This window comes from Nocardia sp. NPDC003482 (assembly GCF_053588115.1).
The window spans coordinates 1-57,378 of sequence record NZ_JBSFPI010000004.1 but is presented as its reverse complement, the minus strand read 5'-3'; the positions used below and the strand labels follow the sequence as shown (position 1 = coordinate 57,378).

Annotated in this window: 54 protein-coding genes and 1 pseudogene (1 of these 55 only partly in view); 34 read left to right on the top strand and 21 right to left on the bottom strand. The window is 63.8% G+C overall.

Features of this window, described 5'->3' with window-relative positions; all coding sequences use genetic code 11:
• A protein-coding gene (locus ACWDSJ_RS07725; protein WP_450030035.1) for a class I SAM-dependent methyltransferase crosses the window boundary here: on the top strand, positions 1-418 show its 3' portion. Its footprint begins 278 nt before the window's first position; 418 of the gene's 696 nt are visible here — the last part of the coding sequence; its start codon lies beyond the left edge, outside the window; the stop codon is at positions 416-418.
• Here ACWDSJ_RS07725 and ACWDSJ_RS07720 read toward each other — a convergent pair.
• Positions 325-789, bottom strand: coding sequence for an HIT family protein (locus tag ACWDSJ_RS07720; protein ID WP_450030418.1), 465 nt, complete (start codon positions 787-789; stop codon positions 325-327). The two genes, ACWDSJ_RS07725 and ACWDSJ_RS07720, sit on opposite strands and share 94 nt — an antisense overlap.
• A gap of 126 nt (positions 790-915) precedes the next feature.
• On the opposite strand from ACWDSJ_RS07720, the gene ACWDSJ_RS07715 reads away from it, so the two are divergent.
• Positions 916-1,611 carry a (d)CMP kinase gene (locus tag ACWDSJ_RS07715; protein WP_450030034.1) on the top strand — a complete coding sequence of 232 codons (696 nt, stop codon included), beginning with the start codon at positions 916-918 and terminating at the stop codon, positions 1,609-1,611.
• A 620-nt stretch (positions 1,612-2,231) separates the two neighbouring features.
• On the opposite strand, the gene ACWDSJ_RS07710 is transcribed toward ACWDSJ_RS07715, so the two are convergent.
• The 5 genes from ACWDSJ_RS07710 to ACWDSJ_RS07690 all read right to left on the bottom strand — a co-directional run bounded on the left by ACWDSJ_RS07710 (position 2,232) and on the right by ACWDSJ_RS07690 (position 9,930).
• Positions 2,232-5,882, bottom strand: coding sequence for a hypothetical protein (locus tag ACWDSJ_RS07710; RefSeq protein WP_104364647.1), 3,651 nt, complete (start codon positions 5,880-5,882; stop codon positions 2,232-2,234).
• The gene (locus tag ACWDSJ_RS07705) at positions 5,879-6,244 is read right to left on the bottom strand and encodes a hypothetical protein (protein ID WP_064909767.1); all 366 of its coding nucleotides are present in this window, start codon (positions 6,242-6,244) and stop codon (positions 5,879-5,881) included. Before ACWDSJ_RS07705 ends, ACWDSJ_RS07710 begins: the two co-directional genes overlap by 4 nt.
• 568 nt (positions 6,245-6,812) lie before the next feature.
• Positions 6,813-7,391 (bottom strand): hypothetical protein, encoded by a 579-nt coding sequence (locus ACWDSJ_RS07700; protein WP_064909768.1) that lies wholly within the window; start codon positions 7,389-7,391, stop codon positions 6,813-6,815.
• A gap of 428 nt (positions 7,392-7,819) precedes the next feature.
• The gene (locus ACWDSJ_RS07695; protein WP_082976708.1) at positions 7,820-8,389 is read right to left on the bottom strand and encodes a universal stress protein; all 570 of its coding nucleotides are present in this window, start codon (positions 8,387-8,389) and stop codon (positions 7,820-7,822) included.
• On the bottom strand, positions 8,386-9,930 hold the full coding sequence (locus ACWDSJ_RS07690) for an MFS transporter (protein ID WP_064909769.1): 1,545 nt from the start codon (positions 9,928-9,930) through the stop codon (positions 8,386-8,388). Before ACWDSJ_RS07690 ends, ACWDSJ_RS07695 begins: the two co-directional genes overlap by 4 nt.
• A 99-nt stretch (positions 9,931-10,029) precedes the next feature.
• On the opposite strand from ACWDSJ_RS07690, the gene ACWDSJ_RS07685 reads away from it, so the two are divergent.
• Positions 10,030-10,722, top strand: coding sequence for a TetR/AcrR family transcriptional regulator (locus ACWDSJ_RS07685; RefSeq protein ID WP_064909770.1), 693 nt, complete (start codon positions 10,030-10,032; stop codon positions 10,720-10,722).
• Between the two features lie 294 nt (positions 10,723-11,016).
• Here the strand turns inward: ACWDSJ_RS07685 and ACWDSJ_RS07680 are convergent, their stop codons facing one another.
• Entirely contained in the window at positions 11,017-12,732 is a 1,716-nt protein-coding gene (locus ACWDSJ_RS07680) for an IS1634 family transposase (RefSeq protein WP_064909772.1), read from the bottom strand.
• Between the two features lie 63 nt (positions 12,733-12,795).
• Here ACWDSJ_RS07680 and ACWDSJ_RS07675 point away from each other — a divergent pair, with 63 nt between their 5' ends.
• Complete coding sequence (locus ACWDSJ_RS07675) at positions 12,796-13,482, top strand: hypothetical protein (RefSeq protein ID WP_197521859.1); 687 nt, start codon at positions 12,796-12,798, stop codon at positions 13,480-13,482.
• A gap of 92 nt (positions 13,483-13,574) precedes the next feature.
• Positions 13,575-14,882 carry a transposase gene (locus tag ACWDSJ_RS07670; protein ID WP_290047495.1) on the top strand — a complete coding sequence of 436 codons (1,308 nt, stop codon included), beginning with the start codon at positions 13,575-13,577 and terminating at the stop codon, positions 14,880-14,882.
• A gap of 13 nt (positions 14,883-14,895) precedes the next feature.
• On the opposite strand, the gene ACWDSJ_RS07665 is transcribed toward ACWDSJ_RS07670, so the two are convergent.
• The 4 genes from ACWDSJ_RS07665 to ACWDSJ_RS07650 all read right to left on the bottom strand — a co-directional run bounded on the left by ACWDSJ_RS07665 (position 14,896) and on the right by ACWDSJ_RS07650 (position 18,656).
• Complete coding sequence (locus tag ACWDSJ_RS07665) at positions 14,896-15,216, bottom strand: PadR family transcriptional regulator (protein ID WP_064909825.1); 321 nt, start codon at positions 15,214-15,216, stop codon at positions 14,896-14,898.
• 536 nt (positions 15,217-15,752) lie between these two features.
• Positions 15,753-17,018, bottom strand: a complete 1,266-nt coding sequence (locus ACWDSJ_RS07660) for an APC family permease (RefSeq protein WP_064909774.1) — start codon at positions 17,016-17,018, stop codon at positions 15,753-15,755.
• A 133-nt stretch (positions 17,019-17,151) separates the two neighbouring features.
• Positions 17,152-17,967 (bottom strand): ABC transporter permease, encoded by an 816-nt coding sequence (locus ACWDSJ_RS07655; RefSeq protein ID WP_064909776.1) that lies wholly within the window; start codon positions 17,965-17,967, stop codon positions 17,152-17,154.
• Positions 17,964-18,656 (bottom strand): ABC transporter ATP-binding protein, encoded by a 693-nt coding sequence (locus ACWDSJ_RS07650; RefSeq protein ID WP_094028087.1) that lies wholly within the window; start codon positions 18,654-18,656, stop codon positions 17,964-17,966. Before ACWDSJ_RS07650 ends, ACWDSJ_RS07655 begins: the two co-directional genes overlap by 4 nt.
• A gap of 294 nt (positions 18,657-18,950) precedes the next feature.
• Between ACWDSJ_RS07650 and ACWDSJ_RS07645 the strand changes: the two genes are divergently transcribed.
• On the top strand, positions 18,951-19,133 hold the full coding sequence (locus ACWDSJ_RS07645; protein ID WP_064909778.1) for a hypothetical protein: 183 nt from the start codon (positions 18,951-18,953) through the stop codon (positions 19,131-19,133).
• Between the two features lie 114 nt (positions 19,134-19,247).
• Positions 19,248-19,715, top strand: coding sequence for a DoxX family protein (locus ACWDSJ_RS07640; RefSeq protein ID WP_064909829.1), 468 nt, complete (start codon positions 19,248-19,250; stop codon positions 19,713-19,715).
• A 137-nt stretch (positions 19,716-19,852) separates the two neighbouring features.
• Here ACWDSJ_RS07640 and ACWDSJ_RS07635 read toward each other — a convergent pair whose 3' ends face one another.
• Positions 19,853-21,316, bottom strand: coding sequence for a multicopper oxidase family protein (locus ACWDSJ_RS07635; RefSeq protein ID WP_064909780.1), 1,464 nt, complete (start codon positions 21,314-21,316; stop codon positions 19,853-19,855).
• A gap of 148 nt (positions 21,317-21,464) precedes the next feature.
• On the opposite strand from ACWDSJ_RS07635, the gene ACWDSJ_RS07630 reads away from it, so the two are divergent.
• The 16 genes and pseudogenes from ACWDSJ_RS07630 to ACWDSJ_RS07555 all read left to right on the top strand — a co-directional run bounded on the left by ACWDSJ_RS07630 (position 21,465) and on the right by ACWDSJ_RS07555 (position 37,307).
• Complete coding sequence (locus ACWDSJ_RS07630; RefSeq protein ID WP_197521861.1) at positions 21,465-22,124, top strand: phosphatase PAP2 family protein; 660 nt, start codon at positions 21,465-21,467, stop codon at positions 22,122-22,124.
• Between the two features lie 245 nt (positions 22,125-22,369).
• On the top strand, positions 22,370-23,218 hold the full coding sequence (locus ACWDSJ_RS07625; RefSeq protein WP_197521862.1) for a recombinase family protein: 849 nt from the start codon (positions 22,370-22,372) through the stop codon (positions 23,216-23,218).
• 128 nt (positions 23,219-23,346) lie between these two features.
• Positions 23,347-23,550: pseudogene (locus ACWDSJ_RS07620) on the top strand (IS701 family transposase); the annotation flags it as partial.
• Positions 23,547-23,672, top strand: coding sequence for a hypothetical protein (locus tag ACWDSJ_RS07615; RefSeq protein ID WP_255407288.1), 126 nt, complete (start codon positions 23,547-23,549; stop codon positions 23,670-23,672). The pseudogene ACWDSJ_RS07620 and the gene ACWDSJ_RS07615, both read left to right, overlap by 4 nt.
• Positions 23,673-23,923: 251 nt before the next feature.
• Positions 23,924-24,781, top strand: a complete 858-nt coding sequence (locus tag ACWDSJ_RS07610) for an ABC transporter permease (RefSeq protein ID WP_064902008.1) — start codon at positions 23,924-23,926, stop codon at positions 24,779-24,781.
• Positions 24,781-25,644 carry an ABC transporter permease gene (locus ACWDSJ_RS07605; protein WP_064902016.1) on the top strand — a complete coding sequence of 288 codons (864 nt, stop codon included), beginning with the start codon at positions 24,781-24,783 and terminating at the stop codon, positions 25,642-25,644. The genes ACWDSJ_RS07610 and ACWDSJ_RS07605 overlap by 1 nt, the downstream gene beginning before the upstream one ends.
• 71 nt (positions 25,645-25,715) lie before the next feature.
• Complete coding sequence (locus ACWDSJ_RS07600; RefSeq protein ID WP_181064692.1) at positions 25,716-26,702, top strand: MlaD family protein; 987 nt, start codon at positions 25,716-25,718, stop codon at positions 26,700-26,702.
• Positions 26,699-27,715 (top strand): MCE family protein, encoded by a 1,017-nt coding sequence (locus ACWDSJ_RS07595; RefSeq protein ID WP_064909785.1) that lies wholly within the window; start codon positions 26,699-26,701, stop codon positions 27,713-27,715. Before ACWDSJ_RS07600 ends, ACWDSJ_RS07595 begins: the two co-directional genes overlap by 4 nt.
• On the top strand, positions 27,703-28,737 hold the full coding sequence (locus tag ACWDSJ_RS07590; RefSeq protein WP_082941117.1) for an MlaD family protein: 1,035 nt from the start codon (positions 27,703-27,705) through the stop codon (positions 28,735-28,737). Before ACWDSJ_RS07595 ends, ACWDSJ_RS07590 begins: the two co-directional genes overlap by 13 nt.
• Before the next feature lie 3 nt (positions 28,738-28,740).
• Positions 28,741-29,847 (top strand): MlaD family protein, encoded by a 1,107-nt coding sequence (locus ACWDSJ_RS07585; RefSeq protein WP_082976710.1) that lies wholly within the window; start codon positions 28,741-28,743, stop codon positions 29,845-29,847.
• 53 nt (positions 29,848-29,900) lie between these two features.
• The gene (locus tag ACWDSJ_RS07580; protein WP_223273897.1) at positions 29,901-30,950 is read left to right on the top strand and encodes an MlaD family protein; all 1,050 of its coding nucleotides are present in this window, start codon (positions 29,901-29,903) and stop codon (positions 30,948-30,950) included.
• Positions 30,947-31,903 (top strand): MlaD family protein, encoded by a 957-nt coding sequence (locus ACWDSJ_RS07575; RefSeq protein WP_064909789.1) that lies wholly within the window; start codon positions 30,947-30,949, stop codon positions 31,901-31,903. Before ACWDSJ_RS07580 ends, ACWDSJ_RS07575 begins: the two co-directional genes overlap by 4 nt.
• A 31-nt stretch (positions 31,904-31,934) precedes the next feature.
• Positions 31,935-32,570: a hypothetical protein gene (locus tag ACWDSJ_RS07570; RefSeq protein ID WP_082976717.1), complete on the top strand. Its 636-nt coding sequence runs from the start codon at positions 31,935-31,937 to the stop codon at positions 32,568-32,570.
• Between the two features lie 135 nt (positions 32,571-32,705).
• Positions 32,706-33,506, top strand: a complete 801-nt coding sequence (locus ACWDSJ_RS07565; protein ID WP_450030031.1) for an alpha/beta fold hydrolase — start codon at positions 32,706-32,708, stop codon at positions 33,504-33,506.
• Positions 33,507-33,555: 49 nt separating this feature from the next.
• Positions 33,556-35,193 (top strand): long-chain fatty acid--CoA ligase, encoded by a 1,638-nt coding sequence (locus ACWDSJ_RS07560; RefSeq protein ID WP_064909837.1) that lies wholly within the window; start codon positions 33,556-33,558, stop codon positions 35,191-35,193.
• Positions 35,194-35,498: 305 nt separating this feature from the next.
• Positions 35,499-37,307: an IS481 family transposase gene (locus ACWDSJ_RS07555; protein ID WP_064909791.1), complete on the top strand. Its 1,809-nt coding sequence runs from the start codon at positions 35,499-35,501 to the stop codon at positions 37,305-37,307.
• Positions 37,308-37,339: 32 nt separating this feature from the next.
• Here the strand turns inward: ACWDSJ_RS07555 and ACWDSJ_RS07550 are convergent, their stop codons facing one another.
• Positions 37,340-38,962, bottom strand: coding sequence for an MFS transporter (locus tag ACWDSJ_RS07550; protein WP_223273898.1), 1,623 nt, complete (start codon positions 38,960-38,962; stop codon positions 37,340-37,342).
• 46 nt (positions 38,963-39,008) lie between these two features.
• Positions 39,009-39,344 carry a DUF4873 domain-containing protein gene (locus tag ACWDSJ_RS07545; protein ID WP_064902000.1) on the bottom strand — a complete coding sequence of 112 codons (336 nt, stop codon included), beginning with the start codon at positions 39,342-39,344 and terminating at the stop codon, positions 39,009-39,011.
• A 267-nt stretch (positions 39,345-39,611) separates the two neighbouring features.
• On the opposite strand from ACWDSJ_RS07545, the gene ACWDSJ_RS07540 reads away from it, so the two are divergent.
• From ACWDSJ_RS07540 to ACWDSJ_RS07520, 5 genes are all read left to right on the top strand, one after another.
• Entirely contained in the window at positions 39,612-40,598 is a 987-nt protein-coding gene (locus tag ACWDSJ_RS07540; protein ID WP_181064693.1) for an AurF N-oxygenase family protein, read from the top strand.
• Positions 40,599-40,762: 164 nt separating this feature from the next.
• The gene (locus ACWDSJ_RS07535; RefSeq protein WP_064909796.1) at positions 40,763-42,361 is read left to right on the top strand and encodes a flavin-containing monooxygenase; all 1,599 of its coding nucleotides are present in this window, start codon (positions 40,763-40,765) and stop codon (positions 42,359-42,361) included.
• Positions 42,358-43,215 (top strand): SDR family NAD(P)-dependent oxidoreductase, encoded by an 858-nt coding sequence (locus tag ACWDSJ_RS07530; RefSeq protein WP_064909798.1) that lies wholly within the window; start codon positions 42,358-42,360, stop codon positions 43,213-43,215. The genes ACWDSJ_RS07535 and ACWDSJ_RS07530 overlap by 4 nt, the downstream gene beginning before the upstream one ends.
• 68 nt (positions 43,216-43,283) lie before the next feature.
• Positions 43,284-44,327 carry a ferredoxin--NADP reductase gene (locus ACWDSJ_RS07525; RefSeq protein ID WP_082941119.1) on the top strand — a complete coding sequence of 348 codons (1,044 nt, stop codon included), beginning with the start codon at positions 43,284-43,286 and terminating at the stop codon, positions 44,325-44,327.
• Between the two features lie 116 nt (positions 44,328-44,443).
• Positions 44,444-45,193: a TetR/AcrR family transcriptional regulator gene (locus ACWDSJ_RS07520; RefSeq protein ID WP_064909839.1), complete on the top strand. Its 750-nt coding sequence runs from the start codon at positions 44,444-44,446 to the stop codon at positions 45,191-45,193.
• A gap of 8 nt (positions 45,194-45,201) precedes the next feature.
• Here ACWDSJ_RS07520 and ACWDSJ_RS07515 read toward each other — a convergent pair whose 3' ends face one another.
• Entirely contained in the window at positions 45,202-45,882 is a 681-nt protein-coding gene (locus tag ACWDSJ_RS07515) for a TetR/AcrR family transcriptional regulator (protein ID WP_064909800.1), read from the bottom strand.
• A 211-nt stretch (positions 45,883-46,093) separates the two neighbouring features.
• Here ACWDSJ_RS07515 and ACWDSJ_RS07510 point away from each other — a divergent pair, with 211 nt between their 5' ends.
• On the top strand, positions 46,094-47,308 hold the full coding sequence (locus ACWDSJ_RS07510; RefSeq protein WP_064901995.1) for a cytochrome P450: 1,215 nt from the start codon (positions 46,094-46,096) through the stop codon (positions 47,306-47,308).
• Positions 47,305-48,375 (top strand): BtrH N-terminal domain-containing protein, encoded by a 1,071-nt coding sequence (locus ACWDSJ_RS07505; RefSeq protein ID WP_064909802.1) that lies wholly within the window; start codon positions 47,305-47,307, stop codon positions 48,373-48,375. The genes ACWDSJ_RS07510 and ACWDSJ_RS07505 overlap by 4 nt, the downstream gene beginning before the upstream one ends.
• A gap of 52 nt (positions 48,376-48,427) precedes the next feature.
• On the opposite strand, the gene ACWDSJ_RS07500 is transcribed toward ACWDSJ_RS07505, so the two are convergent.
• The 6 genes from ACWDSJ_RS07500 to ACWDSJ_RS07475 form a co-directional block, all read right to left on the bottom strand.
• Positions 48,428-49,084: a transglutaminase-like domain-containing protein gene (locus tag ACWDSJ_RS07500; RefSeq protein ID WP_064909804.1), complete on the bottom strand. Its 657-nt coding sequence runs from the start codon at positions 49,082-49,084 to the stop codon at positions 48,428-48,430.
• Positions 49,085-49,401: 317 nt separating this feature from the next.
• Complete coding sequence (locus tag ACWDSJ_RS07495; protein WP_064909806.1) at positions 49,402-50,013, bottom strand: TetR family transcriptional regulator; 612 nt, start codon at positions 50,011-50,013, stop codon at positions 49,402-49,404.
• Positions 50,014-50,069: 56 nt separating this feature from the next.
• A complete protein-coding gene (locus ACWDSJ_RS07490) occupies positions 50,070-50,948 on the bottom strand; it encodes an alpha/beta fold hydrolase (protein WP_064909841.1) in 879 nt (292 codons plus the stop codon).
• An 8-nt stretch (positions 50,949-50,956) separates the two neighbouring features.
• On the bottom strand, positions 50,957-51,397 hold the full coding sequence (locus tag ACWDSJ_RS07485) for a PaaI family thioesterase (RefSeq protein WP_064901989.1): 441 nt from the start codon (positions 51,395-51,397) through the stop codon (positions 50,957-50,959).
• Between the two features lie 60 nt (positions 51,398-51,457).
• Positions 51,458-52,123, bottom strand: a complete 666-nt coding sequence (locus tag ACWDSJ_RS07480; RefSeq protein ID WP_064909808.1) for a TetR/AcrR family transcriptional regulator — start codon at positions 52,121-52,123, stop codon at positions 51,458-51,460.
• Positions 52,124-52,224: 101 nt separating this feature from the next.
• Positions 52,225-52,860, bottom strand: coding sequence for a TetR/AcrR family transcriptional regulator (locus tag ACWDSJ_RS07475; protein ID WP_064901987.1), 636 nt, complete (start codon positions 52,858-52,860; stop codon positions 52,225-52,227).
• Positions 52,861-53,185: 325 nt separating this feature from the next.
• On the opposite strand from ACWDSJ_RS07475, the gene ACWDSJ_RS07470 reads away from it, so the two are divergent.
• From ACWDSJ_RS07470 to ACWDSJ_RS07455, 4 genes are all read left to right on the top strand, one after another.
• Positions 53,186-54,103 (top strand): alpha/beta hydrolase, encoded by a 918-nt coding sequence (locus ACWDSJ_RS07470; RefSeq protein WP_082976712.1) that lies wholly within the window; start codon positions 53,186-53,188, stop codon positions 54,101-54,103.
• A 52-nt stretch (positions 54,104-54,155) separates the two neighbouring features.
• Positions 54,156-55,085 (top strand): ferritin family protein, encoded by a 930-nt coding sequence (locus tag ACWDSJ_RS07465; RefSeq protein ID WP_064909810.1) that lies wholly within the window; start codon positions 54,156-54,158, stop codon positions 55,083-55,085.
• The gene (locus tag ACWDSJ_RS07460) at positions 55,082-56,587 is read left to right on the top strand and encodes a flavin-containing monooxygenase (RefSeq protein WP_064909812.1); all 1,506 of its coding nucleotides are present in this window, start codon (positions 55,082-55,084) and stop codon (positions 56,585-56,587) included. The genes ACWDSJ_RS07465 and ACWDSJ_RS07460 overlap by 4 nt, the downstream gene beginning before the upstream one ends.
• Before the next feature lie 123 nt (positions 56,588-56,710).
• On the top strand, positions 56,711-57,286 hold the full coding sequence (locus ACWDSJ_RS07455) for a recombinase family protein (protein ID WP_082976713.1): 576 nt from the start codon (positions 56,711-56,713) through the stop codon (positions 57,284-57,286).
• The last annotated feature ends 92 nt before the right edge of the window (positions 57,287-57,378 follow it).

Here is a 57,378-nt window from a genome sequence, read left to right as displayed (position 1 = left end):
CAATGCGGATATGCTGGCGCTTCCCGTGGCGGAGCAATCGGTGGGCGGAATATGGGCCTGCGGGAGCTTGCTGCACCTGACTCGCGAGGAAATACCGAGAGTGATCGGTCGCTGCTTCGAGATACTCGAGGCGGGCGCGCCTATCGGGTGGAGTATGAAAGAGGGCGACGGCAGCGAGCGTCGTCCGGACGGACGGCTTTTCACATATACGAACAAGCACGAGATGTGTACTTGGCTCCAGGGTGCCGGATTCAGCCTTGTCGACTCGTTGGGGCCGGTACGAAACGAATGGCTTCTGGTTCTGGCCGTGCGGCCGCGAGCCGCTCAACTCCACGAATCAGGATCGCAATCGTCGAAGACGCGGCGAATGCCGCCGCGAGGGTCGGGAACATCGCCGTGCCACCGCGGAATGATGTGAAGATGTAGGTGAGGGACTGTCCGCCCGGCCGCGGAGCCGTCGTTGACTCCTATGGTGAAGCCATCGGGCTGGTAAAGGTTGTCCAGCGTCGTCTTCACCGAGTGGGCGAGGAGGTGCAGGTCACGCGCTTCGCGGTCGGTCATGTCGAAGAATGACAAAATATGACGGAACGGAACTATTTCGATGTGCCCCTTGCTGGCCGGGAAGTTGTCCCACCGGGCGTACATCGTTCCTCGCGTGCGAACGACCGTATTGACCGAAGGGTCGGCGTGTCGGCAGAAGATGCACGAAGGATCGGGCGGTGGGCTCGTGCCGTTCGACGAATGACGGACCGATCGGTCCGTGATACCCGGAAAGTCGAGCGGGAGCATGAGTTGTTGCGGGCCTGCAGGTTTCGGTGCCACTGTTCGTTCGCTCCGCGACATGATCGGCGTCCTACCCTTGGTGTTCGCTGTCGTTTCCGACTGTAAGAGGTTCCGCGCCATTAGAATCCGCGTGTGGGGATTCAATCAAGCGGGACGGGGGCATGTCTTGTCGTTGCCGTCGACGGGGGTGTCGCGACGGGCAAGTCATCAGTATGCACGACAGTGGCCCGCCGACTCGGCGTGCCGTATTTCAACGCGGGATTGTTGTATCGGGCCCTTGCGCTCTGGTGTGTTCGCGCCGGCCTGCCCCTCGACGACGCCGAGGGCATCACATCAGCGGCGGCGCGGGACTTCCCCGTGGAGATCTCCTTGCGCGGAGGCACCACCGCCGTAGCGCTGGCGGGCGGCGACGTCACAGCCGAGTTGCAGAACGCTGCGGTGAGCAGTCGCGTGCCCGAGGTTTCGCGCCACCCCGGCGTTCGAGCCGCCATGACCGCCCGTCAGCGCGAAGTCGTTCGGCACGCCGTGTCGACGTGGGGCGGAGTCGTCATCGACGGCCGGGACGCCACCAGCGTGGTGGTGCCGGACGCCGATGTGAAGATCGTGCTCACGGTGTCCCCGCGGATTCGTTCCGAGCGAATGGGCGATGAAGGAACGGCCGCCGCTGCCGCGCACCGGGATCGACTGGATTCACTCGTCAGTGGATTCGATCGAGGAGGACCTGGCGTGACGGTCGTCGACACCAATGAATTGGACCGATCCCAAACGGTCGCGGAGGTTCTTCGGGTGATACGTATCCAGCGACCGGAGTGGCCCGGTTTAGGGTAAAAGCCCGTGTTGTGGACGTTAGGGGAGCTTACTCGAACACGAAAGCGCAGGTAGATGCGTTGGAGCAGCTGCGTCGGAAGTTGCCCGACCCCAGCGTCACTGTTCCTCCGCCCATTGCGAAGCCCCGAACCGGCCGGACACGCCGACTCGGGCCTGACCAAGTTCAAGAACTCATCACCGGATATCGGAGTGGGGAGACGGTGTACCAGTTAGGCGTCCGGTTCGGTATCGAGCGGCGCACAGTCAGCGAGATCCTCCACCGTAACAACGTGCCGATGCGCCGCCGGGGCCTGTCCGCCGACCAGATCGATGACGCCATCCACTTGTACAACCTGGGCTGGTCCCTCGCCCGAATCGGGCAACGCCTAGGGGTCGACCCGACCACCGTGTTGACCAAACTCCGGCAGTGCGGCATCCGTACCCGCGACACCCACGGACGTCCACGCACATGAAGCGGGGCCGGATCGACGGACGGGAACGGACGTCGCTGTCGCAGGAGGGGTTACGTCCTCGGCAGCGGTGGCTTGGCAGGAACTTTCTGGCCGGACTCCGTTAAACGGCAGGGCCGATCATTTCTCGAAGTCCTAGTGCCGGGCTGTACATCAGAATTATCTCCCACGTTAAAGATTCGCGTCCTTCTCGTCAGTTAGATCGAGCACAAGGGCATGCAGCGTAGACGTGTCGACGACGGGCAGAGCCGAAACTGGGATCTCCAACGTGGAGATCGACCATGCGCGCGCCAGCAATTGTTTGCTCGATCTCCCGCAACCGCATAGTCCCGAACGTGCCAGCGCCCCCGAGCTTTCTGAGGTGAGCTCAATGGCCTCGCACCGTTCTTCGGTACCTGCGACGACATCAGCGATCGCGGTGAGTATCTCGGCCTGTTGGTTCGAATCGGTGATGGTGTGGGCGAGGGTTTCGGCGTGTTCGGTAAGTCGGGCTGCGTGTTCGGGATCGGTCGCGGCCACCGCCCGGACGATCCTGATGAGTGCCTTGGCCTGCCGGTTCGGGTTGGCGATGGTACGGGCGATGGTTTCGGCGCGTTTGGGATTGGTCTGGGCCACCACCCGGGCGATTATGGCGAGCGCGTTGGCTCGAGAGGTTGGGTTGGTGATGGTGTGGGCGATGGTTTCGGCGCGTTCGGTGAGTCGAGTTGCGCGTTCAGGGTCGGTGCCAGCTACCGCCTCGGTGATTCCGATGAGTGAAGAACTCTGCCAAAGCGGGTCGGTGATGGTGTCCGTGATTGCTTCAGCGCGTTTGGGATTGGTCTGGGCCACCACCCGGGCGATTGCGGCGAGTGCCTTGGCCTGCCGGTTCGGGTTGGCGATGGTACGGGCGATGGTTTCGGCGCGTTGGGGATTGGTCTGGGCCACCACCCGGGCGATTATGGCGAGCGCGTTGGCCTGCCCGTACGGGTCGGTGATGGTGTGGACGATGGTTTCGGCGCGGTCGGCGAGTCGGGCTGCGCGTTCGGGATCGATCGCGGCCACCACCTCAAGGATGCTGACGAGTGCGTTGCCTCGTGTGGTCGGGTTGGTGATGGTGTGGACGATGGTTTCGGCGCGGTCGGCGAGTCGGGCTGCGCGTTCGGGATCGGTCTGGGCTGCTGCAAGGGCGATTTCCGTGAGTGTCTCGGCCTGCAAAAAACCGTCGGTGATGGTGTCCGCGATGGTTTCGGCGCGTTCGGGATCGGTCTGGCCCACCGCGTAGACGATATTTTGAAGCACATTGTCGTGTTGGTTCGGGTCGGTGATGGTGTGGGCGATGGTCTCGGCCCGTTCGGTCAGCCGAGCCGTGCATTCAGGATCGGACCCAGCTACTGCTTTGATGAATTCGGCAAGCACGTGGACTTGATGGCTGGGGTTGGTAATGGTGTGGGCGAGGGTTTCGGCGTGTTCGGTGAGTCGGGCGGCGCGTTCGGGATCGGTCCGGACCACCACTCGGGCGATCGTGGCGAGCGCCTTGGTCTGCAGGTCAGGATCGGTGATGGTGTAGGCGATGGTCTCGGCATGTTCGGTGAGTCGAGCAGCGTGTTCGGGATCGGTCGGGGCCACCATCTCGATGATGCTGACGAGTGCGCTGACCCGCTGGTAAGGGTCGCCGATGGCGTGCGTGATGATCTCAGCGCGTTCGGGATTGGTTCGGACCACCACTCGGGCGGTTGCGGCGAGTGCCTCGGCCTGCCGCTTCGAGTCGGTGATGGTGCGGGCGATGGTCTCGGCGCGTTCGGGATCGGTCTGGCCCACCGCGTAGACGATATTTCGAAACGCGCTGTCGTGCTGGCGAGGGTGGGTGATGGTGTGGGCGATGGTCTCGGCGTGTTCGGTGAGTCGGGCCGCGTGTTCGGGATCGGTCTGGGCCACCGCGCGGGCGATCGTGGTGAGTGCCCCAGCTTGTTGGTGCGGGTTGGTGATGGTGTGGGCGATGGTCTCGGCGTGTTCGGTGAGTCGGGCCGCGTGTTCGGGATCGGTCCGGACCACCGCGCGGGCGATCGTGGTGAGGGCCTCGACCTGCCGGTTTGGGTCGGTGATGGTGTGGGCGATGGTTTCGGCGCGTTCGGTTAGTCGAGTTGCGCGTTCAGGGTCGGTGCCAGCTACCGCCTCGGTGATTCCGATGAGTGAAGAACCTTGCCAATGCGGGTCAGTGATGGTGTCCGTGATTGCTTCAGCGCGTTCGGGATCGGTCTGGGCCACCACTGCGACGATTCTGCCGAGTACCGCGGCTTGTTGGTGGGGGTCGGTGATGGTGTAGGCGAGGGTTTCGGCGCGTTCGGTGAGTCGGGTCGCGCGTCTGGGATCGGTCGCGGCCACCTCCCGGGCGATTGCAGCGAGCGCATCGCCCCTCTGACGTGGAGTGGAGTAGGAGTGAGCTAGGTCTTCTGCGCGGTCATATTGACCAAGAAGCGCCATCACGATCAGCAACCGGGTCGGAATGTTGTCGTTGCGACTGTGGAGGCGATCGCGATAGCGAGCCAGGCGTGCGGTGCTGAGGAGGTCAGGGTCGGGTTGGTTGCAGATATGTTGTTGTACCGTGCGGATCTCACTCAATGCGGTGGCATCGCCCCCTGTGCGCATACGCATCCGACTGTGACGAGCTGTATCGAGCGCCGCCGCGACCATCCGGGTCAAATCGTGGTGTCTGTCTAGGACTGAGAAGTAGCGGCGCAATAGGAAGTCGGGAGTGTCGGTCGGCCATGCCTGGTCTCGGTAGTGGTCGGCCCAGGCGTGGAGCCGGCTCATACCCGCGGTGAGGTGTCGCGTGCCGAGTCGTTCCTCAGCGGTGCGTTGCAGCGTTTCGTGGGCCAGCACGTACACCGGGTCACTGTGTCCGCCAGACCGCGGCGATGCCGTCGTCGTGCGGGTACGGAAACTGCGGCCGGCCACCGCGCGCAGTAGGCCGTCGATCTCGTAGGGCGCCATGCCGGAGAGTTCGGTGAGTTCGGATGCAGTGAGGCCATTGGCGGCGGTGATCAGCGTGAGCAGGTCACGGTGCTGGTCGGGTCCACCAAGCAACGCATCGAGTTCGGCGACAGCTTTGGCTTGGACGTCCGCGGCGAATGGTGATGAGGTGAGCGGATAAGGCTCGGTAGCTGTCAGCGGGTGACCATGCGGGATGGGCAGGGCGGGGCCGTGACGGCTGGCTACGACGACCCGCAGATTGGGCTCCGGCCTTGTCGGCAGCAGCGTGACGATCGGTGGTGTACCGGTGTCCTCGTCCAATCCGTCGACCACGAGCACCAACCGTCGTCCGGCTTCAGCTTCGCGGCGTGCGGCGAGGGTGAGGAGTTCGTTGCGCAGCCCGTCGCGATTGATCGTGGCGGCGGCGATGAGGGATCGTTGGTCCGGCAGCAGAACGGCGAGTTGATCCAGGACAGCAGCGGTGAACGCGTTGTGGTCGTTCTGATCGGCGAGGCGGTCGGTGATGAAGAACCCGATCGCCGTTATGTCGGCTGGAGGGAACAGCGTGAACCACGACAACAAAGCCGATTTACCCGCCCACGGCTCGGCCCTGATCCACATATACGGTTGCTCTCCGCGGCAGAAATCGACCACATCATCGAGTTCGTCCTGCCGATCTCGCAGTCCATCGACCGGGGCGAGGAACTCGCGCACCTGAGACACATACAGCGACCTGCCGGTGAGCAGCGCCCCGTTCGACACAACGCCGATCTCGTAACGGTTGTCTGTGTGATGAATCGACAGATCCCGCCCGGCTTTCACCCGGTCGAAGTCGTAGATCGGCGCGACGGGCCGTCGAGCCTGGTCGTTCATGGGTGTGTGGGATTATCAACGCCGGTGCGGATGTCCTCGAAGGACATGTCACCGCCGGAACGTACCCTGGCTGCTCTGATCCCCGTGCCCGTCGAGCGGACTCCTTTGACCCGTAGCCCCCTTTCGGTTTTCACGTTCCGCAGATCGACACCGATCGCCAGCTCCCGGTCGGTGGAGGGTGCATGCTGGACCCACAGCGAAACTGCGAACACACCCACGGTCAGCGCGACGACGGCGACCCATGCCCAGACCGAGTGATTCGCGCCGGTTGCATAGTTCACCGCCACCGCCAGCCCCGTGGCCAGCACTGCCGTCGCGGCAGTGGGCATCACCACCCGCAACAATGTCTGTCCTGAAGTCACACAACCTCCCGCCCAAAGTAGTGAGATCGATCCTCACAGCTCCACGCCGAGAAAGCCAGCCAGCATCACCGACGCCGACCATCAAGGCTCGGCTGAATTTCCCGCTTGAGCGGCAGACTCCGACAGCTTTCCAGAGACGACCGCCCGAAATGGTCGACGCCGCAGGTGATTCGATACCCAGGCGCAACGTCCCGATGCGCCGACGCGGCCTGTCCCCGACCAGACCGGCGAGGCGATCCACTTCTACTGTCTCGGTTGGACACTGACACAAGTCGGAAAACACGGGGCAGTCCCCACTTCGCCGTCGACCTAACCACCCATTAGCAGTCGTTCGACTGCGGCCAAACGCGGTCCCGGGCCGGTCGGGCATTGCAGACCGGCGGCCAGCCGATGCCCAGAAACCCCGCACTATCCAGGCTGGTGTGCTGCCAACGGTTGCAGGAGGGCGCAAACCGCCTGTGCCGCAGTTCGGTTCAGGTTGCACGCAGGAGAATGTGGCACGCCTACGCTGACACCAAATACGCCTGCGAAGGCCGTGCGCAGGCATGCCCGGCCGATTCCGTCGCTGTTACTCGCTGGCGTGTTCCCGCGTGCCCTCGATCACCGCGTCCACACAGCACTGCAGCACTATCATGTCGAGTGCAACAACCTGATCTAGATCGACTTCCACCGCGTTGTCCATCGTCGTGTACACCATGATGCCTGCCCAAAACCGCTTAATGGCCTTCAAGATCTCCACTGCCTCGACGAACAGATCGGTATCTAGCCGCTCCTCCGGATCGACGATGTACTTGATGAGCTCGTGGGTGACCGCGTGCCGATGGGTATAGATATCGTCCAACCGGTCCGCCTGCGCCATGGTGATGGCTTCGGACTCGACCAGCCAGAGCAGCGAGGCCCGAAACTTGTTCTTCGGTGCTAGATCCAGCACGTTGCGGCGGTAGGCGTCCTCGTTGACGATGCTGCGGCCGGAGTCATCGCAGCCCACACTGTAGAATTCTCGAACCTCGTCGAGCACAACCAGTTTCAGCCGCTCATGAAGCATCTGGAGCAGGCCGGCGAACATCAAGGCGAAACGGATGTTCTCTGGTCGCAGCTTGGCTTCGAGTGCCCGCTTATATCCCTCCGGATCGTCAGCAAATCCCACTGACTCAGTGTGCCGAAGCTGGCGGTGATCGGCATCAGAATTTGGTGGCGGCCATTGCCGCCGAGCCCATGGATCAGCTACGGCAGATCATCGCCGCCGGGAGAGAGTGCCTTTCGCACTCAATCAATACTGAGCCGAAGCGAAACTCCGGCAGCGCGGCATCCCTACCCGCGACACCTCCGGACGTCCACGCTCATGAAGCGGGGCAGGATCGACGGACGGGAACGGACGTCGTTGTCGCAGGATCGCATCGTCGGCGGGGCACTGTGAACATGGGAACGGGGATGACCTGCAATTTCCTGTAGGACGGTTGGTCATCGAAGCTGATTACCAGCTGTGAATCGGGTAGATCCCGCTGGTATGGGATCCATATTTTGTCTTGCGTCAAGTTTTTGGCGTTGTTTGCCGTGGTGGATGTTGCGGGTGCGTTATCGGGTGGTGGGGATGATGAGGATGTCGCAGGGGGTGTGGCGGGCGAGTTTGATGGCGGGGGTGTCGAGGATGTGGCTGGTGGCGCGGTCGGCCCATGTGTGTGGTGTGGGTTGGGTGACGACGATGAGGTCGGCGTGTTGGGTGGTGGCTAGTTGTAGGAGTGAGTGTTGGGCTGGTTCGGGGAGGAGGTGGGTTTCGATGTGGGGTGCGCCGTGGGCGCGGGCGTGGTCTGTGGCGGTGCGCAGGATGGTGTCGGTGGGGGTGGTGCCGCGGAGTTGGTAGTCGTCGGGGCGAAGGCGGTCGAGGTCGTCGGTGAGGGTGTGCAGGTCGAGTGGGTGGTGTACGCAGGTGATCAGGAGGCGGGCGCGGCTGGCGTGGGCGAGGTCGGCGGCGTGGTCGACGGCTCGGTAGTCGCGGTCTGCGGGGTCGGTGTCGACGATGATGGTGCGTATCGGGCGGGCGGTGGGTGTGGTGTGTGGGGGGTTTTCGGGTGTGGGATGTGGGTGGCGGTGGCCGGTGAGTGTGTGGAGCCAGCGTGGGATTCGGGTGTGGTGGTGGGTGGTCATGGCTGGTCCTCGGGGTCGGGCTGGTAGGAGGGGCCGGGTGCGGTGAGGGCGAGGGCGGCTCCGGCGGCGGCGATGCCGGCCAGGGCGAGGGTGGCGTGGTGGGTGCCGGACAGGAACGCGTCGCGGGCGAAGTCGGCGAGAGGCTGGGCGACGGGTCCGGCTTTGTCGGCCACGGCCAGTGCGGCGGCCAGGGAGTCGGAGACGGGTCCGCGTGCTGGTGGGGGCAGGTGTGTGAGGGCGGGTTGGATGCGGTGGTGGTATCCGGCGGCCAGGACGCTTCCGGCGACGGCGATGCCGATCGCGGCACCGATTTCGCGGGCGGCGTCGTTGACCGCGGCGGCGATGCCGTGTTTGGCGCGGGGTGTGTCGGCGACGATGGCGGCGGTGGCCGGTGCCGCGCACAGGCCGAGTCCGGCGCTCATGATCAGCACGGGGCCGAGGAGGTAGAGGTAGGTGGTGTGGGTGTCGATGCGTGAGAGCCACACCAGTCCGGCGGCGATGACGCTCATGCCGGTGGCGGTCATGATTTTGAGTCCGGCTCGTTCGCACAGCCAGGGCGCGATGAGGGAGATGCCGACCAGGGGCCCGGCCATGGGGGCCAGCGCGAGCGCCGATTGCAGAGGGCTGTAGTCGAGGATGAGCTGGAAATATTGCACGATCAGGTAGAACAGGCCGAAGGTGACCAGGAACTGCAACGCCAGCGACACCGCTCCGGCGGCGAATCCACGGCGGACGAGCAGCCGGATCGGTAGCAGTGGGTGGGGCACGCGGGATTCGGTGAGCACGAACACCACGGTCGCGGCGAGCGCGACGGCGAGTGTGGTGAGCACCAGTGGTGAGGTCCAGCCGTGTTCGGGGGCTGCGGTGACAGCGACGACGAACACCCCGACCGCCGTAGCCGAGGACATCGCTCCGGCGACATCGACCGGTGGCCGGTCCCGGTCGCGGGATTCGGTGAGGGTGAGCGCGGCGACGACCAGGATGGTGGCGGCGGCGGTGAGTGCGACGAACACCGCCCGCCACGAGAACACCTGTAGTAGCAGGCCGGATCCGAGCAGGCCGATCACGCCGCCGGATCCGGCGACTCCGGCCCACACTCCGACCGCGCGGCCCTGTTTGTCGGCGGGAAATCCGGCGGTCAGGATCGACAGGGTCGAGGGCATCACCAGTGCCGCGCCCACCCCCGCGACCGCGCGGGCAGCGATCACCCAGGCCGGGCGGTCGGCGAACAGCGGGATGGCGGACCCGGCGGCGAAGATGACGAGCCCGGCCACCAGCACGATCCGGCGCCCGTAGCGGTCACCGACCGCGCCCCCGGACAGCACCAGGCACGCCAGTGCCAGCGTGTAGGCGTCGACCACCCACGTCAGCTGTGCTTGGGTGGCGCCGGTGGACTCCGCGATCTGCGGCAGCGCCCCGTACAGGGCGGCCATCGACGCGATCACCAACGCCACCGACACACACGACACCACCAGCGTCCACCGCTGCGCACCCGACAAGCGAGCGGGGACGGGTATCGAATCGGTCTGCGGGACAGCCACCAAACCTCCCAAGAAACGCTAACGACATTATCGTTTCGGTGATGTCGTTAGCGTAACCCCGCCCGAGGCGTGAACACCAGGGTTTGCCGGTCGGGCACAATGAGGTGTGTGAGTTCCACCCCCGCCCTCAGCGACGACGAGGCCGGTCAGCGGGTCGATCCGCGCCGGGCCCGTTCCCGCGAACGGCTCCTGGACGCGGCGACCCGGCTGCTGGCCACCGGCGGAATCCACGCGGTCACCGTGGACGCGGTCACCAAAGCCTCCAAAGTCGCCGCGACCACCCTGTACCGCAACTTCGGCAACAGCGCCGGACTGCTCGCCGCCGCGTTCGAACGCCTCCTGCCCCAGGTCGAACCGCCCACCGGCACCGGCAGCCTGCGCGAGCAACTCACCGACCTGCTCACCCGCCAAGCCACCCTCATCGACCACACCCCGATCCACCTCACCGCCCTGGTCTGGCTCGGCCTGGGCCCCACCGAACCCACCGATCCTGTCGCTCCCATCGATCCCATCGATGCGGGCGACCCAGGCCGCGGTGACGGAGAATTGCACTCGCTACGCGCCCAGGTCATCGACCGCTACCGCCAGCCGTTCGACCAACTGCTCACCAGCCCCGCCGCCCGCGCCGAACTCGGCGAGCTGGACCCCACCTACGCCATCACCCAACTCGTCGGCCCCCTGGTCTTCACCCGCCTCACCGGCATTCACCCCATCACCCCCGCCTACTGCCACCACCTCATCAACGACTTCCTCACCGCCCACACCCCACCCCGACCCAGCCACCAGCGGTAAGCCACCCGCCCGACAACACCGGACCTGGCTTGGGGCTGCTGCACGGATAGGTGACAACCGAGATGGCTTGCCGAGGGGCGGGCTTGAGAGGATGTCACTGTGCCGAAGCCGTATCCGAAGGAGTTCCGCGACGATGTGGTCCGGGTTGCCCGCAACCGCGATGACGGAGTCACGCTGGATCACCGGGGTTCCGCAGAATTCGGAGTGCCTGGAGTCGCGTTTTAGGGCCTGAACTGGGGTGACATGGGGATTGCGCCCGGGGAGCGTGTCTCTAGGCGCGGGTATCGGTGCTGGTCAGCGGGTTGGGGTGAGTTCGATGATCTGCTTGGGTGTGGCGGCGCCGAGTCGGGTGAGGAGGTCGCGTTGGGGCTTGGTCAGCTCGGTGAGGCGGCGGAACGTGCCAGCGGGGCCGGTGAAGGTGCCGATATGGAGGCGGTCGAGTTCCCGGCGGATCGTGGGCCAGGTGGTGCCGGTGCGGGTTTCGGCGATGCGGGCCAGTAGCAACGCCAGCCAGCACAGCAGCATGTGGGCGCGGATGCGTTCCTCGAGGCGGTGATAGACCGGCCGCAGATCCAGCACGCTCTTCATGTCGCGCCAGCCGCGTTCGACCTCGAGGAGTTGCTTGTAGCCGATGGCGATGTCCTCGCTGGACAGGTTGGGATCCGAGCTGCGGAGCAGGTATTTTCCGTCGAAGTTGGCTTCGGCCTTGATTTTCGCGGCATCGACGCGCAGTTTCCCTCCGGCGGTGACACGCAGGAACCGGTTCAGCCCGGGCTTGCCGGCGATCTTGCCGCGCAGCTCACCGCGCTTGAAATCGCTCAAAGCGTCGGAGCCGTCGATCATTTCGCGCAGCGCGGCCACGAGCTGTTCGCGGGTGGCGGCGTCGCGTTCGGCCGCGTCGGGGTTGAAGCAGATCACGAACCGCTCTTGTTCGCTGACCCGGACTTCCTTCACGCGCATGTTCTCCGCGACGTCGAGGTAGCGGCCTTGTCGCGACATCGCGGCTTTCACCTCCACCGATCCGGACCGCAGTTTCTCCCCGATGATGTAGTGGTGGTCGCCCCGGCGCAGGTAACGGCGGTTTTCCGCGGACGAGAACCCCCGGTCGGTGACCCAGATGATCTTCGACAGTGTCCAGTCCCGCATATCGTCTTTCACCTGCCGGATCAGTGTCTGATCCGAGGCATTGCCCGGCCAGCACCAGCAGCGCACCGGGATCCCGTCGCGGGTGACCGCCATCCCGATCACGATCTGCGGCAAGTCATCTCGTGAATCCTTCGACTTGCCCCAGGTCCGGAACCCGACGGCGTCACTGCCGGCCTCGTCGGTGCCGGGGCCGGTAACCGGGTTGCCCTTGCCGTCACGCACGATCGGATCGTCGGCGTCTTCGGTCTCGAAATACGTTGAGGTGGTGTCGAAGAACAGCAGATCCACCTCGAGATTGAGCAGCGTCGCGATCCGGTCGAACACCTGGTGTTCGAGGTCGTCTTTCACATCATGGAGCCAGTCCATCGCCCGATAGTAGGCGTCATCGGTAACCTCGCCCAGCGCATCGATGTGCACGTCGGCGCTGATCCATTCCGCGGCAGCCAGTTTCGACGACGGTGACAGCGCCCGGTTGGCGACCAGGGCGAACAGGACCCGCTCGATCGCCGAAACATCACGGCGGCGGCCACGTTTGGGCTGGCCCAGGCCCGCGATGATGGCATCTATGCCCAGCCACCGCCATAGATGATCGAGCGCGTACGCCCCACCGAACGGCCTGGAGGACACGAACGCCAACCCTTCTCCAGCCGCGCCCGCGGCCAGAGCATCGGCGGGATCGAGCAGCCGCGACAGCGACGCGACCAGCCGTTTTATCGCGTCCCGGTCCAACTCGTCCTCGCGACCGAAGGTGAACAGCACTCTCGGTGTCGCCCGGCCCTTGATCGGGTCCCACTCGCTGTGGGCCAGATGCAGATACCTGACCGTGCCGGACTTGTTGTCCCGCTTGGTCGTCTTCACGTACACGACTCCAGACCATACGACGAACCACCAGGATATCGGGCTGAAATCAGAAAATCGCGTCTCTAGGTGATTTCAGCCCGAAACCCCAGCCCCAGACCCGCGACCTGCGGATTCACACCCGAAATCCTTCCAGAACCCCTGAATTCTGCGGAACCCGGGCTGTTCCGGCTGGCCGAGGCCGCCGTCGATCATCCGGACGGCATCGTGCGTGACGTGGTGTATCCGGTGGTCGGGGAGAAGACGCTGCGGGAGCTGGTGAAAGAGGCGAAGGCCAACGATCAGGCGTTCGCGGCTCGGGTGCGCACGGTGTTGCGTAGCTCGTACTCGAACCATTATCGGCGAATGCTGCCGGCATTGTTGGCGGCGTTGGAATTTCGGTGCAACAACACCGCGTACCGGCCGGTTATGGTGGCGGTGGAGTTATTGCAGCGGTACGCCGGCATCGACGGCAAGGTCCGCTTCTATGACAGCCACGCTCTGGCCCCGCTCGATGGTATTGTGCCCAAGGCGTGGCGGGAGGCGGTGGTCGATGAGAAGGGCCGTATCGAGCGCATCGCGTACGAGTTGTGTGTGCTGGTCGCGTTGCGGGATGCGATTCGCCGCCGGGAGATCTACGTCGACGGCGGTAACCGGTGGCGCAATCCCGAAGACGATCTGCCCGGCGATTTCGACACCGCTCGCGAGGTGCATTACGCCGCGATCCGTCAGCCCCTGGATCCGACGCAGTTCATCGCCGGACTGCAGAGCGGATGAGCAAGGCCCTCAACAGGCTCGATCGGGGCCTGACTGAGGGAACCACGGGTGGGGTTCGGTTGACGCGGCGCCGTGGTGAGCAGTGGATCAGCGTGCCGAAGCTGGAAAAGCAGCCGGAGCCGGAGAACCTGGAGAAGATCAAGGCCGAGGTCGCTCGTCGCTGGGGCACCCTGGACCTGCTGGATGTGCTCAAGGACGCCGATTTCCTGACCGACTTCACCGCCGAGTTCACCTCGGTGGCGTCACGGGAGGTCATCGACCGCGACACCCTGCGTAAACGGCTGCTGCTGGATCTGTTCGCGCTGGGGACGAACATGGGGATCCGGGCGATCGTGAACACCGGTGAGCAGGAGGAGTCCGAGGCGGCGTTGCGGCATGTGCGCAGGCACTTCATCACCCGTGACAACCTGCGGCGCGCGACGACGAAGCTGGTGAACGCGACCTTCGCGGCGCGGGATCCGAACTGGTGGGGTTCGGGCACTTCGTGCGCGAGTGATTCGAAGAAGTTCGGGTCGTGGGAGTCGAACTTCATGACCCAGTATCACCAGCGGTACGGCGGGTACGGGGTGATGATCTACTGGCACGTCGAGCGCCGCAACGTGTGCATCTACTCCCAGCTCAAGTCCTGTTCGAGCTCGGAGGTGGCGGCGATGATCGAGGGATTGCTGCGGCACTGCACCGACGCGGAGATCGCCGCGAACTACGTCGACACGCACGGTGCGTCGGTCGTGGGGTTCGCGTTCACCGAACTGCTGGGATTCAAGCTGCTGCCCAGGATGAAGAACATCGGGTCGATCCGGTTGTACCGGCCCGACGACGCGGGCGTCTACGGTGAGCTGGGACCGGTGCTGACCCGACCGATCCGGTGGGATCTCATCGCCCAGCAGTACGACCAGATGGTCAAATACGCCACCGCCCTACGGCTCGGGACCGCCGAGAGTGAGTCGATCCTGCGGCGGTTCACCCGCGGAGGCCCGAAACACCCCACCTACCAGGCCCTCGAGGAACTGGGCAGAGCGGTGCGCACAATCTTCGCCTGCGAGTATTTGGCATCAGAAGAACTCAGGAGAGAGATCAACTCCGGGTTGCAGGTGGTGGAGAATTGGAACTCCGCCAACGCAGTTGTCTTCTACGGCAAGGACTCCCAGCTCACCGGTGCCGACCGCGAGCACGCCGAGGTGTCGATGCTCGCGTTGCACCTACTGCAATCGGCGCTGGTGCACGTCAATACCTTGCTGCTACAAGCGGTATTGGAGGATCCGGAGTTCCACGATCTGGTCGGCGACACCGAGCGGCGGGCGCTCTCGCCGCTGTTCTGGTCCAACATCAACCCCTACGGCCGGTTCCGGCTCGACATGAACACCCGCCTGGACCTGTCCCGTGAGCGTGTAGCCGGATGATGGACCACTCGGCTCAGGTGTGCGGGCCGGTTGCCGGTGCGGGGCGCAGGACTTCGCCGGAGAGTTCGGCGACGACTGCGCGCAGGCGGGTCAGCTCGCCGAGTCCGGCCGCAGTGGCGGTGTAGACGCGGCGGACGCGGCCGTCGACGACGTGCTCGGTCGAGGTGAGCAGTCCGGCGTTCTCGAGCCGGTGCAGCAGCGGGTAGAGGGTGCCCGGTGAGATGGGGTAGCCGTGGTGGGCCAGTTCTTCGGCCATCCACGCCCCGTAGACCTCTTGTTCGGCGGCGTGGTGCAGCACGTGCACCGGTACCGCGCCGCGCAGCAACTCCCGCACCAGATCCATATCGACACACGATATCGTATTACAAGAAAAGCCAGCTAGACCGACGTTCTTCTCGGGGATCGCGTGAGGTTGCCGGCCCCCGAATCGTGCCGGGGACGCGGAATCGTTCATCGGCGGTTCGTGTATTGGTTCCCGATTACATCGAGTGCCTGGCAGCGCCTGGCGATATCGTCTGGCGATGTCGGAGGACGATAGATCTGCGAGGCTGTTGTGGCCGAGGGAAGCGACGCGCCGTTGCGTGAGCTCGAGCAGGCTTTGCGCATCCTTATCAACCGATTGGGCGCGCGTGTTCCCGAGGCCAGCCCGGCCCGGATCTCGCGGGCCTGGTACATCAGGTGCATGGCAGCTTGAACGCGACCGCTCGCGTGGATGCGCATCTGATCGCGTTGACCGAGCGCAGGGTCCTCGAGATCCTGCGCGGCCGTCAGCCGGTGGGGTGAGCGGGGGTGGTATCGGACCGGTCCTCTCCGACAGTGGGCCTGCTACCCCAGGCGCGGTGTCGGGTGGCTGCTGGTGGGTGGGACGGGTCAGCAGCGGGCGCGAGTCAGGCGGTGTCGCACACCGTAGGCGATAGCGCCCAGGGCGAGCACGGCTGCACCGGAGAGCACCGAGGTGAGCGGCAGGGCAAAGGCCAGCACGACACATCCGAGGCTGCCCAGGACGGGCAGGATACGCGGGGGCCGTCCTTCTTCGGAAGTCAGAGTCCAGGCGGCGGCGTTGGCGATGGCGTAGTAGACCAGCACGCCGAAGGAGGAGAAGCCGATCGCGCCCCGCACATCGAGGGTGGCGACCAGGACGATCACGACGACACCGACAGCGATCTCCGCGTGATGGGGCACATCGAAGCGCGGATGCACCGCTGCCAGTTGAGGCGGCAGATGCCGGTCACGGGCCATGGCGAAGGTCGTGCGCGAGACGCCGAGGATCAGTGCCAGCAGTGATCCGAGTGCCGCGACCGCCGCGCCGACCCGCACGACCGGCACCAGGGCGGGCGCACCGGCCGCGCGCGCGGTGTCGGCCAAAGGTGCTGCGGCGGTGCCCAATCCATGCGGGCCGAGCACGGCCAGCGTGGCGATGGCGACCAGGGCGTACACGACCAGCGTGATGCCCAGGGCGAGCGGAATCGCGCGGGGGATGGTGCGGGCCGGATCCCGGACTTCCTCCCCCAGGGTCGCGATGCGCGCGTACCCGGCGAAGGCGAAGAACAACAGTCCGGCCGCCTGCAAGACACCGCGCACCGAGGCATCCGAACCGATCGCCAGATGCCCGGGCGCGGCGGCGGAGGAGGTGAGCGCGGCGACCACGACGGCGGCCAGCACGGCCAGCACGACCGCGACGATGACCCGGGTCAGCAGCGCCGATTTCTGCACGCCACGGTAGTTGACCACGGTCAGCGCCACCACCGCGGCGACCGCGACCGCATGGGCCTGTCCCGGCCAGGCATACGCGCCGACGGTCAGCGCCATGGCCGCGCAGGAGGCGGTCTTGCCGACCACGAATCCCCATCCGGCCAGATAACCCCAGAACTCACCGAGGCGTTCGCGGCCGTAGACATAGGTGCCGCCCGATGCTGGGTAGCGGGCCGCCAGTCGCGCCGACGCGGTGGCGTTGCAGTAGGCGACCATGGCCGCGATCGCCAGTCCGAGCAGCAGTCCCGACCCGGCCGCGGCGGCCGCCGGCGCCAGCGCGGCGAAGATGCCCGCACCGATCATCGAGCCGAGCCCGATCACGACCGCGTCGCCGACCCCGAGCCGACGCTGTAGCTGGGTATCGGCCTGATTCGACGTCGGCATGGTGGACACACTCTCTCCCCGGAATCGTATGGAAGGGACGGCTGTGACGATATCCGATATCGGCGGGCGATACTGCGCAGGGCACGTACTGTTCACCGGCTCGTCGATCCGCGCCGCCCGGCCAGAGCTGGGGTCAGTGGGTGCGGGCGCCGGGTTTGCCCGGTGAGATGGTGTCGGGGCGGCGGGCCAGGGGCAACAGCCGGTGGTCGGGGGTGAAGAGCCGGTGCACCAGTCCCAGGGCGATGACGACGGTGGTGGCCGCGACCGCGCCCAGGATCAGAAACATCACCACCGCTTGCACGAGAACCGCTTGCACGGGCGGGACGCCGGCGAGGATGAGGCCTGTCATCGCCCCGGGCAGGAATACCAGCCCGGTCGCCTTGGTGGTCTCGATCTGCGGGGACAGGGCCGAGCGCAGCGCGGTGCGCACATACGGGGTGGCGGCCTGGCGGGAAGGCTGGCCGAGGGCGAGACGGGCCTCGACCTCGTCGCGTTTGTCGCGCAGTTCGTCGACCAGGCGTCGCGCGACCAGGACGGTGGCGGTCATCGAATTGCCGATCATCATGCCTGCGATCGGGACCAGGGTGCGGCCCTGCAGCGGGAACACCCGCAATCCGAAGATCACCCCGAGCGTGATGACCGCGGCCGCGGCGAACGCGGTGATCGCCAGCGTCGCGAGCCGTGGCACTTCCGGAGCGCGGCGGCGGGCGACATCACCGGAGTAGGCGATCATGGCGGCAGTCCACGCCCACGACCACCACAGCGACCGGCCCGGTTCCAGCAGCAGCGCCAGCGCCGCGCCGACCAGCAGCAGTTGTACCAGTGCGCGGGCCGCCGACCACAGAATCTGCCGTTCCAGGCCCAGTCGCTGCCACAGCGAGATTCCGGCGGCGACCACCACCAGCGCCAGAGAGGTCGCCAGTCCACCCCACCCGACCGCTCCGTTCATTGTGCGGCCTCCTCGATGTCGGGTCCCAGTGACGGTTCGATGCCCCGGCTGTGGCCGTGGTCGATGCGCAGGACCCGGTCGGCGATGCGCCGTACCTGTGCCGGGTCGTGACTGACCCACAGGACGCTCATCCCGGCGTCGGCCAGCTCGCGCACCGCCTGCTCGATCACCCGCGCCGCCGCCGCATCCTCGGACGAGGTGGGCTCGTCGAGCAGCAGTACCTGCGGGTCCGTGATCAGCGTGCGGGCCAAGCACATTCGCTGCGCCTCCCCGCCCGAGAGCGCGGTCGCGTCGCGGTCGAGCCAGGATCCGGTCAACGCCACCCGCGCCAGCACCTGCTCCATCCGCGCCTCGCTCGCGTGCGGATCGGCGACCCGAAGATTCTCGGCCACCGTGCCGGGAAACGGCGTCGGCCGCTGAAAACACATGCCCACCCGACGTCGCAGCCGCAACGGATCCAGCCCGGCCAGGTTCTCGCCGCGAAACAGCACCCGTCCCGCCGTGGGCACCTCGAGCCGATTACACAGGCGCAGCATCGTCGACTTGCCCGACCCCGACGGCCCGAACACCGCCGTGACCCCGCCTTCCGGGATCACCGCAGCGAACCCGTCGAGGGCACGCACTCCCTCGCGCTCGACCACGACTTCCTCGAACGCGAACAACGCCTCCGCCACCCGCACCACCTCCATCCGAACCTCGGGCTACGGCAGCCGATATCGGATACCGATATATCAACCAACCGTAGTACCTGGCAGTGCACGGTCGCATCCGCGCAGCGGGAACCGCGCGTGCGTCGATCTCCACGGCCCGGAACTCTCAGTACATCGACAGGAAACGAGTACCCGATTTCGCTGTGCGAGGGCACTACCATCACCGACTGTATCGGCAGGCGATATCGATGGCCGATGCATTGTCTCGGCCGGTGAGAGGGCTGATGGAGATGGACACTTCTGCTGACGATCCACCTGCCCAACACGGGCAACGTGTGTTTCGGCGCGGAGATCGCCTACCTGCTGTTGTGGGCCGCCACCACTCGCGGCGCACCGCCGGCCGTGCAGATGCTGCGCCGGCTCGTCGCCGCGCTGTGCGTGCTCCTGATCGGCGGCTTCATCACCGTACTCGCACTCGGAGGCGGCGCCGGAGAACGCTACAGCCATACCGGATAGACCCGCGCGCCCCCTCGATCCCGCCGCATGGAATGGGTACGCTCAGGATATATATCGGTAAGCGATATCGGGAGGCGATTGATGATGGTCGATCGGTCGTGGTGGGTGCGGCTGCTGGGCGCGGACGGACCGGCGGCGGTGATCTGTGTGCGGCTGCTGGTCGGGGTGGTGTTCCTCAGCGAGGGCATCCAGAAGTTCGTGTACCCGCATCAGCTCGGGCCCGGACGGTTCACCAAGATCGGCATTCCGGCCGCGACGTTCTTCGCCGATCTCGACGGAGTCGTCGAAATCGGCTGCGGCAGTTTGCTCATCGTGGGTCTGCTGACCCGCCTCGCCGCGGTCCCGCTGCTGATCGACATCTGCGGTGCTATCGGGTTGACCAAGATCCGTGAACTGCAGCCGGGCGGTTTCCTCGGAGTGCACGGGTTTTGGGGCATGGCCCACGACGCGCGCGCGGACTGGTCGATGCTGCTGGGACTGATCTTCCTGCTGTGGGTCGGGCCCGGGAGATGGTCTCTGGATCACGCGCTGACCCGCCGGGTCGGCGCATCGGGAGGCCGGAGGGAGGAGGTTGCCGTGTGAGCGCGGCCGGGAGCGTGCCGTCGGGGTCGTGCCCCTGCTGGGCCTCGTCGCGCCGATCATGATCGTCCGCCCGCTCGCACGACCCGGGGCGGACGCCCGCCCGGCCGACCCGGACCGATGAGTATCGGTGGGTCGGGTCAGTGGCAGTCGAACAATCCCATGAACCCATAGTCCATGTGCAGTTGCATGTGGCAGTGCAACAACGACAATCCGGGCTGGTCGGCGACGAAGTCGATGTCCATCTGCTGATAGCCGCCCAGCATCGCCACGTCCTTGCGCAGCCCGGCGGTCGCGGTACCCGCGACATGGGTGAGTTCGAAGGTGTGCCGGTGCAGATGCATCGGATGGATGTCGTCGGTGGCGTTGCGCAGATGCAGCCGATACCGTTTGCCGCGCTCGAGCTGCCACATCGGCTGCGCCTGCATCGAGGACTCGCTCATCGTGAACCGCTGCCCGTTGATCGTCCACACGTTGAATCCGCCGTCGGCGGCGTTGCGTTTCTCGATCAGCATGTCGAACACCTGATCCGGCGCCGCCGGAGCGTGCGCGCGCGGGTCGGCGAACAGTCGGTAATCCCACCGGAACGCCGGCGGGGCCGTCCACACCGGATCGCCGGTGGCGCCGGCGTATTCGACCACGATGCCCATACCGTTGCCGCGGTCGTCGTCGGACAGATCACCGAGCACCCACACGCCCGGGTTGGTCATCTCCACGATCGCCGAGACCCGTTCGGCGGTGCCCAGCCACAACACCGGCACCGCCACCGGGTTCGGGACCGGGTTGCCGTCCAGCGCGATCACGGTGAAGGTGTGCCCGGGCAGAGCCAGGCTGCGGTTCTCGGTCGCACTGCCGTTGAGCACATGCAACAACACCCGCTGCCCCTGTTTGACCTTGATCGGGTCGCCGTGGCCGAGCATGCGCCCGTTGATCGTGAACGTCGCATACCCCACCTCGTAACCGTGCGGCGCACCCGAGGCCAGCGACGCCGCCATCGCCGCCTCTCCCCGGTCCCGCAGCTGCGGCACCGGTTCACCGGCCAGGAAGTCCGCGGCCATGTCCCCGCCCTGGCTCAGCGACGGCTCGAACTCCTTCAAAGTCAGGAACACCTCCTGGTCATAGGCGCCGGGATGGGATGCCGGCTCGATGTATACCGGCCCGACCAGGCCGTTGTACTGGCCGATGGTCAGATCCGATCCCGCGGCCAGGTGAGTGTGGTAGAACCGGTAGCCCGCCGGGCCCGGGGTGCACGAGAGCTGGCGCATCCCGTGCGCGGGCACGAACGGGGTTCCTTCCTCGGCAGCGCCGTCGACCTCGGCCGGCACCGCTTGACCGTGCCAATGCACCTGCTCGGGGGTGGCGGTGTCGTTGTAGACGTCCACCACCATCGGTGTGCCCTCGGTGAGACGCAGCAGCGGGCCCGGGAACTGCCCGTTGTACAGCGTCGTCGACACCGTTTTACCCGGCGCCACCTCCACCGACCCTGCCGCGATCCGCAGCGTGTAATCCGCTGTCGTGGCCGACGGCGACCGGCCACAGCCCGCCGCCGCCCCACCCGCTACAACCGCTGCTCCACCCAGCTTCAGCACATCTCGCCGACTCATCTGCCCCACGCTTCGACCGCCCTTTGCCGATATCGGAACTCGATGTCGAGAAACGATAACGGATGACGATCGATCTCCCACCCCCGCTGGATGGAGTCGGTCTCGGTTCTCAGCGTGTTCTCAGTGCCGTCACGTAAAGATCACCTGCGTGTCACCGACCTCGCTGCCCGCCACCGTGTCCGCGTTCGACGGAGCTCGTATCGACGGGTCACTGTTGGTCGAGGTCACCGAATTCGCTCAACACACTCGCTGGCTCAATACCCCCATCCTGTGGTTCACCGACGCCGGGCTGATCGTGTTCGCCGTGCTCATGCTCGCCGCCTGGTGGCGCGCCAGACGCGAGAACACCACGGCCATGGCCGCCGCGCTGCTCGCCCCCGTCGCGGTCGTGGCCGCCTTCGCCCTCGCCGAGATCGTCAAGCAGATCGCGGCCGAACCCCGCCCCTGCCACGCGCTGCCGCACGCCTACATCCTCGAAGCATGCCCACCGGGCACCGACTATGCCTTCCCCAGCGGCCACGCCACCGTCGCCGCCGCCACCGTCGCCGCTCTCTACCTCACCAACCGCCGCCTGGCCGCCATCGCCGCTGTGTTCGCCCTGTTCGAGGCAGCCACCCGCGTCTACGTCGGCGGCCACTACCCCCACGATGTCGCGGCTTCCGCCGTCCTCGCCCTGCCGATCGCCTACCTCGTCCGCCGCGCCCTGCTGCAGCCCGCCGCAGCCGCTGTCACCCGGCTGCGCACCGGGCCGCTGGCACCCCTGGTCACCAGCACCGTGCAGTCGGCGGCGCGAATCACCCTAGGCTAGGCCCAGCGACCGCGTGCAGCGACGAGAGTGCGCACCCAACCGCGCTCGCTCGTTGCAGACAGGGTTGCCCCGCGGCGGTGCCATCCGCCTGTGGACATCAGCAGTATCGAAGGGACGTAGTTCGTTTCATAGGTGGTCGCCTATGAAACACGACGATCATCGGACCTCGACCAGCCCGAATTCCGTTTCATGGGTTGTTGCAAAAGAACCCGCAGTTGAAACGCACTCATGAAACACTCGAGCCTGTGAGCGAGGACTATCAGCGAGTCGAAGTCCATCCGTGCCCGATGTCGGCCTGCGCGGCCCCAGCGGGCTCACCGTGCCGCACCGGCACGGGAAAGGTCGCCACCCAATACCACACCGTCCGCTTCCGGCTGGTGCCCGCGCTGGCCAAGGCACTGTCCGTGACGACCCCCGCGATCCGCAACCCCGGCCGCGCATGGATCGAACTGCCCCGCCCCGCCGCCCTCAGCGCACCGGCCGGGCACGCCCGCATCGGCTACGCCCGCGCCTCCACACTGCGCCAATCTCTCGACACCCAACTCGACGCGCTCACCGCCGCGAACGTGAGCCGGGTCTTCTCCGAGAAGATCTCCACCCGCGCCACCCACCGACCCGAACTCGACGCCGCCGTCACGCTGTGCCGAGAACTGCGGGCCAGCGGCGTCGCGGTCACTCTCGTTGTGCACGAACACAAACGGCTCGGCCGCGGCATCGACCTGGCTGCCCTCGCCGACAACCTGAAATCCGCCGATATCGGCCTGGAATTCCTGACCGGCGAACTACAAGGCAGCCACGACCCGGCCGGCGTCGTGTTCACAGTGCTGGCCGCGTTATCGGGCATGGAACGCGAATACATTCGTGACCGCACCCTCGAAGGCCACGAATCCGCCCGCAAACGCGGCAAAACCATCGGCGGCGCGCACGTCACCGACCCCGACATGCTCGCCATGGCCCTGCACCTTCGCGACCAGCAACTCAGCCTGCGCGACATCGCCGCCCGCCTGGTCATCACCACCGGAACGAAGAAGGGCCGCCAGCCCTCACCCGCCACCGTCATGCGCATGTTGCACGACCACGACGCCGCGTCCTGACAACCCCAAACGAGCCCGGACCAGCACGGGACACCAGCAACCTTGTCCTACTTTGCACTTCCTGACAGCTTTAGGATTCCGGGGCCTACTACGTCTGATACGGACCCGCCTCGTCCCGGCCGGTCGACCTGGCCTGGACCGCCGGATCCCGCTGGCATGTAGAGGAAGCGTTCCAGCAGGCCAAGAACGAGGCCGGGCTCGACCACTACCAGGTCCGCGACTATCGGGCCTGGTACGCCCACATCACCTTGCCGATGCTCGCACTGGCCTACCTCGCCGCCTCGAAAACCATTGCCGCAAAGGGGGACCCGGAGAACAGGCCGCAGACATGATCGCACTGACACTACCCGAGATCCGCCGCCTGCTCGTCGCACTCGTCCTCACCACCTCTCACGGCGCCGATCACATCTGGACCTGGTCCCACTGGCGACGACGCGGCCACCCACTCGACTGATCCGCGAGTGCCGTTGCAGTACTAGAACCTGTTGCAGTGCTCGAACTGGCAGTTGACAGGGAGTGACGGCCACCACATACTCGTACCTCAAGTACCTAGTACTTGGAGTAGCATGCACGGAGGTGGTCATGGTCGTGTACCCGATCACGACTCTCGCAGTCGGCTGCTCTGCTGATTTCGAGGCGGTCGAATCCTTCGATTCGACCGCGCGGACGGAGCGACTGCTCCGGTCCTCGGGCGGAAGTTGAGAAATGAGACGGGAATCTGTGGTGGTCCCTTTACGTAACGAGTTGTCCGTGTCCGTTCGAATAGTACGGCACAACTTCTCCGATACGGTGGTTTCCGGATTGCGAACCTTCGGTCGGACCATGCGGGTAGCTTCGGCATCGGCTGCGGGGACGGCAAGCGATGTTGTCCGGTTGAAGTTCCAATGGCGTGAAGCTATCCAGCAGGCGTGGTATCTGATCACGGTGACTGCACTTCCCGCAGTGCTTATGGCTATCCCATTCGGAGTAATCGTCTCCGTTCAGGTCGGCAATCTGATTCACCAGATCGGTGCGGATTCTCTGCTCGGAGCGGCCGGCGGGTTGGGCGTGATAAAACAGGGAGCGCCCATGGCGACAGGCCTTCTGTTGGGGGCGGCCGGTGCGGCCGCGATTGCGGCAGATCTGGGCGCGCGAAATATTCGCGAAGAGATCGATGCGATGCGCACCATGGGGATCAGTCCGATGCATCGTCTGGTTATCCCGCGGATGGTGGCGATGGTTTTCGTCGCTCCGATGCTGAATATCCTGATCATCTTCGTCGGCGTCGTTGCGGGATACGCGGTGGCAATTGGTCCGCAGGGTGTCACGCCCGGTAGTTACTGGGGAACCTTCGGATCATTCACGACTGTCGCGGATATCGGGGTATCAGTCGTGAAATCGGTGCTGTTCGGGTTCATTGTCGTCGTGGTCGCCTGCCAGCGTGGCTTGGAGGCGAAAGGCGGACCTCGCGGAGTCGCCGATGGGGTGAATTCGGCGGTCGTTCTATCCGTCGTCTCGATTGCGATAGTGAACCTACTGATAACGCAGCTGGTTGCGATGTTCCTCCCCACGAGGCTTGCGTGATGTTTGAGCTGAAATTCACCCCTCCACGTGTGGTCAGAATTCGACGGTCCGCGGTACGCCTCGCGCGCATCCTGCCGATCGAGGCAGTGGGGTTCGTGATCGGGTTCGCGTGGCAGGCATTGTCGGCGATACCGTTCACGCTCAAGCGGTACCGCGCCGAGACGATGCGGACAATCACGGACATAACCTGGGGGCAAGGGTCCATCATCGTCGGCGGAGGAACGGTTCCGATGCTGGTCGTCCTGGGGCTCGTCATCGGAGGCTCGGTGGGCGTCGAGTCCTTTTCGACCCTCGATCTCATCAGTATGGGGCCGGTGACAGGCATCGTATCGGCCTTTGCCAACACCCGAGAGCTCGCTCCGATCGCCGCCGGCGTCGGGTTCGCCGCACAGGCGGGATGCCGTATCACCGCGCAGATCGGATCGATGCGGATTTCCGAGGAAATTGATGCACTGGAATCCCTCGGATTGCGATCGATACCTTTCGTCGTGACGACAAGAATCATCGCAGGCGCGGTCGCGATCGTCCCCACCTTTTTGATAGCCCTCCTCCTCAGCTATGTCGCCTGCCGCACGGTGATCGTTCAACTTCATGGTCAGGCTGCAGGGGTCTACGATCACTACTTCTATCAATTCATAAGCGGCTGGGACATGACCGCAGCAGTGATCAAGGTCCTCGTATTCGGAACTGCGGTAATTCTGATCCACAGCTATCAAGGATTCTTCGCGGTAGGAGGCCCGGAGGGTGTCGGGATCGCGTCGGGCCGGGCGGTTCGGGCGAGCTTCGTCGCCATCATCGGACTCGATATGGTGTTGACAATCTTGTTGTGGGGCATCAATTCGTCGATCGAATTCACGGGGTGATATGGATGCCTAGTTATGAACTGCCCGGGGTTACGTCGACTAAACGGGGATCCATACTTATAGGCTGCCTGGTGTTGCTGATCGCTCTTACGGTCGCCGCCACAGGGTTTTTGATCCACGAAACGCGCCGCGATACACGAATGGCTGTGATCTTGCGCACCGAGAACATCGGTGACGGTATCGGTGTGGGAACTCCGGTTCGATATGACGGCGTGGACGTCGGATCTGTCGCGAGGGTGGATGCAGACGGTATCAACACGAAAAAGGTGACGTTGCTGCTCGACCGGGCACATCTGATCGGCTTGACCGACAACCTGTTCGTCAACTATTCGCCGTCAAACCTTTTCGGAATCAGCGAAGTGGCGCTGAAGGAGGCGGCCGGCGGTGTTCCGCTGCGTGACGGCATCGTCGTCGACCTGACCGGACCGCGCTCGAATCGGCAGCAGGACGCAACCATGGGCGTCCTGATCCGCACCGTCGCGGAAGCCACCGGCGACCTTTTAACGCCACGCCTCACCGAAGTGCTGATGCGGCTTTCGGAGACCTCGCGACAGTTCACTCCTCTGATGGAAACCATCGTCTCGATGTCCCGGATGGTCGCCGAAACCCAGAAGATGCCGCCTTCCTACCTGTTGGATCAATATGGCTCGATGTTGGTCGGCGCCGGCGCGATGTTCGACGGAACGGTAGGACTCATCAGTCGGCTCACCCGAATCGAGATTCTGAACAGCCAGCGTGGACTGTTCGACGCCACGGTCAATACCGTAGGCGAGAAGTTCTTCCCCGCGCTCGCAAATACTATCTTCACGGCTAGAAACTATCTCTCGGACTATACGGCGATGTTGGTCCCGATCCTTTCCGCGGCGAGCAGCATGGTTCCGACTCCGGAGGTGTCGAGTGCGCAGCTATCCGAGATTCTTGCTCGATTGGGAAATTCCTTTACTCAGACTCCGGATGGCCCGGTGCTCAATCTGAAGGTGATCGTCGACTCGTTTCCAGGGCTTGCTACTCCATTGCTGGCATCCCTGCCCAAATCGGATGCTGGGGCTGATCGATGAGTAATGCGCGAAGGCTTATTTACGCGAGTCTGAAACTTGCCGTCTCGGCAATTGTGATAATCGTTCTTCTTGTGGTCATCGTGCAGGCGGTCCAGCGACCGGTACAAGGCGGGACCACCGAGTATTCAGCAGCGTTCACCGACGTCAATGGTCTGAAGTCTGGAGACGACGTCCGCATGGACGGCGTCCGTGTGGGAAAAGTCGATGCGATCCGACTCGACAAGGGTCGGGCCGTCGTGAAAATGCATTTGCAGAATGGCCACCATTTATATGAGAGCACGGTGCTCGCGATTCGCTACCAAAGTCTGATAGGGCAAAGGTACGTCGATGTCCAGCAATCTTCGGGTCTCGCCGATAAGTTGGCATCAGGAAGCGTGATCGACGTATCGAAAACTATTCCATCCTTCGATATCACCTCGCTGTTCAATGGATTGGAACCAGTTCTCGGTGAACTTTCGCCGGGTGCTATCAATAAATTTGCCGAGAATATGATCTCGGTCATCGAGGGCAATGGATCAGGTGTCGGATCGGTTTTGGACTCGGTTCAGACTCTCTCCAGCTATGCGGTGGACAGGCAGGCCCTCATCACAACTCTGGTTGCCAATCTCAAACAGATATCCGATCACATCGGCGGGCACTCGGCGCAACTGATCCGGCTCGTTTCCGAACTTTCTACGGTTGTCAACACATTGCGAAGCAAGGTGGACGGGATCGTCGAATTCGCCCTCATGGCCCCCGATGTCATCGCGCCGTTGAACAGTTTGCTGGCATCATTTGGGCTGACTACCGGCAGCAACCCTGATGCGGATTCGCTGCTGCGTACGGTGCTACCGGACCCGGAACAGGCGGTCGATGTCCTGAGGAAGCTGCCGACACTCATCCAGACGTTGGACGCATGGGTCCCGCCCAATGGTCCGACCGTGAACCTCAACTGTTCAAACGGCAAAGTCGCGGCACCCTCTCCGTTTCAGATCCTGGTCGGTGGTCAGAGGATTTCGATATGCAAAAGCTAATTATGTGGTTTTGGGGATTTTCTCAGAAATTCCGCACCAAGTTCAGGGCCATGTGGCGTGCCGACCGGGAATTACGCTGGGGGGTGCTGGGAGCGGCTTTCGTCGGGCTTTTGCTGCTGGCTAGTGCGATCGTCTATGTCGTCCCCATCGGTAAGTCGACCTATTGGGCCGATATGTCCGAGACCGGGCAAATCAAGGTAGGGGACGACGTTCGGATCGCAGGAGTCCCGGTCGGTACCGTGAAATCTATGGAGTTGGGCCGCCGGAGCGTTCGAGTCGGATTCACCGTAGATCGAGGAATATTCATCGGCGATCAGACGACGCTCGATATTCGGATGCTCACCCTGATCGGAGGGCATTATATCGCCGTTACTTCGGCGGGAAGCTCGCCTCTGCGCTCTACGATTCCATCGGAAAGGATTCGTCTTCCGTACAGTCTCGCTCGGGCCTTTCAGGACGCTGCGCAGCCGATCGGCGAAGTCGATGGATCGACGTTGCGGCAAAATCTCACGATGCTCAACAATTCGCTTACCAACGGCCCAGCGGGGATACGAAAAGCCGTCGACGCGTTCTCCTCTCTCGTCGACGTCCTTGATCGCCAGAATCGAGAGATATCCGAAACGCTTGCCACTGCCGATGAATACATCGGAGCAATAAATAAGTCCAAGGCGATATTGGGCGGAATGATCAACAGCGTCAACCTGATGGAGACCGTTGGTCTCGACAAACAATCCGAAATCTACGAGGCCGTTCGGCTCATGGACGAGCTGTTGTCACGAATAGCAGCTCTCGAACCGGTGTACCGAGCGCGCTTGGAGCCGGTCGCCAAGAGTCTGGCCGACGCCATTCCCGAGCTGGAGCGTCTGGGCGGGGAGATGGGCCAGGTCGTCACCAATACGAAGGATCTGCTGTCGCGACTCCAGCCGGTCGCGGCCTCCCGAGACGGCGTCGTCGTCGACCAGTCCGCAACCGTGATCGACGCGCCGGCAGTCTGCATTCCAGTTCCAGGAAAGGATTGCTGAATCATGAATCGTTTTCTGGCCTCTCGCGGATTCATGTCGGTGCTGGCGGTTGTGATCCTGTGTCTGATACTGCTCATCGCCTATTTGACCCTGATCACGCCACCGAAGAAGATGCGCAGTTACTGCGCCAACATGCCCGACACGGTCGGCTTGTATGCCGGAAACCATGTCACCGTTCGCGGGGTCACGGTGGGGACGGTGACGCGCATCGAGCCACGGGGTGATTCGGTGTATGTCGCGTTCGACGTGGAGGCGGATCATCCGCTGCACGGTGATCTGGCGGCAACCACTCTGTCCGACACGATCGTCGCAGACCGCTCGCTCGCGCTTATCGAGGACAGCGATGCCGCCGCGGAGTGGGATTCACACCGCTGTATCTCGCGAACCATGACACCGAAGAGCATGACGCAGACGCTCGACGCGGTGGGCAAGCTCAGCAGTGAACTCTCCAATGGAAATGCCCCGGGGCAGCAGGGGCAGCTTTCCGATGAGATCTCCGCCCTCGATACCGCTCTGTCGGGCACCGGTCCGGAAATGAACGACACGATCATGAGGCTCGGCCGCGCGCTCGATTCACCAAATGCGGCGATCGGGCATATCGGAGCACTCACCGACTCGATGCGCTCGTTGACCGACAGCGTTGCCGGAGGATGGGGGGACATCGAATCCATGATCACGCGGCTGGCACCCGGTCTCACGGTCATCGACCATGGAATCTTCCAGCGCACGGTATCGATCATCGACTCGTTGCGGACCATCGTTCCGTGGCTGAACGAACTCACGACGATGTTCGGCAAGCAGATTCTTCAGGTTCTCGACGCGACCGTGCCACTGGCTCGCCTCGCGGGCGCCAACGTCGGATCCTTGAAGGACATCGTCGACATGACTCCGCCGCTCGTTCAGGCATTCCGAGACGTTTTGGATCCCAACAGCGGCAAGCACGTGCTGACCTATGCGTCGCCCCGGGTGGCGTTGCCGCAACCGGACGCGGACAAGGTGTGCGCGGCCGTAGGCGTCATCGCGCCCGGGCGTTGCGATTCCGCCGTGGGTGGTCTGACGAATCTTTCCCTGGCCGGTGTGGTGCTGGGCGCAGCGGGGGCACAGCGATGAATCAGCGTAGGAATACAGCTGCACGGACGCCGCGTGGACACGGGCGGCGCGCGGTGTTGGCGGCGATCGCGGCGATTGCGGCAGCCTTGTGCCTGGTCTCAGGTTGCGGATTCGACCCGTCGGCCGTCTCCGTCCCAGGATCGGGTATCGCCGGGCCCAAGTACGGGCTGCGGATCGAATTCGCGAACACCCTGAACCTGCCCTCCCGGGCAAAGGTGACGGTCAACGGTCTTCGCGCGGGGATCGTGCGCGACATGACGCTGATCGATGCCGGAAATGGACACGACAGCTATGTGGTCGTCGACGTCGACATCATGTCCTCTGTCCAGCTGCCTGTCGGTACGACGGCCGAGCTGCGGCAACCCACGATTCTCGGCGACGTCTCCATCGCGCTGACCACACCGCCGTCCGGTGGTGGGGCGACCCTCGCGCCCGGGGCAACCATCGGGCGTGCCCAGACGAAACCGCTGCTACAACTCGAGGACACGATGAACGTGATGGCGGCGTTCGTGCAGGGCGGAGGGATTCAGCGGGCGCAAGAGATCATCAACCGCGCGAATGCGATCCTTCCCTCCGATCCCAAGGACACAGCTTCCATATCAGAGGTTCTGGGTTCCGATATCAAAGACCTGGCTGCGCACGTGGACGCTGTTGATTCTGTGCTCGATGGACTGCGCGGTGATACCGAGGTCATATTGCGCAGAACTCCGGATCTGGACTATCTCCTTACCGACGCCGGGGTCGACCAGGCAGCCGCGTCTATGACCTCGATGATCGGACTGATCACGCTCTACGACGGATTCAAGCTCCTGACCGAGTCGCTGCGCTGGGTGGGGCCGTTGGCACAGTCCGGCGCAGCGGCTGCGCGAGCGTTCGTCCCGCTGCTCTTCACGTCGCGGCCGCTGGACCTCTCTGCCCCTTCGAATTTGAACAAGATCGTGTCGATTCTTCACGACGAAGTCATTCCATTTGCCGAACATGAACCGAAGGTCAATATCACGGGGGTTCAAGTGGGAAACGATTCCGGGGCAGCTCGAGTGTCCGACAATGATCGGATAAACAGTATTCTCACAGCGTTGCACGCGATCGGAGTCGTCCGATGAAGCCGAGTTCGGTCATCTCGCTTGCCGCGATTGCGTCGGTACTGGTCTTCGGTATCGGTTATCTGGCAATCGGTGTACTCAGAATCGAATGGTTCAGTACCCGTACACACGTCACCATGGCGCTGCCCGAGGCCGGAAGCTTGAAGTCGGGCTCGCCCGTATTATTGCGGGGGGTCAAAGTGGGAAGGATCGTTGCGATCGAGAAGGCTGTTCGCGGAGTCGAAGTGAAACTGGATCTCGATTCCGCGTACCGAATACCTGCCTCCGGCACCGCGACCGTCGAAGATCTCTCGGCGCTCGGCGAGCCGTATATCGAATTCGCGCCGAAAAGCAGCGACGGCCCCTACCTCAGGGATGGCCAGCGCCTTGAATCGGCACAGGTGGTGTTGCCGCGATCGATACCTGACGTCGCGCAAACAGTCACCGACTTGCTGAAACAGCTGAACCCGCAGGCAATCAGCGACATCGTGAGAACACTGGATCAAGCCTTGACAGGAACGCAAGCGGTGATGCCCAAATTGGCTGCGTCGACCACTCTGCTCTCGGAAACGATTCTCAGCAGGTCACCCGCGATTCGGCAGATTCTCGTGAACCTGCAGACCATGGGTTCGGACATGGACTGGGCCGGGCCGTCCATGACCGCCGCGGGCCCACTGTGGGAGGAAGCGGGCACTTGGGGTGCGCTCATCGCCGATTCCATCGCCCGGCTGGCCAGAATCGGCAACATGCCCGAGGACTACATGCAAGGAAACGGCGTCGTCCCATTTCTCGGGAAGGTGGGTGACTATCTGGATCGCATCGGGCCCGAGCTGCGGCAGCTGGCACCGACCATTCAACCGCTCGCCGAGAGTGCGAAGTCGTCCATGCCGCAGATCGACCTCAGCGATCTGATCGCACGCGCACTGAGTGCGACCGGCGAAGACGCGATACAAGTGCATATCGGCGTCAAGTAATCCAGACATGGTGAGTGACAGGAGTGAATCAATGCTTACCGAAACCGTCGCAGAGACCGATGAACGCGAAAAGGAATCCCCAGCGAAGAGCCGGAATACCGGGAAGGTCAAAGCCGCGGAACGGCGAGAGGGGGCGTCTCGCGGGGTGACGTTCTCGATCGGCATGCGTTCCATTCTCGTCGGCGGGGTGATCGCTGTGCTGATCGTCGCATTGTCTGCAACCATCCCTTTGTGGCTGACCGCAAGAGGCGAGTTGCATGATCGTGACGTTGCCGCAGCGGCGCAGAAGCATGCCGAGAGGGTTGCTTCGGATTATGCGATCGGCGCGTCGAATATTGACTACCACAATTTCGACAATTGGGTGCACAGCCTGAAGTCGAATACTTCGCCTGCGCTGTCCAATAAGTTCGACGCCACCGCGCCTCAGCTGAAGGACATCATCGTCCCGCTCAACTGGACTTCGAAGGCAACGGCTATCAGTTCCGCTTTGAAGTCGGAGAACGCCGGGGTCTACGTGGTCAACGTCTTCTTGAACGTGACTTCGACCAGCGCGCAGACGCCCGAGGGGGCGCAAACCACCGTGACCTACACGGTCACAGTGGACAAGAACTCCGATTGGAAGATCACCGATGTCGGTGGCGTCGACGCGGCTCTTCCCGCGAAATAGATGATGCGATCCTGATAAGGAACAGAAGATATGACATCAACATCCGTAACAGTGGCGCGTCCGCACCGGTACGTTTTGAAACGAACAGTCGACCCGACCCTGCAGATCGCGGAGTGGGGATCGGCGACACCACGGGTGACGATCGTGCTCGCGCACGGGCTGGCGTTGTCTCTCGAGAGCTGGGAGGACGTGGCCCAGCTCATCGTCGCGGCCGATCCAACCGTCCGCGTCCTCGCCTACGATCATCGCGGGCACGGCGAATCTCAGGTCGGGGCACCGGCGACGCTCGAGATTCTCGCCGACGATCTCGCGGACGTCATCGACCGGCTGGTACCGACAGGCCCCATCGTCGTCGGCGGTCACTCGATGGGCGGAATGACGTTGATGGCCTTGGCGGAACGGCATCCCGAATTGGTCGCCGCCCGAATCGCCGGTGTCGCGTTCGTCGCGACCGGTGCCGGCGACATCCTGCGGCACAGGTCGCGCAACAGATTCTGGGCGTGGCTGCTGTCGCTGGCGTTGGCCGCGGCACCCTTCCTGGTCATTCCGACACACCCGCTGTTCGTCACCCGCCAGCTGACCCGCGGTGTGCTGTTCGGTGCGGGATCCTCCAGCCACGACAGGAACCGGGCGATCAGGCAGTTGGCTCGCAGCGATCCCCGGACCGTCGCCGCTCTCACGCGGTCGATTCTGTCTCACCATCGTTACGCGATGCTCGAGCGATTCGACTGCCGCTCTGTCGTCCTGGTGGGCTCGCGCGATCAGCTGACACCTGTGCACCACGCTCGCGCAATTCGTCATCGCCTCAGCGATTCCTTCCTCGCTGTGTATCCGAGGGCAGGCCACTACCTGCCGTATGAGCGGTGCGGTGAGGTTGCCGCCCACCTGCTCGGATTGACCCTGCCCTCCGTGGCTACCGAGCGTGACGCCGCATGAGCGCACGCGACACACCAACGCCGGCTTGATCGAATATTGGGGAGCGCCGATGCTGAGCACGATGATGGACGAGCAACTGTCGCTGGCGACGCTATTGCGCTACGCCACCACTTTCCAGAGAGACAGCACGGTATCGACATGGACCGGTGACGGCGTTCGGACCATGACCTACCGCGAACTCGGGCTTGTCGGGGCCCGGCTGGCGAACGCGTTGCGTGACCTCGGCGTCAGGGCAGGCACCCGAGTCGGCACCTTCATGTGGAACAACAACGAGCACATGGCCGCTTACATCGCGGTTCCCGCGATGGGCGCGGTGTTGCACGCCTTGAATATCAGGCTCTTTCCCGAGCAGCTGATCTATGTCGCGAATCATGCCGAGGACGAGATAGTGCTCGTCGACGGCTCCCTGGCCCCGATGTTCGCACGGTACCTGCCCTACCTGCGAACCGTGCGCCACGTCATCGTCATCGACGACGAGAAGCCCGAGATCGCCGCGCCCCCTGGCGCAGTGATTCATCGTTGGGCCGATCTGCTTGCGGCGCAACCGGATACGTTCGAATTTCCTGAGATCGACGAACGCTCGGCAGCGGGTATGTGCTACACGTCGGGAACGACCGGTGATCCGAAAGGCGTTGTCTACTCACACCGCTCGAACTGGCTGCATGCCATGCAGGTCATTTCTCCCAACGGAATGGGCTTCAGTGCGGCGGACACCGTCCTTGCGATCGTGCCGTTGTTTCATGCCAACGCCTGGGGAATCCCCTACGCGGCCCTCATGTCGGGTGCGAATGTGCTGATGCCGGACCGCTTTCTGCAAGCGGAGCCGCTGCTCGAGATGATGGCCGCGGTGCGGCCGACCTTCGCAGCGGCCGTACCGACCATCTGGTCAGGGGTTCTGGCGCGCTTGCGGGAGCAGCCGCAGAACATCTCACACCTGCGGACGGTCGTTGTTGGAGGTTCCGCGGTCCCGGAGTCGATGATGCGGGCCTTCCAGGAGGAGTACGGGGTCTCCTTGCTTCAAGCGTGGGGTATGACCGAGACCTCCCCGCTCGGTTCCGTGGCACATCCTCCCGCGGGGCTGGACGACACGGCGGAGTGGGCATATCGGTCGACCCAGGGGCGTTTTCCCGCCATGGTGCGTGCGCGGCTCGTCGCGGCGGACGGGACCGTCGTGCCCAATGACGGAGAGTCCTTGGGGGAGTTGGAAGTCCGCGGACCCTGGGTCACCGGTGCCTACTATTCGCCCGGCGGAGGCTCGGTCGACGCCGAAAAATTCGACGACGGGTGGCTTCGTACGGGTGATATCGGGAAGATCAGCGCGGACGGGTTTCTCACGCTCGTCGATCGGTCGAAGGATGTCATCAAGTCCGGCGGGGAGTGGATCTCGTCGGTCGATCTGGAGAACGCGATCATGGGCCATCCGGCGGTCGCCGAGGCGGCTGTGATCGGCGTCTCGGACGAGACTTGGGGTGAGCGTCCGCTGGTCGCGGTGGTCCGGCGTCCGGGGGTCTCCGCGGAGCCGGAGGAGTTGCGCCGGTTCTTGTCGGGGAGTTTTGCGAAATGGCAGTTGCCCGAACGCTGGGCATTCATCGGTGAAGTCCCCAAAACGAGCGTGGGAAAGTTCGACAAGAAGCGGTTGCGGGCGCAGTTCGCCGCGGGTGAACTCGTGGTCATAGTGACCGAATAGTCGAGGCACGAACGAACGAACCGCCCGGATATCGTGCCGGGCGGTTCTGCTTTCCTGGAGCGGCGCTGCCATCGCAGCAGTTTCGGACGTCTGCCGCCGGTTCAGCCGTCGACCGACACCCTGGAGTTGGATAGACGTTTCCGCATAATGCGGCACCCACGGGAGGCGCTGGCCGCGAAGAGGTGGTGTCAATGTGCGGGTTCAGGAGTTCGTTGACCGATCAGGTCCAGGACTTTGTTGTCGGGTTCATCACAGCCGCAACGGTTTTGGGACATTGTTGACGGTCGGTCGTTGATCATCTTCGGGTGGTCGACGAGGTTGACGGTGAAAGCCGGGTTCCGGACCAGCGGCAGTGGCGGGCCGAGCATCGGTATCGCGCCGTGCGTGAGGTGCTCGACGGCGCGCCGGTGGCGGAAGTGGCACGTCAGTACGGGACTTCACGGCAGGCGTTGCATACGTGGCTGCGCCGATTCGAAGCCGACGGGCAGGCGGGGCTGGTCGAGCGGTCGCGGCGGCCCAAGACATCGCCGACGCGGTTGCCGGCGGAGCTGGAGTCGATGATCTGCGAGATGCGGCGGGTGCATCCGCGGTGGGGTGCCCAGAGGATCGCGCACGAGCTGGCGGTGCGTGGCGTCGCCGAGGCTCCGTCGCGCAGCACGGTGTATCGGGTGCTGGTCCGCAATAGTCTTGTGCAGCACCAGGAACAGAACCATCGGCGCAGCTATCGACGCTGGCAGCGTGAGGCGCCGATGCAGCTGTGGCAGCTCGACATCATGGGCGGCCTGTTCATAGCCGACGGTCGGGAAGCGAAGCTGGTCACTGGCATCGACGATCACTCGCGGTTCATCGTGATCGCCCAGGTGATCGTCGAGCAGTCCGGGCGAGCAGTCTGCCAGGCGTTCACCGAGGCGATGAACCGTTACGGTGTTCCGGCGGAAGTGTTGACCGACAACGGAAAACAGTTCACCGGCCGGTTCACCAAGCCGTTTCCGGTCGAGGTGATGTTCGAGCGCATCTGCCGGGAGAACGGCATCCTGCAACGACACACCAAACCGCGCTCACCCACTACGACCGGGAAAATCGAAAGGTTCCACGGCAGTTTGCGCCGGGAACTACTCGACGACTGCGGCCCGTTCGAATCGCTGGCCGCCGCGCAGCGCGCGATCGACGCCTGGACGCATGTCTATAACCATTCACGTCCGCACCAGGCGCTGAAAATGGCCACGCCGTTCTCTGTGTTCCGGCCAGTTCCCGGCATCGAACCACCACAAGAGCCGGCCGTGACCGAGCCGCCGCGAGTTCCGTTGCCCCAGCCTCGATTCCACGACGAGGACACGTCGATCGAGACCCAACCGGTCGAGCTCGACATGGTCATCTCACCGGCCGGGCGGCTCTGCCTGCCCGGCGCCAAGAGCGACATGAAATTCCCCGCCGCGCTCGGCGGACACCCGGTCACGGTCTGGGCCGGAATGCACAGCATCCATGTCACCCTCGCTGGCGAGATCATCCGCACGCGGCAGTCTCGCCTGACGGTCGAGGATCTGGCGGTTCTGCGGCTACGGGGCCGCCCGGCCGGGCCCGAGCCGTCGGGTTCTGCGGTCCCGCGTGGCGCTGTTCCGACCGGCACCGCAGTCGAGATCGACCGGATCGTCACTCGCGACGGCGACGTCACCGTCGCCGGACAACGACTCAAGCTCGGCATCTACCTATCCGGGCAACAGGTCACGCTCCGGCTGGACCGCCACCTGGCCCACGTGATCGCCGACGGGCACCTGGTCAAGACGCTTCCTTCACCGATTTCCCCGGAACAGGCCAGCCGCCTCAACGGATCGCGCGCCGTCACAGGCCCGCTGCCGCCGGCCCGGCAGGGCGCGATCAAGCTCATACGCACCATCCCTGCTGACGGCATCACCCAGGTGGCAGGGCAACGGCTCCGCGTCGGCCGCGCGCACGCCGGCAAGACCGTCGTCGTTCTCGCGGAGGACACCGTCTTCAGGGTCCTGCACAACGACATCGAAATCAGCACGCACGTCCGCAAATCCGACAAGCGGATCACCTACCTGCGAGCCACCCGCCGACCACGCGGCAAGGATGTCCCGAACCCGCCAACCTGAACCCTGAACCTGTCAATGAAGTCCCGAACCTGTCAGAGATCCCCTGGACCCGAAACGTCAAGGAAGTCCTGAACCCTCACACTGTGCGGGTTCAAAGGCTTGGCGTATCGGGGCCCGTTGCAGGCAGCCGTCCGGGTTCTGCCTGGGGCCAGCGGAATCAGAACCAATGCCCCCACGAGGCTGATCAGCGACAGTGCCAGCACTGAGTGCTGAACTCCGGCCCAGAATGCGGTCTTCGCGTAGTCGGCGAGCGGCGCGGCGGAAGGCCCGGCACGTTTGGCGACTTCGAGTGCCCCGGCGAGCGAGCTCCGCACGGGCCCGCGAGCCGGTTCGGGAAGATATTGCATCGCATTCGCGATTCGGGAGCTGTAGTTCGCTGACAAGATACTGCCCGCTACCGCAATCCCGATCGCCGCGCCGATCTCCCGCGTCGCGTCGTTGACCGCCGCCGAGACTCCGTGCTTCTCGGCCGGCGTGTCCATCATGATCGCGTTGGTCGACGGCGCCGCGGAGATGCCCAGGCCCGCGCTCATGATCAGCAATGGCCACAACACATCCACGTAGGACGAATGGGTGTCGAGTCGGAGCAGTGCGACCAAGCCGATCGCGATCGTGAGGAGTCCCGCCGCCGTCGTCATCCGAAGTCCCACTCGTGCGGCGATCGTCGGCGACACCAACGACATCGCGACAAGAGGGACCACCATCGGCGCGAGAGCGACGGCCGATTTGAGAGGACCGAATCCCAGAATGAGTTGGAAATGCTGAACCAGCAGGAACATCACACCGAAGGTGACCAGAAACTGGATGGTGATGGACAGCGCGCCGCTCGCAAAGCCCCGGCGACGAAAGAGCCGAACATCCAGCAACGGGTTCTCGGCTCGGAGCTCGGTCAGGATGAACGCCACGATACTGAGCACTCCACAGCCCCCGAGGATGAGGACGCGAGTATCGGTCCACCCCCTGGACGGGGCCTCCATCACCGCGAACACGGCGGTGCCGATGCTCAGTACCACCCAGAACATGCCGCGAATCTCCAGTCGTGGCCTGTCGGAGTCCTGCGATTCGGGCACCGTGAAGGCGAATGCCAGCAGTGTCAGGGCAACGGCGGTCATGCCCAGGAAGATCGAATGCCAGGACCATCGAATCAGCAGCAGCCCGGATCCGACCATCCCGATGACGCCGCCCGATCCGGCGACACCCGCCCATACGCTGACCGCGTGTGCTCGCCGCGCGTCTGGCAGGCTCGCGGTCAGTATCGACAGCGTGGCCGGCATGACGAACGCGGCTCCCGCCCCCGCCACCGCCCGGGACGCGATCAACCAGGCCGGATTGTCGACGATCAGTGGTATCGCCGACGCGGCCGCGAAAACGGCCAATCCGATCGTCAGGACCCGCCGACGGCCGTAGCGATCGCCGATCGCCCCTCCCGGCAGTACGAGACAGGCGAGGACCAGCGTGTATCCGTCGACCATCCAGGTGAGCGCCCCCTGGTCCGCTCCGGTGTCGAGGGCTACGGCAGGTAATGCAGTGTAAAGCGCGGCCATGGCGGCTACCACCAGCGCCACAGCGGCGCACGTCACCACCAGGGTCCAAGCCGCCGACCTTCTTATGGCCGAGAGGTCTCCGAAACTGATCATCTTGTTCTTTCGCTGCATGGTAAGTCGTATTCGCCGTGGCTGCGTCTCGCAGGTACGCCGCGGCTCAGCTCTCGGTTCCTTCGATCTCCTCCAGGGAGGACGGCACGTGATAGGGCGGGCGGCCGCGGCCCTGGATCCGATACCGGCCCCAGAAGTCTCGGTCGCCGAGCGTCGCCGCCGCCTCGCCTCCGGACGTCCTGATCACCACCGATCGTCTGCGACCCTGCAGCAGTTCGTCGATGGCGTCGTTCTGGCGCACGCGCCCATACCAGCAGAAGCGGCCGTCGATGGGTTGGAAGAAACCGCGGAGCTCGACCTGAACATCGATCTCGTGGCTTGTGATGATCACCGTCGCGGGGCCGATGAAATCCGAATCATCGTGCGGTCCATGGGTATTCATTGGAACTACCTCCTTGTAGTGAGATCCCCGTCGGACTGCGCGGCAGGTCGACTTCGGTAGAGCGGACCGATGCTCGCGAGTCGGGGACGAGATGGCGCCGACTGCTTGACAACCGGGTCCGCCGTGGCTCAAAGTTACCTCATACTCGGAGTATCCGCTACTTGCCGTAATGGCAACTTTGGACGATCCGAGTTGCCGTGGCGGGTGCACGGACCCGTATCGGATACATCGATGCCGAAGTCATCGGCCTAGTCGAAAGATGGACAAATGACCACGAGTGAAGTTCGGGCGCCGATCATGAAATCACCGGCCGTCACTACCGACGGCATGGCGCGGGTAAGCGGTCGTCGTCCCGTCGATCTGCAGCGATCGGCAGGACGGTTGCTCAAGGCATCCGCCGAGAAGTTCTACGACGCCGAAGTCGACATCGATTGGGAAAGCCCATGGATGCCGGACAAGGGGTGGTTTCCCGAGCACCGCCTGTCGCTCTACGGCACGTCGCTGTGGAACCGGCTATCCGACGAACAGAAGATCGAGCTCGGCAAACACGAACTCGTCAGCATCCTGAGCTTCGGAATCTACGCCGAAAACCTGCTGAGCATGGCGCTGCTCAGGTTGAACACCACCGGCGACCTCGTCGACAACAAGGCGTTGTATGCGCTCGCGGAGGTCGGCGACGAGAGTCGGCACTCCACGATGTTCGCGCGATTGATCCTGAAGACAGGGATCGCGCCCTACAAGCTTCCCCGAGGGTTCCTGTCGCTGGCGAAGATCCTGCATTTCATCCCGCTCGGCCCATCCATCCAGGGCGCGACCCTCTTGATCGAAGAGATACTCGACCGCGCGCAACGTGAAGCGATGAACGATGAACGACTGCAGCCGCAGGTTCGACAGCTGATGCGAATCCATGTGCTCGAGGAAGCCCGCCACATCACGTTCGCGCGGAGCGAGCTGGTCGAGGGAATGCGGGCCCGAGGGCGATTCACGCGGGCATGGCATCGAGGTGCCCTCGCCGTCATCGCCAACTTGGCGTACCCGATTCTGATCAACCCCAGGCTGTACCGGACGATCGGGGTGCACCCGCTGCGGGGGTTCATCGCTTGCCAGTTCGGCCCGCACTATCGGGAAAATCTCCAGTTCATGTCGGAGCCGATGATTCGATTCTTCGATGACGCCGGCATGATCGAAGGTCGCTTCACGATGTTTCTGTGGCGCCTGACGAGGAGCCTCCCCGAAGACATCGCGCAGCGATGACGAAGGCCGCGGCGCGATGAGCCGTTCACCTGCCGCGCGCCGCGGACCCCTCAACCGCGACCCCTTGTCGCAATTCCCCACGCGACCCGCATCTCGCGGTCGTGATACAGACCTTTCTGCGGTTCGCCCTTTCAGCGGCAACCCGCACCGGCCGGAGGAAGCCGATGAACAAGACCCGTTCTGCAAAGAACACACGCAAGACTGACGGCTCCGCGAACAGTGGAGCACAGGCCAGGGTGCATCGCACCGAAGTTCTCATTGTCGGAAGCGGATTCTCCGGCATGGGGATGGCGATTCAGCTGCTCAAAGCCGGAATCGACGACTTCTTGATGATCGAGAAGGAAGACGAGGTCGGTGGAACCTGGCGAGACAACACCTATCCGGGATGCGCATGCGACGTTCCGTCGCACATGTATTCGTACTCTTTCGAGCCCAAGCCGGACTGGAGTTATCTGTGGGCAGGCCAGGAAGAGATTCAGGAGTACCTTCGAGGTATTGCACAGAAGTACGATCTGTATCGTCGTACCCACTTCGGTCGGACGCTGCAATCCGGATACTGGGATGCCGGTGACTCCACGTGGCACCTGGTGACGTCGGATGGACACGAATACGTATCGCGATTCCTGGTGTCAGGGGTCGGAGCGCTGCACATTCCCAGCATCCCTGAAATCACCGGGCAAAAGAAATTCTCCGGGGACGTCTTCCACTCGGCGCAGTGGGACCACGAGGTTTCATTGCGGGGCAAACGTGTCGCGGTGGTCGGGACCGGAGCGAGCGCGATCCAGTTCGTTCCCGAGATCGCCAAGGTTGCCGCCGAACTTCACGTCTACCAGCGGACACCGGCGTGGGTGCTGCCCCGGCGGAACATCAAGATCCCGCGCCCGGTGCGCGCCGCATTCACCCACGCGCCGATTCTGGCGAAGGCGTTGCGGGCGGCAGTGTATTGGTCGGCCGAATCGCTATCGATCGGTTTGAACGGGCACTTCAATCTCATGCGTCCACTCGAGAACATCGCGAAGTGGAACATCGCGCAGGGAATCGATGATCCGGCATTGCGTGCAAAGCTCACGCCCACCTATCGCATCGGGTGCAAACGAATTCTCGGATCCAGCGAATACTATCCGGCGCTGAATCGTCCGACCACCACGGTCATCACCGACGGGATCGCCGAGATCACCGAGGATGCGATCGTGTCCAGGACCGGCGAAACTCGACCGGCCGACGTGATAATCTACGCGACCGGATTCCATGTCACGGACGGGTTCGAGAGTCTCCGTCTCAAGGGCGCCTCGGGTCGGGAACTCGCGTCGGTCTGGGCTGACGAAGGCATTCAGACACACCTCGGAATAACCACGGCTGGTTTCCCCAATTTGTTCTTCTTGCTCGGGCCGAACACCGGTCTCGGCCATAATTCCGTGGTCTTCATGATCGAGTGTCAGATTCGATACATCGTCTCTGCCATCAGGCTCGCGAACGAACGCGGATCCGGGGCACTCGAGGTGCGCGAGCCGGTCCAGCATCAATTCAACAATGACATTCAGCGGAAATTGGTGAAAGGCGTGTGGAGCAGCGGCGGGTGCACCAGTTGGTACCTCGACGCGCAGGGCGTGAACCGCACCGTCTGGCCGGGTTTCACCTGGCAGTACTGGCGGCGGACGCGGAAACTCGCGGCTGCGGACTTCGCGTTCTTCGGCGAGCGGTCGGTCGCGCGTCGCGGAACCGCGATCGCGAGCGAGTCCGGGAAGGAGAATCAGGCGGAATGAAGGATTTCGGAGACCGCGTCGTCTCGGTGACCGGGGCCGGATCGGGAATCGGGCGGGCGATCGCGCTTCGCCTGGCGGGCGAAGGCGCGCGCCTGGCCCTGGCCGACCTCGATGCTGAACGGGCGGAAGAAACCGCCGCCATGTGCGGCGCGTCCGGTGCTGAGAGCCGACACTACAAGCTCGACGTCGCCGATCGTCTGGCGTTCGAGAATTACCGGAATCGAGTCGTCGAGGACTTCGGCTCGGTCAGCATGGTGATCAACAATGCCGGTGTCGCGCTCGGGGCCGATGTTCTGGAGATGGACTGGAACGACTTCGAATGGCTCATCTCGATCAACTTCTGGGGTGTCGTCAACGGTACGAAGCTGTTCCTCCCGGACCTGATCGAATCGGGTGACGGGCACGTCGTGAACGTGTCCAGTGTATTCGGCCTGATGGCGATACCGAGTCAGAGTGCCTACAACGCATCGAAATTCGCGGTCCGCGGATTCACCGAGGCGCTGCGGCAGGAGATGAGGATCGGCCGTTTGCCGGTCGGGGTGACCTGTGTCCATCCCGGGGGCGTGCGCACCAACATCGTGCGAAATGCGCGGGGTGTGGGCGAAATCGGTGACCAGCAGAAGATTGTGGCCAGCTTCGACCGAATCGCGCTCACCACACCCGATCGCGCTGCGGAGCAGATCCTCAGAGGCGTTCGACGCAACAGACCGCGAGTTCTCGTGGGTCCCGACGCTGTGGGGTTCGATTTCGTCACGCGAGTGGTCGGGCCCAGATACCAGGACCTCAATGCGCCGCTGGCGCGTCTGGGGTACGCAATCGGTCGACGATCCGGCCTCATGAATAGCGAAAGCTGACATCGGTCCGCCGCCCGGGCCGGTATCGCGCCGAACCGGGCGCCGAACCGATATCGATGGAGAGAAGAATGTCCTCGAAAAGAAATATTCCATGCGAGCTAACCGTCAGCCAGGTCGTGCAAGAGACGGCCGACGCGATCTCGATATGGTTCGACGTTCCGGAGGGGCACTGGGAAACGTTCTCATACGATCCCGGGCAGTTTCTAACCCTGCGTATACCTGGTGTCGATGAGGGTTCGTCGGTCGCCAGATGCTATTCACTGTCCAGTTCTCCCCATGCTGAGGACACACTGGCCGTGACTGTCAAACGTACGGCCGATGGCTATGCGTCCAACTGGCTGTGTGATCACGCGGTGCCGGGAATGAAGATGACCGTGCTGCCTCCGAGCGGGCATTTCACGGCGAAAGACCTCGATGCGGATATGATCCTGTTTGCCGCCGGCAGTGGCATTACTCCGATCATTTCCATCATCAAGTCGTCTCTGCTCGAAGGCGGCGGTCACCTGATTCTCTTCTATGCCAATCAGAATGCTGAGAGCGCCATCTTCTACGAAGAACTGCGTCATTTGGCGAATCAGTTTCCGGAGCGATTCAGCCTGATCGAATGGCTGGAGATCCGGCAAGGGCTGCCGGATCGGCAAACGGTGGCCGATCTGTGCGCTGAGCATCGGAACCGTGCCTTTTTTTTGTGCGGCCCGGCGAAGTTCATGGATCTGGTAACCGATGCGGCACATCATGCCGATGTGCCGCATCGAAATCTCCATCGGGAAGTTTTCCAATCGTTGCGCACCGATCCCTTCGATGTCGACAACACCGTCTCGGAATCGATGACTACCGAGCGAGCGCATCTGGTGGTCTATCTCGATGGGGAGCGCGCCGAACTGGATTGGCCGAAAGACATCTCGCTCGTCGATATCCTTCTCAAAGAAGGCTTTTCGCCGCCGTACTCCTGTCGAGAGGGCGGTTGCGGTGCTTGTTTGTGTCGGGTCGTCGACGGCGATGTCGAGATGAAGGTCAATGATGTGCTCGTCGAGGACGACATCGAAGAAGGCGACCGGCTGGCGTGCCAGTCGGTGCCGGTGACGGACAGTGTGACAGTGACATTCGATTGATCGAAGGCGAGTTGTCCACGCCAGGTTTCATCGCTCTATCGGCCGACCGGCACGGTGTGCGGTGGTGGGTCATGTGCACTGGTAGGTCGCATGACCCATGGCGTACCATGGGTGCGATGACAGGTGCGCGGCAGAGGGTTCTGGAGGTCGGGAGCTCGGTGGTTCGGCGAGTTGACGCCCGTTCGAGCCGTTGGGCCGAGCATCGGGTCACGGTGCGGGCAGAGTTGGTCGATGCGGCCTATCGCGCATTCGGCAAGTACGGCCCTGATGCCAGCATGGACGATATCGCGCGCGAAGCCGGTGCTACCAAGCCGAAGCTATATCGTCACTTCAAGGATAAGCAAGGACTTCGCGCGGCCGTCGTCGAGCGTGCGAAAGATCTGATGTGGTCGAATATTCTGGCTTCGAGCGATTTTGCCACCGCGCCGATCGGTGAGGTGATGAGCCAAATTGTCGGACAGTATTCGGAATTGGTCGATGAGCACCAGAATGTCTTCCAGTTCCTCGTGCGTAGCCACTTCGATGATAATTCATCGGAAACGGACCAGGCTCTTGAAGACGCCCGCGAGTTGGCGGGCTTCATCGCGGGCCATTTCTCGGCAGTTCTTGAATCACTCGGAGCGGATACAACCGGTATCGATCTTGTAGTTCAATCGATCATCGGCGCGAGCCTGTCCGCGACAGATTGGTGGATAAACTCCCAAGCCGATCCCGAGACCGCAATGTCGCGTGTCGATTTCGCTGATAATCTGAGCGCGATCGTCTGGGGGATCATCGACGCTTCAGCGCAGGTGCGCGGTATTCGTATCGACCCGCGTCAGACACTGCGAATCGAGAACATCGAAACGGTCGACGTGAAGAGCTGAGTCTTAAATCATTGTTCGTTCTGGTCGACTACATCCATCACTTCGTTCGTTTTTCTGGCGGCATTCGCGGCGAGGAAATCGTCCACGAGTACAGTGCAGAACTGTTGATCGTTCGGTAGGCCGGTCACGAGTCGGTTGAAGATCATCGGACCGACGAACTGAGCAACCGCGGTGGTCGCCTCGATCGCGGGACGAAGTGATGCCCGGGCTGCCTCGCTCGCCAATATCGCGTCGAAGGGGCCACGATACTGCTCGATGATCCGGTGTCGCAGTGCCGTGAGGTGCGGCCGTGACGCATCGTCCTCGGTCGTCCGACGGTCCGCTTCGGGGTTGCTCATGCCCATCCACGAGAGCACGGTCAACTGCAACGGTGCCTGATCGATCAATCGGGCCTGGTCGCAAACGAGCGCGACCAGGCGCGATCGTAGTGAGCCGACCTCCGGGGCCGAGGCCACCGGAGGCAACAGTTGCTGGAAGGCCGCGGCGAGTAGTTCGGTACCGGAACCGAAGTGCCGGTAGAGGGTTGCTCGGGCAACTCCCGCCCGGCGAATTACGGCATCGATGGTCACAGCGTCCACGCCGCCCTCAGCCAGCAGTTCGGTGGCGGCATCGATCAGCCGGGCGCGCGAACGAGCCAGTCGTGGATCGGGCTCGCGTGCCTGTGAGGACGTGTCGAGTGGTGCGGGCATCACGCTCCCAGATCGATGGATTCGCCGGCGGCCGGTATCCCAGTATTACCCAACGTTATTATTGAACTAACAGTCTCCCTATGAGACTATTGGTCTCATAGGGAGACGCGTGGTGCCCTCGGGTGGAAACGCGGACATTTCAACTCGACTGATAGCGGAGAGCGGTCATGGATCTCGCGATGACGTGTTTGCTTGGGGCAGGTGTCTTCTGATGACGCGTGCCGAACCAGATGACCTGCTGCGCCAGATGTTGCTGACCGAATATGGCGAATCGGGCCCATACGAGGGCTACCGGTTGTTGCGTGAGACCGCGCCTGTGCTGGTGAGCGCTTCGGGCGTGGTGGTCTTGAGCCGATACGCCGACTGCCAGGCCGCGCTTCGGAATCGTCGACTGGGGAAGGCCGACGAATCGCTGGGATTCCGGCTCACCGATGTGCCGGAGGATCTGCAGCGAACGACATTGCATCGTTTCCGGCGCACAATGCTGTTCCGTAATCCGCCCGATCACGAGCGGCTGCGGCGTTTGGTCGCCGATGCGTTCACCCACCGCCACGTCGAACAGTTGCGTCCCCGAATCGCCGAACGCATCGACCATCTGCTCGATGCCGCGGCGGAGCGCGAACGGATCGACATCATCTCCGAGATCGCATTGCCACTGCCCGTGGCGGTGATCGGTGACCTGTTGGGAGTGCCCGAATCCGATCGCGCGGCGGCCGCTCCGCTCGTGCGGTGTTTGCTCGCGCCGCTCGAACCCGCTTCCGACACTGCGGCAATCCGACGAGCGGCGGATGCGGAAACGCAATTGGTCGAGTATTTCTCGACGCTGTTGGCCGAGAAGCGGACGGATCCGCAAGATGATCTTCTGAGCCGTCTCGCGATCGCGCGGGGTGCGGACGCCCTGGACGAGGATGAGATGGTCGGCTCGGCCATCCTGCTTTTCGCCGCCGGGTTCGAGACGACCACCAATCTGATCGGCAACGGGCTGGCCGCACTGCTCGCCCATCCTGATCAACTCGCCGCACTCCGCGACGAACCGGCGTTGGCGTCGAACGCGGTCGAAGAGCTTCTCCGTTATGACGCGCCGGTTCAGACCAACGGACGCACCGCGCTCGCCGATACCGCCATCGGTGATGTCTCCGTGCCGGACGGAACCGTCGTGCTGATGCTGCTGGGTTCGGCGAACCGCGATCCCGATCGCTATGACGACCCCGACATCCTCGACCTTCGCCGCCGCAATCCGGCCCCGCTGTCCTTCGGGTCGGGAATCCATTTCTGTCTCGGGGCTGCATTGGCCAGGACCGAGGCAATGGAGCTGTTCCCACGCCTTTTGGCGCGATTCCCCGGCTTGGCCGCGGACGGGGAGCCGGTGTGGCGGCCCGGGCTGTCATTCCGGGGTCTGGCGTCGTTGCCGGTGAGTTTGACGTGAGCGGATTGGTGCTCGCCTACCCCCACCGTCTGGGTGGCCATTGCGGTTCCGGCGCCCAGCGGGACCTACTCGCGTGGGCGGGGCTCGGCTGGAACGGGCCACCTTCGGAAGGCTTGACCTTCACCCTCAGCGGCGCGCTCGATTTCAGCTATCTGCGCTCGTCGGAATTGCGCCCTCCTCTCTACCTGGTCGGCCGAGGCTCCGATCTGGAGACCGATCTGCCGACGCGTCTCGGCGCAACCGTGGACGCGCGCTCGACTGACGATCCAGAACTCGGATGGAAGTGGGTGACCAACGAAATCGACTCCGGCCGACCGGTTATGGCGTGGGCGGATATCGCCGAACTGCCGTATCTGCGAGTGAAGTTGCGGATGAGCCGACACGACATCGTCGTGATCGGCTACGACGACGACGCGGAAATCGCCCATGTCGTCGACAACGACCGGGAGCAGACCCAACTGGTGCCCTATGCAGCGCTGGCGCGGGCCCGGGCATCGACGTCCTTCCCGGTTCCGACGAGGCACACGACGTTCCTTATCGAATGGCCGGAAGGTCTACCGCCGCTGCGGAATGTCGCCGCGGACGCCTTCCGTCAAATTGCTTCGACCATGGCCGACCCGGTCGTCAGTCGGGGGGGCACGGCCGGTGCGACCACCGGATTGCAGGGAGTGCGTGCGTTCGCCGAGGATCTCGATCGATGGCGGGCCGCCTTCAGCCCGGGGGCTCTCGACGAGATTCTGCGCTACCTCGCGGCTTTCATCGAGAAGGCCGGCACCGGCGGCGGGCTTTTCCGCCGGTTGCTCGCCGAAGGATGCTTCGAGATCGCCGCTGCGGTCGGCAGCCCCCAGGTTCTGCTCGCCGCGGGTAAGGCGCGAACCTGTGCTGAGTTGTGGACTGCGATTGCGACCGAAGCAATGCGGTCCGATCTGGACCCCGCGGAGCGCCTACACGCCATCCGCGGGATCGCGCACAGCGTCGTCGACGAGGAGGCCAACCTTCGTCGTGCGATCGAGGTGGCGGCCACTGCCCTCGATCGGCCGTCCACGTTTCGCGGAGGTCCACAGTGACAGCGGAATGTGATCCGGTGTCGCAGTGGACATCCCGCACGGAGGAAATCGGTCATTCGGTGCGGCGGAAGGCATCCGAGACGGTTGACGGCACATCGACGAGTTCACCGTAGTTCACGCGGAGAGCGTCGAGGATGTCGTCGAGCGGTAGGTCGTCGAACTGGCCGCGGTCGCGCAGGTATTCCATGTGCCGACTGCCATCGCCTGCGAAGGCGTGCAGCAGCGCGTCGTGTTCGCCGTCGAATTCGATCGGTTCTACACCGAAGCGCTCGCACAATTCGCGGTTGAAGGCGGGTGTGGCTTTGACCCAGCGTCCTTTCAGGAACATCTGGCTGTACCCGTGGTACACGAACACATCGGTACCGCCCATGCGCTGCCTCAGTGCTTCGGTTTGCAGGTGATTTCGAACGTCGGCGAATCCGAGCATGGCCGGTATTCCGACGGCGCGGCAGGCCGCGGTCAGGAGCACGGCTTTCGGTATGCAGTAGGCACGTTCGGACATGGCGACCACGCTGGCTCGGTACTGCCGAGGATCGCCGGCGACGGTGTACGGGTCGTACCAGATCGAGTCACGGACCGTGGTGAAGATTCGGATGGCCTGCTCGACGGGATCGACGGCGCCGTCGACCGCCGCGTGGGTGAATTCCTGGACGGCGGGGTGCTGCCAGTCCAGGAATTCGGTGGCTTGCAGATGGTCCACAGCGTTCATTCCTCGACGCTCAATGCGCCGGTGGGACATGCCGAGACCGCTTCTTCGATGAGCGCCCGATGGCATTCCGGCGGTTCGGGCTCCGCGAAGGTCGATTCCCGCTCGCTCGCACTGGATGCCCAGAACGCCGTCGAGGAGAGATCGGCCTCGTCGTAAGGGCGTGGGGGCCGACTTCCGGCCGAGCCGCAGGGTTCGGATGCTGTGTGGATCGTCATGACTGCTCCCGGGTGTAACCGCTGGGTACCGGCCAAGTATTTACAAAATATGCCATTCTGTCAAGATTTGAACAATGCCTATGTTCTTGTAAATCCGACGGTTCAAAGCGCATCCAAGTGGAGGTAGCGGATGGCGACCCTGGAGATCCGGTCGGCGGTGGATGACGCGTCGGCCGCCGGCAAGACCAGACCGCTGACCGTCAGCCGGACCATCGCATCGACGACATCGGCCACGTCGGTGGCGTCGAGGGCTGGAAAATGCTCCAGAAACCACGTGACCAGGGCTTCGGATGCCAACTGGAGTAGTGATGCCGAGGTCGGCAACAGCGGCAGTATCCCGGTGCCGGTGGCTTCCGGCTCTACGCCGTGGTTCGCGGTGAGCACAGCCCTGAGCAATGGGCTGGTCTCGGCTTCCGCGATCGTGTATCGCACGGCGGCGGTGATGCCTCCGCCGACATCTCCGGCGTTCTCCTCGAGGATCCTGTCGATCCCGGCGAGAAAGCGTTCGGCCTCCTGAACCAGGAGCGCGTCACCCAATCCCTTCTTGTCCGCGAATTCCTTGTACAGGGTCGGCCGGGATACTCCGACCAGGTCGGCGACCTCTCCCATCCGCACTCGCTCCCAACCCTTTTCGATGGTCAAGGTGCGCGCGGCGGACAGGGCCTGTTCTCGTAGATGATTGCGGAAGGACGTGCGAAGTGACCGACTCGGCATGCTGTGCAGGATAGGCGGCTCGCCGCGGTCGGCCGACGGCCCCGAAGCCGGTCGGGTTACAGGGTTCGTCTCAAGAAGTCGACGACGGCTGCTGTGAACGCGTCGTTGTCGTCGCCGGCCACCATGTGACCGGTTCCCGCGATGTCGACGGTCTCGGCGTGCGGGACGAGGTCGAGGAACTCGGCGACGGTGTCATGGGATACGAGATCGGAGAGTCCCCCGCGAACCAACAGGGTGGGCGCGGTGATCCGACCCGCTCCGAGCCGGAGTGTGTCGACCAGCGACTCGAACTGGTCGGCCCCGTCGGCCGGATCACCGTGAATGGCGTCGAAGCGTGTCGCGATGAACGCTGGATCCCACCGCCACACCCATCGGCCGTCATCGCGGTGTCGAAGCACCTTGCGCAACCCCTCCAGCCGGACCGGCCGTTCGCGATGGGGGTTGTAGGCGGCGATGACGTCCGCGGCGCTGTCGAGACTCGCGAACCCGTCCGGGTGCGCCGACATGAACGACACGATCCGGCGTGCGCCCGCGAACTCCATCCGGGGAGTGACATCGACCAGAACCACGGCTCCCCACAGGTCCGGGGGTGCCAGCAGATGAGTGCCGAGGATGGTCATCCCACCCAATGACGCGCCGACGACGGCAGGGGCGCGATCGAGCTCGAAGTGCTCCCGCACAGCGAGCAGATCGTCGGCGAGATGCTCGATCTCGTACCTGCCGTCGGCGGACCAATCGCTGTCTCCATGTCCGCGTGCGTCGTAGACGATGACCGGGTAGCCGCGTTCGTGGAGGCGCGAGGCCGAGGTCCGCCAGGCGTGGCGGCTCTGGCCGCCGCCGTGGAGCAGGATAACTGCCGGGTGGTCCGAATCGTGGTGGTAGTAATCGGCCGTCAGCATGATCCCGTCACGGGTCGGTACCGACACCGTCGTCATCGCCGTTTTCACGGCCTGGCGTCCGGGTTGGCAATGATGGTGACGGTGCCCTGGGCGGCGCAGACAGCCCTGCCGTGATTCGTGATGTCGATTCGCGCGACACCCGACCGCTTCGTCAGGGCGATGATCTCGGTCGTCGCGACACATGTCCCGTCGCTGACCGGTCGAAGCAAGTTCAATTTGAACTCCGTCGTCGCTACCCAGCAACCACGGGGGATGACCGGGTAGAAGACGACCCCCAGGCAATGATCGACCATCGCCGACAAGCAGCCGCCGTGCAGCTTGCCGAACGGTGTGAGTAGTTCGTCGCGTACGGCCATCTCGGCGATCAGCCGACCGGGGTCGAGCTCGGTGTGGCGGAAATCGAGGTATCCGGACAGTCCACCCGCGGCTGTCGCCGAGGTCAACATCTGTCCGGCCCATTCTTCATCGAACTGCGGGAATTCCATCGGTGTGTGCTCCACCCTGTACGTCGGCCGGTGCTATGGAGACAGTACTGCAAATCTGTCTCAGGTGCAGGGGTCGCTCGCCGAGTTGTCCCCAGGGGGTGGCGTCGGCCCGGGGTCGGCCGTGCCCGTGCTGGCCAGAGCGGGGAGCAGGTAGTGAACCAGGTAGTCGTGCAAGCCGTCACGACTGCGTCGTTTCGGTCCTCGGACGGTGAGCAGGCTGAGGATCGTCCGCAAGATCCACTCGGCGGCGTCATCTACCGAGGTACCGGGCAGTAGGTCGGTCCAGTGTGCGGTGAAGACTGGCCGCAGGAATTCTGTCACCAGCTCGAAGAGTGCGACCGAGGTCTCAGTCGACAGCCCGGTGTCGGCGAGGCGATCGTCGCTGACGAACAGGGCTGCGATCGAGTTGTCCTGTGTCGCAGTCTGAATGGTTGTTTCCACGAAGGTGAGCACCGCCGACCCCAGATCGGGTTCAGCCACGATCCTGGGGCGGATTCGGTCCAGATATCGGCGAGCGGCCCGGAGAATGACACCCGAGACGACGGCCTCCCGATTCGCGAAGGTGCGGTACAGGGTGGCGCGGGAGACACCTGCCTGTCTGGCGATGTCATCCATCGTCGTCGCGGCAGGTCCGATCTGGTCGAAGCAGAACTCCGCGGCATCGAGCAGGCTGTCCGCGGGGTCGCGTCCGGTGGGCGGTCTGGTTCCGGAACGGATCGATTTCATCGTCACGGCACAGAGTATGCCGGTCGTCCGGCACGGTGTTCGGCCGCGGCGCGACCGCCTCGGCGGAGCCACCATGGGTGAAACAGGACGCAAAAATTGTCTCACAGCTGTGTGGTGTCATCGCGTAGCCGGGGGAGCAGGTGCCGACGTGCGAATCGTCGAGCATCATCGGCCGTGTCGAGAGGGATGTGCGCGGAAGGGGTGAGGATGAACGAGAGGATGACCCGGACCGTCAGCTCGGAGACCGCATGCAATTCGCGGTTAGGGCGCACATCGACGAGTTCCCTGGCGAGCTGGTCGGTCAGGAAGCTCGACGCGATCTCGATCAGTCCGCCCGCGTCGACGGTGAGGAAAGGGAGCAGGGACTCGGGCTCGGTCTCGAGCAGCCGGTTGAGCAGTGCGTGCCCGCGGACAGCGGCTAACGTGAAGACGAACCCTTCGACAATCTTGTCCTCGAGCGTCGCCTGTCCGGAGACCTCGCGCTCCAACTCTCCAAGGAACCGGCCGAGCTCGCGCAGTATCACCGCCTCGACGATCTGGTCCTTGCTCGAAAAGTGCCGGTACAGCGTCACGCGGGCCAGCCGCGCGCGGCGAGTGATGTCCTCGACCGTGGTCCGGCTGATCCCGACCACTTCGAACTGCCGGAGCGCCGCGTCCAGGATCCGTTCCGGCGTTCCGGTCGGGGCCGGCGTCCTGATCAGCGCGACCGCTTTCACGAGCAAGCTGGCGTAGTTCATCGCGATGTGATCGTTCCTTCGATCCAGGTCGTGGGTTTCGGGCGTCGATTGTGTCCGATTCTCGCCCGGCTTCTGGGCATTCGTACAATCATCCGCTTCTGTTTGGCTTTGACGTAGGTATTGAAACAAAGATACCGGATATGTACCATTATTATCTGTGGTACGCAATGGAGCGTCCTGGCGCATCGTCGGACTGTTGAGTCAGTGGACGCGGTCGGCAAGAAGTCATCCGTCCGCAGGAACTCCCCCCTGCGTGCCGACCCTCGCGGTACATGAGCGCCCCGGCTTCTCTGCGACGCTGACGGGTTTCGGAGTTCGGAGTGTGATGCGCCCGCTGTCGGTCGCGATCCCCGCGAGCCCGCCGGGATTGGTGTTGCTCGATGGGGCATTGACCGGCATGCTTCGCCTTGTCAGCCGTCCGCGGGATGGAGTCGAATGCGCGCCCGTGCGTGTCGACTTCGAGGACGGGACCGTGGTCGGCGAATGGGTCCGGGCGCCAGGCGTCACGGCGCGAGGGGCCGCGTTGCTCTATATCCACGGCGGAGCGTTCGTCGCTTGCTCGCCACGAACACATCGAGGTGTGACGGCCGAGCTGTCCGCAGCGGCCGGGTTACCGGTGTTCGCGGTGAGCTACCGAAAAGCTCCAAGATTCCGATTCCCGACCGCGAACAATGATGTTTGGCGCGCTTACCGCTGGTTGACCTCGGAAGCAGGTGGCGCTCCGGTGGCCGTGGCCGGCGATTCAGCCGGCGGATATTTGGCGATCGTGACGGCGCTCACCGCCATCGCGGCAAGTCGTCGCGGTGACGGTTACCCGCCGGCAGCGTTGCTCGTCCTGTCTCCGGTCACGGATGCGACCCTCAACTTGGCACGGACCCGAGAACGCAACCGGAGACAGAAGGACCCGTTCGCCGCGGCCGCGGCGGTCAGCCGGGTTGTCGGCCTGTACACCGCGGGTGCCTCGGCGCGGGAGATCTCGGTGCTCGACGCGGATTTCCGGGGTATCTGCCCGATCATGATCCACGTCGGCGGGACCGAAATGCTCCTCGGGGACGCGCGCGCGCTCCACGCCAGAGTGAAGGCCGCCGGAGGGGTGTCCTGCCTCCATATCTGGCCGGGGCAGGTGCACGTCTTCCCGGCTCTGTTCAGGTACTTGCCGCAGGCTCGCATGGCGCTGAGCCTCAGCGGAGCCTTTTTGCGCAATGCACTCGCCGTGGGGGAGGCCCACGCGGCGACACAGTGAGTTCCGGATGCCCGGGTGAGTCGGGTGTCCACAATCGCGAAGGAGTGACGCGATGCCGATCGAATTGCAGCACACTCTGCACACCATCAAGCAGCGCCAGTGGGCGCTTGGTGATTTCGACTGGGAAGAACCCGGGGCCGATGCGATCACCGCCGAGCAACGACCGAAGATCAAACAGTTCATGTCCGACCTCGTGTGGATCGAGCAGGTGGGTTCGCGCGCCTTCGTCGCGCTCGCCCATCAGGCCGAGGACAACACTCTCGCCGAGATCTATCGCTACTTCCACGCCGAAGAGCAGAAGCACGCGAACGCGGAGTTGGCTCTCATGCGTCGGTGGGGGATGCTCGAGGACGACGAGATTCCGGAACCGAACGTCAATATCCGGCTCGCCATCGACTGGCTGGACAACTATGCCGACGACATGCCGCTGTCGGTGCTGGGTTCGGCGATCCCGATGCTGGAGGTGGCGCTCGACGGCGCGCTGCTCAAGTTCTTGCTCGATGAAATCAAGGACCCCCTGTGTCACAAGGTCTTTCAGAAGATCAATGCTGACGAGTCCCGGCATCTGGCGGTCGATTTCCATGTCCTGGACATGATCGGGGCGAGTCCTTTGCATCAGCTGATTATCGAAACGGTCGGAACCGCGCTGCGCCCGTCCATGATCGTCGGCATCCTCACCGGGCTGCCGTTGTTGACCCGCGTGCACGACAGCATCGTCGAGATGGGGCTCGACGAACAGAAGCTCTTCGATGCCATTCGCAAGTTTGGCATCATCGGCGATCGCAGCATCGCGACTCGGCGCAATCCGATCTATCACGTCATCAAGTACTACGGCGAAATGATCATGAACCCGGCCCATCCGTACCATCGGCTGCTGGGGAACACCCTGCTCACCGTTACCGCGCACTATCCGAAGCGGATGTTGGGTCCGATTCCCTCCTGGATCAACGAGCTCACCTTCGAACCGGTTGTCGCGGCATGATCACCCACATCGGAGACGTCGTCAGCGCTGACGTTCCCGAAACGGCCAGGGTGGTGATCATCGGCGCGGGGTTCGCCGGGATCGGTGTTGCGGTCCGGCTGAAGCAGGCGGGGATCGAGGATTTCGTTTTGCTCGAGCGCGAACTCGACCCGGGCGGCACCTGGCGCGACAACACGTATCCCGGAGTTGCCTGCGACATTCCGTCGATGCTGTACTCGTTCTCGTTCGCTCCGAATCCGAGATGGTCGCACGGATACTCCGATGGCGGTGAAATCCTCGCCTACCTTCGCGAGGTAATCAGAGAATACGATCTGGTCGATCGAATTCGATACGGCCGCAACGTTGTTGGACTCGATTTCGACGAAGGTGCCGGAGTCTGGCGAGTCCGGGCGGTGATCGATGGTGGTGAGGAAGTTCTCGAGGCTCGCTCCGTCGTGATGGCGACCGGACCACTGTCCACCGCCAGTCTGCCCAGCATCGACGGCATCGAGGACTATCGCGGCCACACGGTTCACAGCGCCCACTGGAACCCGGACCTGGACGTGACCGGCATGGCCGTGGCCGTCATCGGAACCGGCGCGAGTGCGGTGCAGATCGTTCCGGAGCTGGTGAAGCGGGCTGATCGGGTCGCGGTCTTCCAGCGCACCCCGGGATGGGTGCTACCGCGCCCGCAGTACCGGGTGCCGGATTGGGCCAGGGTGATGTATCAACGACTGCCGCTCACCGAGGATCTGGCACGGACCGCACTCTTCTGGGCTCATGAGGCGATGGGGCTGGGTGTCGTGTGGCCGACACAGCTGACAACATTGTTGGAGCTTGCGGCACGACTGCAACTCAGGATCCAAGTCGACGACAAGTGGACACGACGCCAGCTCACGCCGGACTACCGGGCGGGCTGCAAGCGGCTACTAGTTTCGAACACCTACCTCCCGGCACTGAGTAGCGACAAGTGCAAGCTCTACACCTTCCCGATCGTCCGGCTCACCGAGCGCGGAATCCAAACCGTCGAAGGAGTCGAACATCGCTTCGATGCCATTGTTTTCGCCACTGGATTCGAGGTGATCGGCAAGACCGGCACGCCGTTCCCCGTACGCGGTCGCGGTGGACGACTCCTCGGGGACGAATGGGCCGAGCGCGCGTACGCCTACAAGAGTGTTCACGTGTCCGGCTATCCCAATCTGCACTTCACGTTCGGGCCGAACTCCGGTCCCGGACACAACTCCGCGCTCATCTATCTGGAAGCGCAGATCGACTACATCGTCGAGTCGATGAAGATGATCGAACGCTGGGGCCTCCGATATCTCGACGTGCGGGAGATCGCGCAGGACAGATTCAATGCGGATCTTCAGCGGCGCCTGTCTCGGACGACGTGGAATTCCGGGTGCGCAAGTTGGTACCTGACGGCAGAGGGCTTCAACCCCACGATGTTCCCCGGGCTGGCACGGCAATTTCGTAACCAGATGGAGGAAGTCGTACTGTCCGATTACCACGCGGTGGCCTGAAATCTGTCGGGTGCCCGACGTTCTGATGTGGGGTGTCGGGCACGCGCACCGGGTTGGTTCTATGCCAACTGGACGACCGCCGTGGCCCGTCCGAAGAGGGGCTACCCCCGGTTTGGTTGACTCCTGACCTGTGAGGATTGCTCCTCGCACGGCCACGCCCACGAACAGTTCGATATACCCGTTCCCCGTGACGGCGGGATCCAGGACCTCCTGGCCGAGGCGCGACGCCCGGACCGCCGCTTCGACTTCGTGATCTGCGAATCCATCGAACGGATCTCCCGCTTCACCCACACCGGTACCACCATCGAACACGAACTCCAGCAGCACGGGGTGCGGCTGCTCGCCGCCGACGAGCCGTTCACCCTGGCCACCAACGGAATCCGCAAACAGAAGGTCGCGACTCAGGTCTTGACCCGCCGGGTCAAGCAAAGCATCGCCGAGTTCTATGTCACCGAGATGCTCGAAAAGTCGTGGGACGGTTTCGCCGTCCACACCGAGGCGGGATACAACGTCGGCAAACCACCCTACGGGTATCGAGCGAAACCCGTGCCGCACCCCGTCCCAGCGAAACGCGCCAGGGGACACAAGAAAACACGGCTCGAACCCGACCCCATCCAGGGGCCAGTGGTTCAAAAGATCTTCCGGTGGCGGTGGGAGGAGAACCTGTCCCACCAAGCCATCGCCGACCGTCTCAACTGAACCGCCTGTAAGTGTTTGTGGTGGCTGGCCTGGGGCTGGCTGGCAGGGTGGTGCTGGTTCTTCAGACCGGGTGTGACTCGTGAATCGCCTGG

What these genes read in the sequence shown, in the direction of transcription:
- ACWDSJ_RS07720 (WP_450030418.1), bottom strand. Translation starts at nt 789, where the DNA reads ATGCTCCCGCTCGACTTTCCGGGTATCACGGACCGATCGGTCCGTCAT.
- ACWDSJ_RS07710 (WP_104364647.1), bottom strand. Translation starts at nt 5,882, where the DNA reads ATGAACGACCAGGCTCGACGGCCCGTCGCGCCGATCTACGACTTCGAC.
- ACWDSJ_RS07695 (WP_082976708.1), bottom strand. Translation starts at nt 8,389, where the DNA reads ATGACCACCCACCACCACACCCGAATCCCACGCTGGCTCCACACACTC.
- ACWDSJ_RS07685 (WP_064909770.1), top strand. Translation starts at nt 10,030, where the DNA reads ATGAGGTGTGTGAGTTCCACCCCCGCCCTCAGCGACGACGAGGCCGGT.
- ACWDSJ_RS07660 (WP_064909774.1), bottom strand. Translation starts at nt 17,018, where the DNA reads ATGCCGACGTCGAATCAGGCCGATACCCAGCTACAGCGTCGGCTCGGG.
- ACWDSJ_RS07655 (WP_064909776.1), bottom strand. Translation starts at nt 17,967, where the DNA reads ATGAACGGAGCGGTCGGGTGGGGTGGACTGGCGACCTCTCTGGCGCTG.
- ACWDSJ_RS07650 (WP_094028087.1), bottom strand. Translation starts at nt 18,656, where the DNA reads ATGGAGGTGGTGCGGGTGGCGGAGGCGTTGTTCGCGTTCGAGGAAGTC.
- ACWDSJ_RS07635 (WP_064909780.1), bottom strand. Translation starts at nt 21,316, where the DNA reads ATGAGTCGGCGAGATGTGCTGAAGCTGGGTGGAGCAGCGGTTGTAGCG.
- ACWDSJ_RS07615 (WP_255407288.1), top strand. Translation starts at nt 23,547, where the DNA reads ATGATCGCACTGACACTACCCGAGATCCGCCGCCTGCTCGTCGCACTC.
- ACWDSJ_RS07610 (WP_064902008.1), top strand. Translation starts at nt 23,924, where the DNA reads ATGAGACGGGAATCTGTGGTGGTCCCTTTACGTAACGAGTTGTCCGTG.
- ACWDSJ_RS07605 (WP_064902016.1), top strand. Translation starts at nt 24,781, where the DNA reads ATGTTTGAGCTGAAATTCACCCCTCCACGTGTGGTCAGAATTCGACGG.
- ACWDSJ_RS07595 (WP_064909785.1), top strand. Translation starts at nt 26,699, where the DNA reads ATGAGTAATGCGCGAAGGCTTATTTACGCGAGTCTGAAACTTGCCGTC.
- ACWDSJ_RS07590 (WP_082941117.1), top strand. Translation starts at nt 27,703, where the DNA reads ATGCAAAAGCTAATTATGTGGTTTTGGGGATTTTCTCAGAAATTCCGC.
- ACWDSJ_RS07585 (WP_082976710.1), top strand. Translation starts at nt 28,741, where the DNA reads ATGAATCGTTTTCTGGCCTCTCGCGGATTCATGTCGGTGCTGGCGGTT.
- ACWDSJ_RS07575 (WP_064909789.1), top strand. Translation starts at nt 30,947, where the DNA reads ATGAAGCCGAGTTCGGTCATCTCGCTTGCCGCGATTGCGTCGGTACTG.
- ACWDSJ_RS07570 (WP_082976717.1), top strand. Translation starts at nt 31,935, where the DNA reads ATGCTTACCGAAACCGTCGCAGAGACCGATGAACGCGAAAAGGAATCC.
- ACWDSJ_RS07560 (WP_064909837.1), top strand. Translation starts at nt 33,556, where the DNA reads ATGCTGAGCACGATGATGGACGAGCAACTGTCGCTGGCGACGCTATTG.
- ACWDSJ_RS07550 (WP_223273898.1), bottom strand. Translation starts at nt 38,962, where the DNA reads ATGCAGCGAAAGAACAAGATGATCAGTTTCGGAGACCTCTCGGCCATA.
- ACWDSJ_RS07545 (WP_064902000.1), bottom strand. Translation starts at nt 39,344, where the DNA reads ATGAATACCCATGGACCGCACGATGATTCGGATTTCATCGGCCCCGCG.
- ACWDSJ_RS07540 (WP_181064693.1), top strand. Translation starts at nt 39,612, where the DNA reads ATGACCACGAGTGAAGTTCGGGCGCCGATCATGAAATCACCGGCCGTC.
- ACWDSJ_RS07535 (WP_064909796.1), top strand. Translation starts at nt 40,763, where the DNA reads ATGAACAAGACCCGTTCTGCAAAGAACACACGCAAGACTGACGGCTCC.
- ACWDSJ_RS07530 (WP_064909798.1), top strand. Translation starts at nt 42,358, where the DNA reads ATGAAGGATTTCGGAGACCGCGTCGTCTCGGTGACCGGGGCCGGATCG.
- ACWDSJ_RS07525 (WP_082941119.1), top strand. Translation starts at nt 43,284, where the DNA reads ATGTCCTCGAAAAGAAATATTCCATGCGAGCTAACCGTCAGCCAGGTC.
- ACWDSJ_RS07520 (WP_064909839.1), top strand. Translation starts at nt 44,444, where the DNA reads ATGACAGGTGCGCGGCAGAGGGTTCTGGAGGTCGGGAGCTCGGTGGTT.
- ACWDSJ_RS07515 (WP_064909800.1), bottom strand. Translation starts at nt 45,882, where the DNA reads ATGCCCGCACCACTCGACACGTCCTCACAGGCACGCGAGCCCGATCCA.
- ACWDSJ_RS07510 (WP_064901995.1), top strand. Translation starts at nt 46,094, where the DNA reads ATGACGCGTGCCGAACCAGATGACCTGCTGCGCCAGATGTTGCTGACC.
- ACWDSJ_RS07500 (WP_064909804.1), bottom strand. Translation starts at nt 49,084, where the DNA reads ATGAACGCTGTGGACCATCTGCAAGCCACCGAATTCCTGGACTGGCAG.
- ACWDSJ_RS07495 (WP_064909806.1), bottom strand. Translation starts at nt 50,013, where the DNA reads ATGCCGAGTCGGTCACTTCGCACGTCCTTCCGCAATCATCTACGAGAA.
- ACWDSJ_RS07490 (WP_064909841.1), bottom strand. Translation starts at nt 50,948, where the DNA reads ATGACGACGGTGTCGGTACCGACCCGTGACGGGATCATGCTGACGGCC.
- ACWDSJ_RS07485 (WP_064901989.1), bottom strand. Translation starts at nt 51,397, where the DNA reads ATGGAATTCCCGCAGTTCGATGAAGAATGGGCCGGACAGATGTTGACC.
- ACWDSJ_RS07480 (WP_064909808.1), bottom strand. Translation starts at nt 52,123, where the DNA reads ATGAAATCGATCCGTTCCGGAACCAGACCGCCCACCGGACGCGACCCC.
- ACWDSJ_RS07475 (WP_064901987.1), bottom strand. Translation starts at nt 52,860, where the DNA reads ATGAACTACGCCAGCTTGCTCGTGAAAGCGGTCGCGCTGATCAGGACG.
- ACWDSJ_RS07470 (WP_082976712.1), top strand. Translation starts at nt 53,186, where the DNA reads ATGCGCCCGCTGTCGGTCGCGATCCCCGCGAGCCCGCCGGGATTGGTG.
- ACWDSJ_RS07465 (WP_064909810.1), top strand. Translation starts at nt 54,156, where the DNA reads ATGCCGATCGAATTGCAGCACACTCTGCACACCATCAAGCAGCGCCAG.
- ACWDSJ_RS07460 (WP_064909812.1), top strand. Translation starts at nt 55,082, where the DNA reads ATGATCACCCACATCGGAGACGTCGTCAGCGCTGACGTTCCCGAAACG.